We start from the raw sequence: 54,958 nt of genomic DNA on the forward strand, positions 1-54,958 counted from the left end.
GCCGGGCGCGGTCGGCGCCACCTCATGGCCGTCGCGGATCGCCACCACGGCGAACCGGCGCGGTTCCTCGTCGGGGGTCTTCAGCAGATCGCGCATCATGGCGCGATAGCGCTCCTCGAAGACGTTCAAGGGCAGCACCAACCCCGGGAACAGCACCGAGTTCAGGGGGAAGAGCGGGAGCCGGACGGTGGTCACGACGCAAGAGCCTAATGGTCGCCGGAGGGGTTGCGTCCGGGATGCCCGGTGATCGGACGGCCGGAGGGGTCCCGCAGCTCGTCCCGCACCCGCAGACAGTGGCCCAGCGGATCGTCGCAGAAGCGGTCCCAGGGGAAGGACGTGGCGTACGGGCCGGTGAGCCGCACCTGCTCCAGGGCGTCCGCGATCCGGTCCAGCCGCACCAGGACGTAGGTCAGCAGATTGCGCGTCTCCGCGGGCCAGGGGTCCGCCGCGGGAAGAAGCGCCGAGAGGCCGATCGCCCGGTCCGCCGCCGCGTCCAGCTGGACCCGCGGCACCTCGGGACCGCAGCCGTCGGCGAGATACGCGAACACCGCCCGTACCGGCAGCGCCTGCACCAGGGAGTCCGGCGGGGCGTCCTGCGCGGCACGGTCGGCGAAGTCCAGGCACTCGCGGTGCGAGCCGTGCCAGGAGGACGCCAGATAGCGCAGGGCCGCCACATGGCAGCCGTAGTGGTGCGGGGCGCGGCGCATCGCCGCCTCCCACAGCTCCTCGACGTACCGCGGCCCGGCCTGCGCGCCGCGGGCGTGGTCCAGGGCGATCCGCCAGGGCACCGGGTCCCGGTCGTCGCCGTGCGCCGCGGCCGTGACCAGCGGGCTGACCTCGCGCAGCAGCTCGGCCCGGGCCGGCGACCGCCAGGCGCGGTCCACCCTCAGCTGGGCGTCGACGACAAGGCTGTCGGGGTCGTGCGGGGCCGCCGCGCGCCAGGCCCGGAACCAGTCGGGGCGGGCGTGGGCGAAGGCGGCGAGCCGGGCCGTGTACCGGTCCCGGTGCTCCCACTCGCCGGCCACGCGGGTGGCGGCGAGCAGCGCGGCGGCCGGTTCGTGGTCGCCCTGCGCGGCGGCGACCAGCGCGGGACCCAGCCGGGCGTCGGGCACGTCCAGCAGCACCTCGTCGTCGGCGCGGACGGCGACGGGGAGGGGGGTCCTTGTCATCCGCGGCCCGCGGATGAACGGCAGCAGCAGAGCCATGGTGTCGACCATTGAAAAGCCGCAGGTCGAAACGGCGCCAGAGGCTCCGGGCAACTCCCGGAAAGTTGTACGGCGCTGGGTCAAGGGCAGGTAAAAAGCTTCAGCTCCGCCTCAGCGTCCGGCTCGCCCCCGCCGCGACCGTCGTCGCCAGGATCCAGCCCAGCAGCACCATCACCGCCGCCAGCCACTGCCAGCCGCCCTTGAGCTGCCAGAAGCCGACCTGGCCCAGGTCGATGACCGGCAGCAGCAGGTCCAGGGCGAACAGCGTCGGGTTCCACTCCGGGTGCTCCCCGCGCTTGATCGGCGGATGCCCGCCCCGCGCGAAGGCCACCGAGCCCGCCGCCCACAGCATCGCCATCCACACCGCCGCCCGGCCCGGCCGGTACCCGTAGGCGACCGTCCAGTCCTGCGCATACCCCCACAGCTTGGCGGCGATCGGCAGGCTCTCGCGGCGCCGGCGCTGCTTGGCCAGGAGCACCTCGCGCGCGTCCTCGTCCTCACCACCGGCCCGCAGCACCGAGGCGAGCCGCTCGTACGGCTCCGGGTTGTACTCGGCGGTCGCCGCGGCCACCCAGCCGAGCCGTTCGTCGAGCGGGAACGGCCCGCGCGGCACCAGGTTCTCGTAGCAGAAGCCGCCCATGTGCAGCCGGCCGGGGCCCGGCCAGGCGTCCGCGCGATCCATCAGGTTGACGATCCGCGCGCCCGACAGCACGACCGTGCCGCGCGCCGGATGCTCCCCGAGGAAGCGCAGCTCCGGAGTCTGTATCCGGCGCAGCGACAGCTCCTGCTCGTCGGTGAAGGTGAACCGGGCCCGCTCCATGTCGACCGCGTCCCCGAACCGCCCGTCGTCCAGCCGCACCCCGCCCTGGCACTCGAACCGCTGGATCCGGGTCCCGCGGGCCGGGGTCATGCCGCTGAGCAGCGGGTTCCCCAGGCCCGCCGGGGTCAGGTACAGGGAGCGCTCCACGGTCAGCTGGGGGGCGTTCAGCGCCAGCCGCGTGTACGGGTTGACCAGCCGCGCCCCGCGCAGGCTCAGCGACACCCCGATCTTCGCGCTGCGCAGGCTCATCTCGCCGTGCGACTCCAGTAGCTCCGCCTGGAGGTCCTGCCCGACGGACATGCCGTCCCCGGCGATCGAACGGCCGCTGCGGTCGCGGTACACGATGGCCTGGTTGAGCAGCAGGTCGGTGCCTATCCGGGCGTCGGTGAGCCGGATGCCGTTGTGGAAGCGGCAGCGCGGCAGATGCAGATCACCCTCGGTGTGCACCCGGGCCGCCTCCAGGCGCGGCACCGAGCAGTCCACCAGCCGCACGGTCGTGAACCGGGCCTCCGGTAACAGCACGTCCCGCTCGAAACGGCAGCCGCGCATCTCGACGTAGGGCACCACCGTGCCGCCCGCCAGGTCCAGGCTGCCGTCGATCCGCACGCCGACCAGCTTCAGGGACGACACCCGGCCGGCCAGCGCGGGCGGCCCGTCCAGCAGCAGCCAGCACACGATCCGGGCCCGCACGGCCCGCTCGGGCCCCCACGGATGCCCGCCGTGCGGATCGTCGACGACGGTGTCGCCGCTGCTCAGGTCGTACACGCTGCCGTTGCGGAAGGCCTGCCACATCCCGGCCTCGGCGGCGGTCAGATCGTCCGGCGGCTCTCCGTCGCGCAGGCCGGCCCCGTCGGTCACAGCTGTTCCTTCCTCCCCGGCTACTCATGGGTTTCGTACAACCGTTCATGCCCGCTGAGTGACGGACTGAACACAGAACGTGAAGGTGATCTCGCTCTCCGTGGGCACTTCTGTATCAGCCATTGATACGTGCGGACAGGGCCCGAGCGCGGTCTGAGAGAATTGACGTCGTGATCTCCCGAATCGATCTGCGCGGCGACGCCCTTCCCGAGGGCCCCGCACTGCGCGACCTGCTGCCCCGAGCCGACTTCGACGTTCAGGCCGCCCTGGAGAAGGTGCGTCCGATCTGCGAGGCCGTGCATCATCGTGGCGACGCGGCGCTGATCGATTTCGCGGAGAAGTTCGACGGGGTCCGGCTCGACCAGGTGCGGGTTCCGGCCGCGGCCCTCGGCAAGGCGCTCGAAGAACTCGACCCCGCCGTCCGCGCGGCCCTGGAGGAGTCCATCCGCCGCGCCCGTCTCGTCCACCGCGCGCAGCGCCGTACGACGCACACCACGCAGGTCGTGCCCGGCGGCCGGGTGACCGAGAAGTGGGTGCCGGTCGACCGCGTCGGGCTGTACGCGCCGGGCGGGCGGTCGGTGTACCCGTCCTCCGTGATCATGAACGTCGTACCGGCCCAGGAGGCCGGCGTCGAGTCGATCGCGCTCGCCTCCCCGGCTCAGGCGGAGTTCGGCGGCCTGCCGCACCCGACGATCCTCGCCGCCTGCGCGCTGCTCGGCGTCGACGAGGTGTACGCCGCCGGCGGCGCCACGGCCGTCGCGATGTTCGCCTACGGCACCGAGTCCTGCCCGCCCGCCCCCATGGTCACCGGCCCCGGCAACATCTGGGTCGCCGCCGCCAAGCGCTACTTCACCGGCAAGATCGGCATCGACGCCGAGGCCGGCCCGACCGAGATCGCGGTCCTCGCCGACGCCACCGCCGACCCGGTGCACGTCGCCTCCGACCTGATCAGCCAGGCCGAGCACGACCCGCTGGCCGCCGCGGTCCTGGTCACCGACTCGGTGGAGCTGGCGGACGCGGTGGAGAAGGAGCTGGAGCCGCAGGTCGCGGCCACCAAGCACATCGACGACCGGATCGTCCCGGCGCTCAAGGGCAAGCAGTCCGCGATCGTCCTCGTCGACGGGATCGAGGAGGGCCTCCGGGTCGTCGACGCCTACGGCGCCGAGCACCTGGAGATCCAGACGGCCGACGCGGCCGCCGTGGCCGACCGGGTGCGCAACGCCGGCGCGATCTTCATCGGCCCCTGGGCACCCGTCTCGCTCGGCGACTACGCCGCCGGGTCCAACCACGTCCTGCCGACCGGCGGCTGCGCCTGCCACTCCTCGGGCCTGTCGGTCCAGTCCTTCCTGCGCGGCATCCACATCGTCGACTACACGAAGGACGCGCTGGCGGAGGTGGCGCATCACGTGGTCACGCTGGCGGAGGCGGAGGATCTGCCGGCGCACGGCGCGGCGATCAAGGCACGGTTCGGGTGGAAGGTTCCTGAGGGCAAGTGACTGGCATCGACGATCTCCCCGTACGGGACGAGCTGCGCGGCAAGTCCCCCTACGGCGCGCCCCAGCTGGACGTGCCGGTACGGCTGAACACCAACGAGAACCCCTACCCGCTGCCCGAGGCGCTGGTCGAGCGGATCGCCGAGCGGGTGCGCGACGCGGCCCGCAACCTCAACCGCTACCCCGACCGGGACGCCGTGGAGCTGCGCACCCAGCTCGCCGCGTACCTGAGCGACACCTCCGGCCACCAGGTCTCCCTCGCCAACGTCTGGGCCGCCAACGGCTCCAACGAGGTCATCCAGCAGCTGCTGCAGACCTTCGGCGGACCCGGCCGTACCGCCCTCGGCTTCGAGCCCTCGTACTCGATGCACGGGCTCATCGCGCGCGGCACCGGCACCGGCTGGATCTCCGGGCCGCGCAACGCCGACTTCACCATCGACCTCGCCGCCGCCGAGCGGGCCGTCGCCGAGCACCGGCCGGACGTCGTCTTCATCACCAGCCCCAACAACCCCACCGGCAACGCCGTCCCGGCCGAGACGGTCCTCGCCCTGTACGAGGCCGCCCAGGCGGCCAAGCCGTCGATCGTGGTGGTCGACGAGGCGTACATCGAGTTCAGCCACGGCGACTCGCTGCTGCCGCTGATCGAGGGGCGGCCGCATCTGGTCGTCTCGCGGACCATGTCGAAGGCGTTCGGCGCGGCCGGCCTGCGCCTCGGCTACCTCGCCGCGCACCCGGCCGTCGTCGACGCCGTCCAGCTGGTCCGGCTGCCCTACCACCTGTCGGCCGTCACCCAGGCGACCGCCCTGGCCGCCCTGGAGCACACCGACACCCTGCTCGGCTACGTCGAGCAGCTGAAGGCCGAGCGGGACCGGCTGGTCGCCGAGCTGCGGGCCCTGGGCTTCGCGGTGGTGGAGTCCGACGCGAACTTCGTGCAGTTCGGACTCTTCGAGGACTCCCACACCGCCTGGCAGCAGATCCTCGACCGGGGTGTGCTGGTCCGCGACAACGGCATCCCCGGCTGGCTGCGGGTGTCCGCGGGAACCCCCGCCGAAAACGACGCGTTCCTCGACGCGGTACGTGAACTGAAGAAGGAGCAGAGCGCATGAACCGCGTGGGACGCGTGGAGCGAGTCACCAAGGAGACCTCGGTGCTCGTCGAGATCGATCTCGACGGCAGCGGCAAGGTGGACGTGTCGACAGGCGTCGGCTTCTACGACCACATGCTCGACCAGCTCGGCCGGCACGGTCTGTTCGACCTGACCGTGAAGACCGAGGGCGATCTGCACATCGACTCGCACCACACCATCGAGGACACCGCCCTCGCCCTGGGCGCCGCCTTCAAGAAGGCCCTCGGCGACAAGGTGGGCATCTACCGCTTCGGCAACTGCACGGTCCCGCTGGACGAGTCCCTCGCCCAGGTCACCGTCGACCTCTCCGGCCGCCCCTACCTCGTGCACACCGAGCCCGAGAAGATGGCGCCGATGATCGGCGAGTACGACACCACGATGACCCGGCACATCCTGGAGTCCTTCGTCGCCCAGGCGCAGATCGCGCTGCACGTGCACGTGCCCTACGGGCGCAACGCTCACCACATCGTGGAGTGCCAGTTCAAGGCGCTGGCCCGGGCCCTGAGGTACGCCTCCGAGCGCGACCCGCGCGCGGCCGGCATCCTCCCCTCCACGAAGGGCGCGCTGTGAACGGCCTGTCCACCGTCCTGATCGTCGTCGGCCTCTTCCTGGTCGGCGGGATCATCTCCTTCGTCAAGCAGGGGATGCCGAAGAACCTGGTCGTGCTGCTCTCCATCGGCGCCGCGATGTGTCTGGTCGCCGGTGTCATGAGGCTGGAGGTGTGGAGTTGAGCGCTTCTTCGAAGAAGGTCGTCGTCTTCGACTACGGCTTCGGCAACGTCCGTTCCGCCGAGCGCGCCCTCGCCCGGACCGGCGCCCAGGTCGAGATAACCCGCGACTTCGACAAGGCCATGAACGCCGACGGGCTGCTGGTGCCCGGCGTCGGCGCCTTCGCCGCCTGCATGACGGGCCTGCGCGAAGCGCGCGGTGACTGGATCGTCGACCGCCGGCTGTCCGGCGGGCGCCCGGTGCTCGGCATCTGCGTCGGGATGCAGATCCTGTTCGCGCGGGGCATCGAGCACGGCGTGGAGAGCGAGGGGCTCGACGAGTGGCCCGGCTCGGTCGAGCCGCTGCAGGCCGACATCGTGCCCCACATGGGCTGGAACACCGTGGACGCCCCGGCCGACTCCGAGCTGTTCGCCGGCCTGGACGCGGACGCCCGCTTCTACTTCGTGCACTCCTACGCCGTCCACGACTGGACCCTGGAGACGCACAACGCCTCGATGACGGCCCCCAAGGTCACCTGGTCGACGCACGGCAAGCCGTTCGTGGCCGCCGTGGAGAACGGCACCCTGTGGGCCACGCAGTTCCACCCCGAGAAGTCCGGCGACGCCGGAGCGCAGCTGCTGAACAACTGGATCGGAACCCTCTGATGTCTGCCAAGCCCTCAGGAAAGCTCGAACTCCTCCCGGCCGTCGACGTCCGTGACGGCCAGGCGGTCCGCCTGGTGCACGGCGAGTCCGGCACGGAGACCTCCTACGGCTCCCCGCTGGAGGCCGCCCTCGCCTGGCAGCGCTCCGGCGCCGAGTGGCTGCACCTGGTCGACCTGGACGCCGCCTTCGGTACCGGCGACAACCGGGACCTGATCGCCGAGGTCGCCAAGGCGATGGACATCAAGGTCGAGCTGTCCGGCGGCATCCGCGACGACGACACGCTCGCCGCCGCCCTGGCCACCGGCTGCACCCGCGTGAACCTCGGCACGGCCGCGCTGGAGACCCCGGAGTGGGTCGCCAAGGTCATCGCCGAGCACGGCGACAAGATCGCGGTCGGTCTGGACGTCCGCGGCACCACGCTGCGCGGCCGCGGCTGGACCCGCGACGGCGGCGACCTCTACGAGACGCTGGAGCGCCTCAACACGGAGGGCTGCGCCCGTTACGTCGTCACCGACATCGCCAAGGACGGCACCCTCCAGGGCCCGAACCTGGAGCTGCTGAAGAACGTCTGCGCGGCGACGGACCGCCCGGTCGTGGCCTCCGGCGGCGTGTCGTCCCTGGACGACCTGCGCGCCATCGCCGAACTGGTACCCCTCGGTGTCGAGGGCGCCATCGTCGGGAAGGCGCTGTACGCGAAGGCGTTCACCCTGGAAGAGGCCTTGGAGGCTGTGTCGTCATGACGTCCGATGCCGTACGGCGGGTGCAGAGCGGAAGTCCCTGGGAAGAGTCCTTCGGTTTTGCCCGCGCCGTGGCGGCGGGGGACCTGGTGCTGGTGTCGGGCACCACGTCCTTCAAGGGCGATGTGCTGTACGGCGAGGGCGACCCGTACGAACAGGCCAAGGCGGCCTTCACCAGCGCGATCGAGGCGATCGGCGAGTTCGGGCTCGGGGTGGAGTCGGTGATCCGCACGCGGATGTACCTGACCCACGCGCGGGACGTGGACGCCGTGGGCCGGGCCCACCAGGAGTTCTTCGACGCGGTGCGGCCGGTGTCGACGCTGCTCGTGGTGGAGGGCTTCGTGGACTCGCGCATCCTGGTCGAAGTGGAAATAGAAGCATTCAGAGGACATTAGAGGAGCCGGTTTCATGACCCTGGCGGTCCGAGTCATCCCCTGCCTGGACGTGGACAACGGCCGGGTCGTCAAGGGCGTGAACTTCCAGAACCTGCGCGACGCGGGCGACCCCGTCGAGATGGCGAAGGTGTACGACGCCGAGGGCGCCGACGAGCTGACGTTCCTGGACATCACCGCGTCGTCCGGCAACCGCGAGACCACCTACGACGTGGTGCGCCGCACCGCCGAGCAGGTCTTCATCCCGCTGACCGTCGGCGGCGGGGTGCGCACCGCCGAGGACGTCGACAAGCTGCTGCGTGCGGGCGCGGACAAGGTGGGCGTGAACACCGCGGCCATCGCCCGCCCGGACCTGATCCGCGAGATCGCCGAGCGGTTCGGCCGCCAGGTGCTGGTCCTGTCGGTGGACGCCCGCCGTACACCGTCCGGCGGCTTCGAGGTCACCACCCACGGCGGCCGCAAGGGCACCGGCATTGACGCCGTGGAGTGGGCGCACCGGGCCGCGGAGCTGGGCGCGGGGGAGATCCTGCTCAACTCGATGGACGCGGACGGCACGAAGGACGGCTACGACATCGAGATGATCGAGTCGGTCCGGGGGCACGTCTCGATCCCGGTGATCGCCTCCGGCGGCGCCGGAAAGCTCGACGACTTCGCCCCGGCGATCGAGGCGGGCGCGGACGCGGTCCTCGCGGCGTCGGTCTTCCACTTCGGCGACCTGCGCATCGGCGAGGTGAAGCAGGCACTGAGGAAGGCGGGGCATCCCGTCCGGTAGGCGTGGGGCAGGGCCCCGGTCGTCTCTGGCGGCCGGGGCTTTCTCCTGGGCGGACCGTGGCCCCTCGGGCCCTCAGAGCCCCAGCTGTTTACCCTCGTGGAGTTTGGTGATGGCTGCCTTTTCGCCCTCCAGTTCCACTTCGGCGACGTTCAGGCGGCCGTAGAGGAAGAGCAGGAGCTCCGAGGGCTGGCCCGTCGCCGTCACCACGGGGGTGCCGCGCTGGGCCACCGCCGTCTGGCCGTCGGGGCGGCGCAGGACCAGGCCGGTGGGCGTGGAGCGGCCCAGGAGGCGGGCGGTCCGCTCCAGCCGGGACCACAGAGCGTCCTGGAAGACCGGGTCGAGCTCGCGGGGCGTCCAGCCGGGGCGGGCCCGGCGGACGTCCTCGGTGTGGACGTAGAACTCCACCGTGCTCGACATCTCCTCGACCTGCTTCAGCGAGAACGGGGAGAAGCGGGGCGGGCCGGTCCGGATCAGCTGGATCAGTTCCTCGTACGGCTTGTCCGTGAACTCCGCCATCACCCGGTCCAGCCGGGCGGCGAGCGGTTTGATCAGGATGCCGCCGGCGGCGTCGGGGCGGCGTTCGCGCACCACGACGTGCGCGGCGAGATCGCGGGTGGTCCAGCCCTCGCACAGGGTCGGGGCCTCGGGGCCCTCGGCCTCCAGGAGGTCGGCCAGCAGAAGTCGTTCACGCTTGGCGAAAGTCGACATGCCGTCAGCCTACGACTGCCCTCCGGGTCCGGACAGTGGACAGGGCGCCATCACTGTCGGTGCGGCGCGGCACAATGGCACCCATGACCAGCATGCCCCGCCAGCCCAGCCGGCTGGACCCCGAGATCGCCGCGCGCCTCAAGCGCAGCGCCGACGGGCTCCTCCCCGCCATCGCCCAGCAGTACGACACCGGTGAAGTGCTCATGCTCGGCTGGATGGACGACGAGGCGCTGCATCGCACCCTGACCACCGGCCGCTGCACCTACTGGTCGCGCAGCCGCCAGGAGTACTGGGTCAAGGGCGACACCTCCGGCCACTTCCAGTGGGTGAAGTCCGTCGCCCTCGACTGCGACGCCGACACCGTCCTCGTCCGGGTCGACCAGGTCGGCGCCGCCTGCCACACCGGCGCGCGCACCTGCTTCGACACGGACGTCCTGCTCAAGGATTCCGGCGCACCGGCCGGAGATCAGTAAGGTCACCGGCCATGGACCTCGAGACCTTCCGCAAGCTCGCCACCGACCGGCGCGTCATCCCGGTCACGCGCAAGCTCCTCGCCGACGGCGACACCCCGGTCGCGCTCTACCGCAAGCTCGCCGCCGAGCGCCCCGGCACCTTCCTGCTGGAGTCCGCGGAGAACGGCCGCTCCTGGTCCCGCTACTCCTTCGTGGGCGTCCGCTCGGCGGCCACCCTCACCGAGCGGGACGGCCAGGCGCACTGGCAGGGCGTCCCGCCCGTCGGCGTCCCCACGGACGGCGACCCGCTCGCCGCCCTGCGCGCCACCATCGAGGCCCTGCACACCCCGCACCAGGAGGGCATGCCGCCCTTCACCGGCGGCATGGTCGGCTATCTCGGCTACGACATCGTGCGCCGCCTGGAGAAGATCGGCCCCGGCGACCGCGACGACCTGCGGCTGCCCGAGCTGACCATGCTCCTCACCAGCGATCTCGCCGTCATGGACCACTGGGAGGGCTCGGTCCTGCTGATCGCCAACGCGATCAACCACAACGACCTCGACACCGGCGTGGACGAGGCCCACGCGGACGCGGTCGCCCGGCTGGACGCCATGGAGGCGGACCTGTCCCGCGCGGTCGCCCAGCCCCCGGCCGTCCTGCCGCCCTCCGAACTCCCCGAGTACACCGCCCTGTGGGGCGGCGCGGACTTCCGGGCGGCTGTCGAGGACGTCAAGGAGCGCATCCGCGCCGGCGAGGCCTTCCAGGTCGTCCCCTCCCAGCGCTTCGAGACGCCCTGCACGGCGAGCGCGCTGGACGTCTACCGGGTGCTCAGGGCGACCAACCCGTCGCCGTACATGTACCTGTTCCGCTTCGACGGCTTCGACGTCGTCGGCTCCTCCCCGGAGGCGCTGGTCAAGGTCGAGGACGGGCGGGCCATGGTCCACCCCATCGCCGGCACCCGGTGGCGCGGGGCCACCCCGCAGGAGGACCAGGCCCTCGCCGACGACCTGCTCGCCGACCCCAAGGAGCGCGCCGAGCACCTGATGCTCGTCGACCTCGGCCGCAACGACCTCGGACGGGTCTGCGAGCCCGGTTCGGTGGAGGTCGTCGACTTCATGTCCATCGAGCGCTACTCCCACGTGATGCACATCGTCTCCACGGTCACCGGACGGGTGGCGCCGGGCCGCACCGCCTTCGACGTCCTGACGGCCTGCTTCCCCGCGGGCACCCTCTCCGGTGCCCCCAAGCCACGCGCGATGCAGATCATCGACGAACTCGAGCCGTCCCGGCGCGGCCTGTACGGCGGGTGCGTCGGCTACCTCGACTTCGCGGGCGACTCCGACACCGCCATCGCCATCCGCACGGCCCTGCTGCGCGACGGCACCGCCTACGTCCAGGCGGGCGCCGGAATCGTCGCCGACTCCGACCCGGTCGCCGAGGACACCGAGTGCCGCAACAAGGCGGCGGCGGTCCTGCGCGCGGTGCACACGGCGAACCGACTCGGGAAATAGGGCGCTTCTCATAGAGCCCCGGGTGACGGTTCGCCCGGGGTTCAGGCGATAGTGGAGTACGTGACTGCCGTTCCTCACCCCCGTTCCGAAGCCCCGGGCCCCGCCAGGGCCGGCCGGCTCAGCCTCGCCGGAGCCCTGCTGGCCGGCGCGCTGGGCGCGGCCGTGGTGCTGCTGTCCACCCGCCAGCGCTGGTCGGAGGGGACCGCCACGGTGGCCGGCGGCGACTTCCCGCTCACCGCCAGCGGCAGCGACGTCACGGGCGTACCCGCGTCGCTCGCCATAGTGGGCCTCGCCGCCCTGGTCGCCGTCTTCGCCGTCCGCCGGCTCGGCCGGGTCTTCGTCGCGGGGCTGCTCGCACTGTCCGGCGCGGGGACCATCGCCGCGTCGCTGATCGGCGCGGGCGACAGTTCCGCACTGGACGAGCAGGCCGCGCAGACGACCGGCGACACCGCCGCGACCGTGGCCGCGCTCAGCCACACCGCCTGGCCGTACGTGGCGGCCGTCGGCGGCGCGCTGCTGCTGATCGCCGGACTGCTGGCCCTGCTGTACGCGCCCCTGTGGCCCGCGATGTCGAGCCGCTACGAGCGCTCCGGCGCCCCCCGGCCCCGCAAGGCACCCACCGTGGACCCCGACCGGCCCGAGGACCTGTGGAAGGCACTCGACCGCGGCGAGGACCCGACCGGGGCCTGAGCACCGACGCGCGAGAGCGACCCCCGATCACCTCACCCGTGCGCATGCGGGACAATGACGGTGAGCGTCCGGCTCAGAGACTTACACACAGCAACGAGGAGCAAGTCATGGCGGGCAGCAGCCACGGTCACACCCCGGCCGCCTGGACCGGTGTCACAATCGCCTTCATCGGTTTCTGCGTCGCGGGCGCCTTCATGGTGCTGGCCAGCCCGGCGGGCTTCTGGGCGGGCATGGGCATCGTCGTCCTCGGTGGCATCGTCGGCTGGATCATGAAGATCGTCGGTCTCGGCGCGCCGAAGGAAGCGGGCAAGCCGCACTTCGAGAAGCGCGAGACGGCAAGCGTCGAGGGCTGAGCCGCACGACGTACCCGAGGGGCGGCCCTGGAGCCGCCCCTCACGCGTTGCGGGGGCACAATGCGAGGCGTGAACACCGACAGCCGGAGGGTGACGCGCCGAGGCGCCGCGGCGCGGCTCGCCGTACCCGGCGGCGTACTGGCCGCCGTCGTGACAGCTTTCGCCTACGTCGCAACCGTGGACCCGCACGAGCCCGGCCACTACCCGGCCTGCCCCCTGCTCCAGCTGACCGGCCTGTACTGCCCCGGCTGCGGCGGACTGCGCAGCGCCCACGCCTTCGTGCACGGCGACCTCGCGGCGGCGCTGCAGAACAACGCGGCGGCGGTACTGGGCTATCTGGCCTTCGCCGTGCTGTGGACCGTCTGGGTGGTCCGCGCGGCGCGCGGACGGCCCCTGCGGCTCGATCCCGGCCCGGCGCTCCTGTGGACGCTGGGCGCGTTGCTGCTGGTCTTCACCGTTGTCCGGAACCTGCCCTTCGGTGGCTGGCTGCACCCTTGATCAACTGATGAACGTCCAGGTAGTGGGATCGGCGTCAACCGGATGCTGGGCCTACGCCTTCCTCCGGATACCATCGCAGTGACCACCCGTTTTTCGTCATCGCATCGGGAAGGGGGCCGCTCGCGTGAGTGTGCTCGACGAGATCATCGACGGAGTCCGTGCCGACCTCGCGGAGCGGCAGGCGCGCGTCAGCCTCGACGAGCTCAAGGAGCGCGCCGCGAAGGCTTCCGCTGCCAAGGACGGGGTCGCCGCGCTCAGGGGCGACGGCGTCAAGGTGATCTGCGAGGTCAAGCGGTCCAGCCCCTCCAAGGGCGCGCTGGCCGCGATCGCCGACCCGGCCGGACTCGCCGCGGACTACGAGGCGGGCGGCGCGGCCGTCATCTCCGTACTGACCGAGGAGCGGCGCTTCGGCGGCTCGCTGGCCGACCTGGAGGCCGTCCGCGCCCGCGTCGACATCCCGGTCCTGCGCAAGGACTTCATCGTCACGTCGTACCAGCTGTGGGAGGCCCGGGCCTACGGCGCCGACCTCGCGCTGCTCATCGTCGCCGCTCTCGACCAGCCGGCCCTGGAGTCGCTGATCGAGCGCGCGGAGTCCATCGGCCTGACCCCGCTGGTCGAGGTGCACGACGAGGACGAGGTCGAGCGGGCCGTGGACGCGGGCGCCAAGATCATCGGTGTCAACGCCCGCAACCTGAAGACCCTCGAGGTCGACCGCGGCACCTTCGAGCGCATCGCGCCCGAGATCCCGTCCACCCTCGTCAAGGTCGCCGAGTCCGGCGTACGCGGCCCGCACGACCTCATCGCCTACGCCAACGCCGGCGCCGACGCGGTCCTGGTCGGCGAGTCCCTGGTCACCGGCCGCGACCCCAAGTCCGCGGTGGCCGACCTGGTGGCGGCGGGCGAGCACCCCGCCCTGCGCCACGGGCGCGGCTGATCCTTCGATAGGCTTGGCGGCGATGACGCTCCTGATGACTTTGTCGGCCACGGACCGCTACGCCCGCCTGGCGCGCGGCTGTCGGCCCCGTGGCTGCCGTGCGCCCGCACGCAGGGTGCACGGCCGCAGGGTGCGGTACGTCATCGGAGATGAGCCGGGCCAGGTCAATGGCATGCGATGGCACAAGCGCCCCGTCAGGGGCGCGGGACAGTTCTGAATATGCGGCTCCGCCGCGCGGGCGCGACCAGCCACAACGGTCTCGCAGCCGTCTGACGATCCCCCGCCCCACGGCGAACAGTGTTCTTTCATCGGCACTCACCGTGAGGTAGACGCATGCCCAGCGAGTTCTTCATCCCCGACCCCCAGGGTCAAGTTCCCAGCACCGAAGGCTACTTCGGCGCATTCGGCGGCAAGTTCATCCCCGAGGCCCTGGTCGCCGCCGTGGACGAGGTCGCCGTCGAGTACGACAAGGCCAAGCACGACTCCGAGTTCGCCCGTGAACTGGACGACCTGCTCGTCCACTACACGGGCCGCCCGTCGGCGCTCACCGAAGTCCCCCGTTTCGCGGAACACGCGGGCGGCGCCCGGGTCTTCCTCAAGCGCGAGGACCTCAACCACACCGGCTCGCACAAGATCAACAACGTGCTCGGCCAGGCCCTGCTCACCCGGCGCATGGGCAAGACCCGGGTGATCGCCGAGACCGGCGCCGGTCAGCACGGTGTCGCCACGGCCACGGCCTGCGCCCTGTTCGGCCTCGACTGCACCATCTACATGGGCGAGATCGACACCCAGCGCCAGGCCCTCAACGTGGCCCGCATGCGCATGCTCGGCGCCGAGGTCATCGCCGTGAAGTCCGGCAGCCGCACGCTGAAGGACGCGATCAACGAGGCGTTCCGCGACTGGGTCGCCAATGTCGACCACACCCACTACCTCTTCGGTACGGTCGCGGGCCCGCACCCCTTCCCGGCGATGGTCCGCGACTTCCACCGGGTCATCGGCGTGGAGGCCCGCCGTCAGATCCTGGAGCGCGCCGGACGCCTGCCCGACGCGGCCGTCGCCTGCGTCGGCGGCGGCTCCAACGCCATCGGCCTCTTCCACGCCTTCATCCCGGACGAGGGCGTCCGCCTGATCGGGTGCGAGCCCGCCGGGCACGGCGTCGAGACCGGCGAGCACGCGGCCACCCTGACCGCGGGCGAGCCCGGCATCCTGCACGGTTCGCGGTCCTACGTCCTCCAGGACGACGAGGGCCAGATCACCGAGCCGTACTCGATCTCGGCCGGCCTGGACTACCCGGGCGTCGGCCCGGAGCACTCCTACCTGCGCGACAGCGGCCGTGGCGAGTACCGCGCGATCACCGACGACGCGGCCATGCAGGCGCTGCGTCTGCTGTCGCGGACCGAGGGCATCATCCCCGCGATCGAGAGCGCCCACGCGCTGGCCGGCGCCCTGGAGGTCGGCCGGGAGCTGGGCAAGGACGGGCTGATCGTGGTCAACCTGTCCGGCCGCGGCGACAAGGACATGGACACGGCCGCCCGCTATTTCGGCCTGTACGACACCGACGCCGAGGTCGCGGCGAACGCCGCCGACACCGCCGAGATCGAGGGGGACGCCAAGTGAGCGGGAACATCCAACTGCTGGCCGACACCCTCGCCGCCGCCAAGGCGGAGGGACGCGCGGCGCTCATCGCCTACCTCCCGGCCGGATTCCCGAGCGTGGACGGCGGCATCGAGGCGATCAAGGCCGTCTTCGACGGCGGCGCAGACATCGTCGAGGTCGGTCTGCCGCACAGCGACCCCGTCCTCGACGGTCCGGTCATCCAGACCGCCGACGACATCGCCCTGCGCGGCGGGGTGAGGATCGCCGACGTCATGCGCACGGTCCGCGAGGCCCACGAGGCGACCGGGAAGCCGGTGCTCGTGATGACGTACTGGAACCCGATCGACCGCTACGGCGTCGAGCGGTTCACCGCCGAGCTCGCGGAGGCGGGCGGCGCCGGGTGCATCCTGCCCGACCTGCCGGTGCAGGAGTCGGCGCTGTGGCGGGAGCACGCCGAGAAGCACGGGCTCGCCACGGTCTTCGTGGTCGCGCCCAGCAGCAAGGACGAACGGCTGGGGCGAATCACCGCGGCGGGCAGCGGCTTCGTCTACGCCGCCTCGCTGATGGGCGTCACCGGTACCCGTGAGTCGGTCGGCGCGCAGGCGCAGGACCTGGTCGAGCGGACCCGGGCCACCGGGACCGGGCTGCCGGTCTGTGTCGGGCTCGGCGTCTCCAACGCTGTCCAGGCGGCCGAGGTCGCCGGCTTCGCCGACGGCGTGATCGTCGGCTCGGCCTTCGTGAAGCGGATGCTGGACGCGCCGGACCACGCGACCGGTATCGAGGGCGTCCGCGCGCTCGCCGGGGACCTGGCCAAGGGCGTGCGCGGACAAGGGTGACGACTCACCGCCAGGCGGGACATGTCGTACAGGTCACTCGAACGGGTGGACCTGGGGCCGGGGAGGCGCTGGGCGCCTCCCCGGTTCGTTTCCGGGGTGTGAGCGAGAAGAACCGTGAGGGAAAGCGCACCGCCCGGGAGAAGCTGGCGGTCGAGCGAGAGAAGCAGAAGTCCGCGGAGAAGCGCCGCCGCGCGCTGATCGTCGGCGTGAGCGTCGTCTGCGTGCTGGGGCTCGCGGCGGTGATCGGAGTGATCGCCGCCAATGCCGGGAAGGACGACGGCAGCGACTCCGCGGGTCCCGTCGTCGCGCCCTCGGGCGCGCAGGGCGAGGACGGCCTGGCGCTCCCGGTCGGCAAGGACAGCGCCCCGTCGACCCTCGTCGTCTGGGAGGACTTCCGCTGCCCGGCCTGCAAGTCCTTCGAGGACACCTACCGCTCGACGATCCATGAGCTGACCGACGCGGGCCAGCTCAAGGTGGAGTACCACCTCGCGACGATCATCGACGGCAATATGGGCGGCACCGGCTCCCGCAACTCCGCCAACGCCGCGGCCTGCTCCCAGGACGTCGGCAAGTTCGCCGACTACCACGACGTGCTCTACCAGAACCAGCCCCCCGAGACCGACGACGCCTTCGCGGAGAACGACAAGCTGTTCGAGCTGGCCGCGAAGGTCGACGGGCTCGACACACCCGCCTTCCGCACCTGCGTGGAGAAGGGCACTCACAACAGCTGGGTCGCGAAGTCCAACGAGGCCTTCCGCAGCGGCGGCTTCACCGGCACGCCGACCGTCCTGCTCGATGGCAAGAACATCTACCAGGACCAGTCGATGACGCCCCAGAAGCTGAAGGAGCGGGTGCAGGAGGCGGCCAAGGGATGAGGCGCCCGGGCCCGCCTGTTATGCAGCCGTAGCCGGGCTGCCCGACGCGGTTGCGGTCCGGCAGGGTAGCGTCGACCCTGCCATGGAACTTGCCTACATTCCCAGCCCGTCGCGCGGTGTGATCCATCTCGGCCCCATTCCGCTGCGAGGCTACGCGTTCTGCATCATCATCGGCGTCTTCGTCGCCGTCTGGCTCGGCAACAAGCGGTGGATCGCCCGCGGCGGCCGGGCCGGCACGGTGGCCGACATCGCGGTGTGGGCCGTCCCCTTCGGCCTGGTCGGCGGGCGCATCTACCACGTGATCACGGATTACCAGCTGTACTTCAGCGAGGGCCGTGACTGGGTGGACGCCTTCAAGATCTGGGAGGGCGGCCTCGGCATCTGGGGCGCCATCGCCTTCGGCGGTCTGGGCGCCTGGATCGGCTGCCGGCGCCGGGGCATCCCGATGCCCGCCTACGCCGACGCCGTCGCCCCCGGCATCGCCCTCGCGCAGGCCATCGGCCGTTGGGGCAACTGGTTCAACCAGGAGCTGTACGGCAAGGCCACCGATCTGCCGTGGGCCGTGGAGATCACGTCGTCCTCGGACGGGCGGGTGCCCGGGACGTACCACCCGACCTTCCTGTACGAGTCGCTGTGGTGCATCGGTGTCGCGCTGCTGGTCATCTGGGCGGACCGGAAGTTCACGCTGGGCCACGGACGGGCGTTCGCGCTGTACGTCGCGGCGTACTGCGCGGGCCGCTTCTGGATCGAGTACATGCGCGTCGACGAGGCGCACGAGATCCTGGGCCTGCGGCTGAACAACTGGACCGCGCTGGTGGTGTTCCTGCTGGCGGTGCTGTACATCGTGCTGTCGGCCAGGAAGCGCCCCGGCCGGGAAGCCGTGGTGGAGCCGGGTGCGGCCGACCCCGGCGCTCCGGCCGATGAGGACGGGGACGAGCGCGAGGGCGAGAAGGCTGACGCCGACTCCTCCTCCGGTGTGCAGGACGAGGCCAACGACGAGGCCGGGTCGGCGAAGAAGAGCTGACCGGTCGGTCGTACGACCGTGCAGGGTGCCCGGAGTGTTCCGGGCGCCCTTCGTCGTGTCAGCCGCGGCGGGCCGCGAGGGACAGGGTGCGGTGGGCCGCCGTCACCACCGCCGCGTCGATGAAGCTGCCGTCCGGGAGCGCCTGGGCGCCCGGGTGGGCCGAGGCCGCCTTGACGACGGCTTCCGCGCGGGCCAGTTCCTCCTCCGTGGGGAGGTAGGCCCGCTCGATCACCGGGAGTTGGCGGGGGTGGATGGCCGCCCGGCCCAGGAAGCCCAGGGCGCGGCCGTGGGCGCAGGTGGCCGCCAGGCCCGCCAGGTCCCGGGTGTCGGGATGGACCGACTGGGGCGGCGGGGGCAGGGCCGCCGCTCGTGCCGCGACGACCACTCGGGAGCGGGACCAGTCGAGGCCCGCGTCGGTGCGTACACCCAGGTCGGCTCCGAGGTCCGTCTCGCCCAGGGCCATGCCGTGCAGTGCAGGGTGGGAGCATGCGATGGCGTAGGCGTGTTCGACGCCGAGGGCCGATTCCAGGAGGGCGTACAGGGGGTGCGGGGTGGACCGTGCCACGCGGCGGATCTGCTCGGGCGAGGTGATCTTGGGCAGCCGCAGGGCGGCGACGCCGGGGAGGTGGGCCAGCGCCGCCAGGTCCGCTGCCGCCAGCGGGCCGTCCAGGGCGTTCACCCTGACGTGCACCGGGAGCGGCTGGGGGTCGGCCAGGAACTCGGCCGTGGCGGCTCGGGCGTACTCCTTGCGCTCGGGTGCCACGGCGTCCTCCAGGTCGACGACCACGACGTCCGCGCCGGCCCGCAGGGCCTTGGCCACGATGTGCGGGCGGTCGCCGGGGGCGTAGAGCCAGGTCAGGGGCGTGGTCATACGGCGCCCTCGGTGCGCAGGGCCGCGACCTCGGCCGCGGTCAGGCCCAGCTCGGCAAGGACCTCGTCCGTGTCGGCGCCGTGCGGGCGGCCGGTCCAGCGGATCGCGCCGGGGGTGCCGGAGAGCCGGAAGAGGACGTTCTGCATGCGCAGCGGGCCGAAGTCGGGGTCGTCGACCGTGGTGACGGTGTCGAGGGCCTGGTACTGCGGGTCGGTCATGACCTCCCGTACGTCCTGGATGGGCGCCACCGCCGCCTCCGCCTTCTCGAAGGCGGCGACGACCTCGTCCCGGGTGCGCTCGGCGATCCAGCCGCCGACCGCCCGGTCCAGGACGTCCGCGTGGCGGGCCCGGTCGGCGCCCGTGGCGAACCACGGCTCGTCGATGAGTTCGGGCCGGCCCACCAGGCGCATCACCCGTTCCGCCACCGACTGCGCCGAGGTGGAGACGGCGACCCAACTGCCGTCCGCCGTGCGGTAGGTGTTGCGCGGGGCGTTGTTCGCGGAGCGGTTGCCGGTGCGCTGCTGGACGTAGCCGAGCTGGTCGTACCAGGTGGGCTGGGGGCCGAGGACCGACAGCATCGGCTCGATCAGCGCGAGGTCGACGACCTGGCCCTCGCCGGTGCGCTCGCGGGCGGCGAGGGCGGTGAGCACGGCGAACGCCGTCGCCAGGCCCGCGATCGAGTCGGCGAGGCCGAAGGGCGGGAGCACCGGGGGCGCGTCCGGTTCGCCGGTGAGCGCGGCGAAACCGCTCATCGCCTCGGCGAGGGTGCCGAAACCCGGGCGGTGGGCGTACGGGCCGAACTGGCCGAAGCCGGTGACGCGGGTGAGGACCAGACGGGGGTTGACGGCCGAGAGTTCCGGCCAGCCCAGGTCCCACTTCTCCAGGGTGCCGGGACGGAAGTTCTCGATGATCACGTCCGTGGTGGCGGCCAGGCGCAGCAGTGTGGCGCGGCCACCCGGCGTCGACAGGTCGAGGGTGATGGTGCGCTTGTTGCGGCCGAGATGCTTCCACCACAGGCCGATGCCGTCCTTGGCCGGGCCGTGGCCGCGGGACGGGTCGGGCTTGGTGGGGTGCTCGACCTTGATGACCTCCGCGCCGAAGTCACCCAGCGCCGTGGCGGCGAGCGGCCCGGCGAAGAGGGTGGCGAGGTCCAGGACGCGCAGTCCGTGCAGCGGTGGCCGGCTCATGACGTGTACTGCGCGTCGATCTCGGGGCGGTGGGGCATCGACTCCGATGCCCCGGGCCGCTGCACCGACAGCGCCGACGCAGCGGCCGCCCACGCCAGCGCGTCCGGCATCGGGCGTCCCTCGGCGAGCGCCACCGCGAGGGCGCCGGCGAAGGTGTCGCCGGCGCCGGTGGTGTCCACGGCGGTGACCTCGGGGGCGGGGACCGTGAGCGGTTCGGCGCCGCGGGCCGCGTACAGGCAGCCCGCCGCGCCCAGGGTGACGACGACCTCCGGGACCTCCTCGAGCAGGGCCAGGGCCGCCGAGCGCGGGTCGGTGCGGCCGGTGAGGGTGGCGACCTCGTGCTCGTTGGGCAGCAGCAGGTCGGTGGCGTTGAGGAGGTCGACGGGCAGCGGCTGGGCGGGAGCCGGGGTGAGGATCGTCCGGACGCCGTGGGCGCGGGCCGCGAGCGCGCCCGCGAGGACGGCGGCCAGCGGGATCTCCAGCTGGAGCAGGAGCGCGTCGGCGGAGGCGATGAGTTCCTCGTCGCCGGGGGTGAGGTGGTCCACGGTGCCGTTGGCGGCGGGGATCACCACGATCGCGTTGCCGCCGCCGTCGTCGTCGACGACGATGTGGGCGGTGCCCGAGTCGCCCTCCGTGGTGCGCAGACGGCCGGTGTCGACGCCGGCTCGCTCCAGGGTGGAGCGCAGCCGGGTGCCGAAGGAGTCGTTGCCGACCGCGCCGATCATCGAGACGGTGGCGCCCGCGCGGGCCGCGGCGACGGCCTGGTTGGCGCCCTTGCCGCCGGGGATCGTGCGGAACTCGCGGCCGGTGACCGTCTCGCCGCGCTGGGGTGCCTTCTCGACGAAGGCGACGAGGTCCATGTTCGTGCTGCCGAGGACGACGATATGGCTCATGGGCGGAGTGCCTCCCGGTGGGTGAGCTGGGCCAGGGTGTCGAAGCCGATGCCGTGGAAGTCGCCGACGGAGGTGGACAGCCGGTTCTTGAGCGGGGCCGTCCAGTGGTCGGGGAGGGCGGCGGGGTCTCCTGCCAGCAGCCCGGCGATGCTGCCGGCCGTGGCGCCGTTGGAGTCGGTGTCCCAGCCGCCGGACACGGCACGCGAGACGGAGCCGGTGAAGTCGCCGTCGGCGTGGGTGAGGGCGGCGGCGATCAGGGCGGTGTTGGGGACGGCGTGGACCCAGTGGGACGCGGCGTGGACGGCGTGGAGTTCGTCCACGACCGTGTCGAAGTCCGTGTACCGCTGGGCGAGTTGTACGGCGTGCCGGATCGCGCGGGCGAGGCGGGAGGCCGGGGGGACGACCGTGAGGCCGGTGGCGAGGCAGGTGTGGACGGTCTCGGTGCCGGTGGCCGCGCGGGCGATGGTGGCCGCGATGAACATCGCCGCGTAGACGCCGTTGGCGGTGTGCGTGAGGGTGGCGTCCCGGTGCGCCTGTTCCGCGGCCGCGGCGGGGTCTGCCGGGTTGGTCCAGCCGTGCAGGTCGGCGCGGATCAGGGCGCCGATCCATTCGCGGAAGGGGTTGCGGTGGTGGGCGGTGCGTGGGGGTTCCAGGCCGGTGAGGAGGTTGCGGTAGGCGATGCGTTCGGCGGTGAAGGTGCGGCCGGCGGGGAGTTCGTCCAGCCAGAGCGCGGCCACGTCGGTGGTGGTGAAGGCTCTTCCGTGGCGTTGGAGGAGGAGCAGGTTCAGGAGGGGGTAGTTGAGGTCGTCGTCCTCGGGCATGCCGTCGATGTTCTCGGCGAGGGAGGTCGGTGCCGAGCGGCGGTTCCAGGGGTGGGCGGTGAGGAGGTCCTGGGGGACGCCCTTTGCCGTGAAGTAGGTGGTGGGGGGCCAGTTGCCGGTGGACTGGGCGAGGGCGCGGATGGCTTCGAGGGGGAGTTTCTCGACGGGTTTGCCCAGGAGGCAGCCGACTGCCCTGCCCAGCCAGGCGGCTTCCAGGGCCGGGACGGGGGCGGCGGCCTGAGCTGCTGGAGCGGTCGGCCAGGAGGGGCAGGCGGCTTTGATCCTCGGGAGGTCCGTGGGTTCCTGGTCCGTCAAGGTGCTCGGCAGGTCCGCCAGTTCGTCCAGCAGGTCCTCTGCCAGGAGGCGGAGGTAGCGGGATGCCGGTTCGGGGGACGCGCCCGACCGCTGCGGGGCTTCCAGGCCGCCCGCCGCCTTCCAGCGGGCCGCGATTCTCGCGGGTTCCCTGCCGTCCTGCGCCGCCTGGCGCAGCTCGTGGCCGATCAGGTCCTCCGGCTGGACCCAGGTCAGGCGGAGCATGTCGGGACTCCGAGCCGGGAGAGCGCCTGTTCGTGGGCGCGGCGGCGGCGTACGTCCTGGGCGAAGACCTCCCGGGTCACCTCGGCCAGGACACGGGCCGGCTCCCACAGGTCCAGGCGGCTGGCGTCGGCCACCTGCTTCGACCAGTCCTCGGGGACCGGGTGGCCCAGGGCGCCGCACACGGCGCCCGCCATGGTGGCGATGGAGTCGCAGTCCCGGCCGTAGTTGACCGCGCCCAGGACCGCCCGGCGGTAGTCGCCCGAGGAGAGCAGCACCATGCCCAGGGCGATGGGCAGTTCCTCGATCGCGTGCAGCCGGGACGGGCGGCGGGCGCCGAGGGACGGGGAGCGGTAGTCGGCGCCCACCGTGTCGTAGGGGGCGACCGCCTGGCGCAGGGGCGTCAGCGCCGACTCGAACTCGCTGTGCCGCGAGGCCACTTCGCAGACCTTCTCGATGGCCTCGCGCGTGCCGTCCTTCGCCAGGGACAGGCAGGTGGCGACGACCGACTCGGGGGTGGCCCCGGGGGCGCAGGCCGCCGCCACCGCCGCCGCGAGGACTCCCGCCGCCTCGCGGCCGTACGACGACTGGTGGGCGCCCGCGATGTCGAGGGCCTCGGCGTAGGCGGCGGCCGGGTTGGCCGCGTTGACCAGGCCGACCGGGGCCATGTACATCGCGGCGCCGCAGTTCACGATGTTGCCGGTGCCGGCCTCCCGGGGGTCGGCGTGGCCGTAGTGGAGGCGGGTGACCAGCCATTTCTCGGCGAGGAAGAGGCGTTGGAGGGGGAGTGCCTCGGCCTCCAGTTCCGGGATCCAGCGCGGGTTGGTCATCAGGTCCGGGACCAGGTGGTCGGCGACGGCGTAGGCGTCGAGGTGGTCGCGGACCGTGGCGTAGACCCTGATCAGGGCGTGGGTGAGCAAGGTGTCGTCGGTGACGTGGCCGTCGCCCTTGTGGTACGGCGCGAGGGGGCGGGCCGTGCGCCAGGCGTCGCCGTTCCAGGGGCCGACGATGCCGTGCACCCGGCCGCCGTGGCGTTCGAGGATCTGATCGGGGGAGTAGCCCTCGACCGGGCCGCCCAGGGCGTCGCCGACGGCGGCTCCGACGAGCGCTCCGGTGATCCGGTCGTCCAGGCTCGCCTCGTGGGTGTTTTCTGGTGCTTTGGACTTCATGTGCCGCATCATCCTCCTGCCCCGGCCGGTTGCGCGGCTTCGAGGAGTTCGGCGAGTTCCACGAGGTCGGTGCCGGTCAGGCGGGGGAGGGCGCAGCCGGAGAGGGTGCGGCAGGCGTCGCGCCAGGAGGCGGGGATCGCGGCGCCGCCGCCGAGGGCGCCGGTGAGGGCGCCGACGAGGGCGGGGGCGGAGTCGGCGACCCGGGACAGACAGGCGGCGGCGGGGACCGCCTCGGCGATCCGGCCCTGGGCGGCGGTGGCCAGGGCGAGCGTCACGGGGACGGTCTCCGCGGCGGCGATGCCGTAGCTGTAGACGTGGTCGACGATCTGGTGCTCCAACTGGGGGATGAGGGCGAAGGCGCTGTCGGTGTCCCGGGCGAGGGCGAGGGCGTGCCGGGCGTTGCGGCCGATCTCGGTCCCGGCCGGGAGTTCCGCGAGTGCGGCGGTGACGCAGGCGTCGGTGCCGGCGCCGGACAGGGCCAGGGCGAGGGCCGCGGCCATGGCGCGGGCACCGTGGACGCCGTCGCCGTCCTGGGTGTAGCGGGCGTCGAACTCGGCGAGTTCCGCGGCGAGTCGGGGGTCGCCGGGGTGGGCCACCGCGAGGACGCAGGCGCGGATGCAGGCGGCGTCGTCGAAGAAGTGGGGGTTGTCGTGGCCGGTGGCGGGCGGGCGCAGGCCGGTGGCGAGGTTGCCGAGTCCCGCGCGGACGGAGATGCGGGCGCGCAGCGGGAGGACCGCGGACTCGATCTCGGGGGCGCGGTCCGCCGCCGCGGCCACCTCACTGGCCACGGCGTTCCAGGTGAGGTCGATGGCCGCGCGCATACGGCGGTGGCGGCTGAGGTCGCCGAGGGCGGCGTCGTCGCCGGCGCGCAGGACGGCTTCCGCGGCGAAGGCGGCCCATTCCGCGTCGTCGGAGGGGCCCAGCCGCAGGGGTTCGGAGGGCTGGTTGAGGGCGATGGGGACGGGGAGGGTGGTGGTGGCGTTCTGTTCGGCGAAGGTGTCGAGTTCGCGCGTGAGGCGGCGGGTCCACTCCGGCATGCGGACGGCTCGGTGCCGGGCGGCGGGCCAGCCGGCGGCGTCGCCCGCGGCCAGGCCGAGCAGGAGGCCCTCGGTCCGGCGGGGGCCTGTCGCCTCCGCCGTGGCCACCCGCCCCATCCCCAGGGGCGCGGTCCCTTCGAGCCCGCCCGGGGGCTCCGTCCCCGGCACCCCCGATGGCCCTGCGAAGGCCTCGTCCTCGAACGCCGGACGGGCTGGGTTGAGCATCATTTCGGTACCTCCGACAACAGATCCGCCACATCCAGTACGTGGTGGCCGCGCATCGCCGGCAGGCAGCTGCCGCGGGCCGGGCCGATCGCCGCCGCCCACTCCGCCGGGATCGCCGCGGCGCCCTGCGTCGCCCCCGCCAGCGCGCCCGCCACCGCCGCGGTCGTGTCCGCGTCGCGGCCCATGTTCACCGCCGTCAGGACGGAGTGGACGAAGTCGCCGTCCGCCGCCGCGTAGGCGCCGAAGGCCAGCGCCACCGCCTCCGGGGCCAGGTCGGTCCAGGGGTAGCCGCCGATGACCACCGCGGAACGGACCGCCCGTTCGCCCCGGTGGGCCACCGCCACCGCCCGGCGCAGTGAGCGGGCCGTCCAGGAGTCGTCGGGGACCACCGCGAGCGCCGATGCCACCACCGCGATCGTGGGGGCGCCCGCCATCGCCGCCGCCACGCCCGCCGCCACCGCCTGGCCGCCGTAGATGCCCTCCCCGTCGTGGCTCACCGACCCGTCGATGGCCACCAGGCGGGCCGCCTCGGCCGGGCGGCCCGCGGCGAAGACGCCGAAGGGCGCCGCGCGCATCGCCAGCCCGTCGCTCCAGGCGTGCCGGTGCTGGGCGGAGATGGGGGCCGCGAGGCCGCGGCGCAGGTTCTCCAGGGTGCCGCGTTCACTGAAGCCGGCGCCGCGGAACTGCCCCTCCTCGCGGTCCGCGATCAGTTCGTGCCACGCCGCGTCCACGTGCGCGGGCGTGAGCGCCGAACCGTGGCGGGCCAGCAGCAGGCCGGAGAAGAGCGCGTACTCCGTGTCGTCGGTGCCCGCGGGGGTGTCGGTGACGTAGCCCGTGATGCGGCCCCAGCGGGCCCGGATCTCCGACGGCTTCATGTTCTCCGCGGGGGCGCCCAGCGCGTCGCCCACCGCCAGGCCCAGGAGCGCGCCGCGCGCCCGGTCACGGAGTTCGGCGGCGTCCCCCGGCGCCGGAACCGAGGGGATGCAGGCGATCGATGCCATACGCGGCCTCTCCTCCGGGGGCGTCCGCACAGGGCGCGGAGCCACTTGGCGGATGTGTCCCACGGGAGGGGGCCGGGAGAGCCTTCCGGGTCCCAGCGTCACCCGGTCGACATCTGTGCGGGCTATCTATCGAATGAGCGCGAAACTGCAAAGCCGCAGGTTAGATCAGCCTTTCCTTGCTGGCGGCAAGGGAATGAGCAGCGTAGATTTGGTGTTGTCGAAGAATGGAACTTGTCCAAACTTAGCCTTTCCTAAGCTCCAGGGGGATTGCTCGCATGGCCATCATCGAGACCGAGGCGGCGCTGCACGAGGCGCACCGGGACAACCACACGCACCGCGATGTGAACGGCGGCTGGCTGCGCCCCGCCGTCTTCGGTGCCATGGACGGACTCGTCTCCAACCTCGCTCTGATGACCGGCGTCGCCGGCGGTCAGGTCAGCCATCAGACGGTGGTGCTGACCGGGCTCGCCGGCCTGGCCGCCGGTGCCTTCTCCATGGCCGCAGGCGAGTACACCTCCGTCGCCTCGCAGCGCGAGCTGGTCGAGGCCGAGCTGGACGTCGAGCGGCGCGAGCTGCGCAAGCATCCGCAGGACGAGGAGGCCGAGCTGGCCGCGCTGTACCGGGCCCGCGGGGTGGACGCCGAGCTGGCCCGGGAGGTCGCCCGGCAGCTCTCCCGCGACCCCGAGCAGGCCCTGGAGATACACGCCCGTGAGGAGCTCGGGATCGATCCGGGCGACCTGCCCTCGCCCGGCGTCGCGGCCGTGTCGTCCTTCGGCGCCTTCGCGCTGGGCGCCCTGCTGCCCGTACTGCCGCATCTGCTGGGGGCGACCGCGCTGTGGCCCGCCGTGCTGCTGGCCCTCTTCGGGCTCTTCGCCTGCGGTGCCGTGGTGGCCAAGGTGACGGCGCGGACCTGGTGGTACAGCGGTGTGCGGCAGCTCGCCCTGGGTGGTGCGGCGGCCGGTGTGACGTACGCCCTGGGCAGTCTGTTCGGAACGGCCGTAGGATAGCGCGACTGGTACTTATGCGAGGGGTCGCATAAGTACCCGTTACTTGCTGGTTTCGAACGCTTAACCACCGGGCATGACCCGTAAGCGCTGTGGGCAATGGTGCCTGCCGCGCACCTGTGCGAGGTGGGCGACGACGCTCTCCTCGCCGCCGCCCGACGGACACCGATCTGATCGATCTTGTCCTTGTCGGTCCCCATCACTTCCGGCCGCTGATCGCGGCCCTGCCGTCACCCCCGCGGCGTCCCGCATGCTGGAACGGAGTATCCGGTTCCCGAGAATCGCTCCATCATGTAACCTGCACGAAATTTTGATCTCAGCGCGTATCTCGGCGCGGATCATCCGCAGAGGGCCAACGTCGTCCCTCGGCACCAGCCACATGCCACTGACGACGACGGGAGAGCCGATGCGTACGCCGCGCCAGCCGTCCCAGCATTCCGCGAATGGCCAGAACTGGTCCTTCATGGATGCTCGCCCTGCTGCGCAGGGTATGTACGACCCCCGCAACGAGCACGACGCCTGTGGCGTCGGCTTCGTGGCCACCCTCACCGGCGAGGCGAGCCATGCGCTGGTCGAGCAGGCGCTTACCGTTCTGCGCAACCTGGAGCACCGCGGTGCCACCGGCTCCGAGCCCGACTCGGGTGACGGCGCGGGCATCCTGTCCCAGGTGCCGGACGCCTTCTTCCGCGAGGTGGCCGGCTTCGAGCTGCCCGCGGCCGGTGCGTACGCCGTCGGTATCGCCTTCCTGCCGGTGGACGGCATCGAGGACGCCGTCTCACAGATCGAGACGATCGCCGCCGAGGAGGACCTCACCGTCCTGGGCTGGCGCGAGGTTCCCGTCGCGCCCGACCTGCTCGGCGCCACCGCCCGTTCCACGATGCCCGCCTTCCGGCAGATCTTCGTCGGCGACGGCGTCGCCCAGGGCATCGACCTCGACCGCAAGGCCTTCCTGCTGCGCAAGCGCGCCGAGCGCGAGGCCGGCGTCTACTTCCCGTCGCTGTCCGCCCGCACGATCGTCTACAAGGGCATGCTGACCACCGGCCAGCTGGAGCCCTTCTTCCCGGACCTGTCCGACCGCCGCTTCGCCTCCGCGATCGCGCTCGTGCACTCCCGGTTCTCCACGAACACCTTCCCGTCGTGGCCGCTCGCCCACCCGTACCGCTTCGTCGCGCACAACGGCGAGATCAACACCGTCAAGGGCAACCGCAACTGGATGCGGGCCCGTGAGTCGCAGCTCGTCTCCGAACTGTTCGGGGAGGGCGAGCTCGACCGCGTCTTCCCGGTCTGCACGCCCGACGCCTCCGACTCCGCCTCCTTCGACGAGGTGCTCGAACTCCTGCACCTGGGCGGCCGTTCGCTGCCGCACTCGGTGCTGATGATGATCCCGGAGGCGTGGGAGAACCACGACTCCATGGACCCGGCCCGGCGCGCCTTCTACCAGTTCCACTCCACGATGATGGAGCCCTGGGACGGCCCGGCCTGTGTCACCTTCACCGACGGCAGCCAGGTCGGCGCGGTGCTGGACCGCAACGGTCTGCGCCCCGGCCGCTACTGGGTCACCGACGAGGGCCTGGTCGTCCTCGGCTCCGAGGTCGGCGTCCTGGACATCGACCCCGCGAAGGTCGTCCGCAAGGGCCGCCTCCAGCCCGGCAAGATGTTCCTCGTCGACACCGTCGAGCACCGCATCATCGAGGACGACGAGATCAAGGCCCAGCTCGCCGCGGAGAAGCCGTACGCGGAGTGGCTGGAAGCCGGCGAGATCGAGCTGTCCGACCTGCCCGAGCGTGAGCACATCGTGCACACCCACGCCTCGGTCACCCGCCGCCAGCAGACCTTCGGTTACACCGAGGAGGAGCTGCGGATCATCCTGGCGCCGATGGCCAAGGCCGCCGCCGAGCCGATCGGCTCGATGGGCACCGACTCGCCGATCGCCGCGCTGAGCGACCGCCCGCGGCTGCTCTTCGACTACTTCACCCAGCTGTTCGCGCAGGTCACCAACCCGCCGCTGGACGCCATCCGCGAGGAGCTGGTGACCTCGCTGCGCTCCTCGCTGGGCCCGGCCGGCAACCTGCTGGAGCCGACGGCCGCGTCCTGTCGCACCGTCACCCTGCCGTTCCCGGTGATCGACAACGACGAGCTGGCCAAGCTCATCCACATCAACGCCGACGGCGACATGCCCGGTTTCAAGGCCGCGACCCTCTCCGGCCTGTACCGGGTCTCCGGCGGCGGCGACGCCCTCGCCGCGCGCATCGAGGAGATCTGCGCCGAGGCCGACGCGGCCATCGAGAACGGCGCCCGTCTGATCGTCCTGTCGGACCGCCACTCCGACGCCGAGCACGCGCCGATCCCCTCGCTGCTGCTCACCGCGGCCGTCCACCACCACCTCATCCGCACCAAGCAGCGCACCCAGGTGGGCCTGCTGGTCGAGGCCGGTGACGTCCGCGAGGTCCACCACGTCGCCCTGCTCATCGGCTTCGGCGCCGCCGCGGTCAACCCGTACCTGGCCATGGAGTCGGTGGAGGACCTGGTCCGCGCCGGCACCTTCCTGCCCGGCATGGAGCCCGAGCAGGCCATCCGCAACCTGATCTACGCCCTGGGCAAGGGCGTGCTGAAGGTCATGTCGAAGATGGGCATCTCCACCGTCGCCTCCTACCGCGGCGCCCAGGTCTTCGAGGCCGTCGGTCTCGACCAGGCCTTCGTGGAGAAGTACTTCAACGGCACCGCCACCAAGATCGGCGGCGTCGGCATCGACGTCATCGCCAAGGAGGTCGCCGCCCGGCACGCCAAGGCGTACCCCGCCTCGGGCATCGCCCCGGCGCACCGCGCGCTGGACATCGGCGGCGAGTACCAGTGGCGCCGGGAGGGCGAGCCGCACCTGTTCGACCCGGAGACGGTCTTCCGCCTCCAGCACTCGACTCGCACCGCGCGCTACGACATCTTCAAGAAGTACACCGACCGCGTGAACGAGCAGTCCGAGCGCCTGATGACGCTGCGCGGCCTGTTCGGCTTCAAGTCGGACCGTCAGCCGATCTCCGTCGACGAGGTCGAGCCGGTCTCCGAGATCGTCAAGCGGTTCTCCACGGGCGCCATGTCGTACGGCTCCATCTCCAAGGAGGCGCACGAGACCCTCGCCATCGCCATGAACCAGCTGGGCGGCAAGTCCAACACCGGTGAGGGCGGCGAGGACGCGGACCGGCTGTACGACCCGGCGCGCCGGTCCAGCATCAAGCAGGTCGCCTCCGGCCGCTTCGGTGTGACCTCCGAGTACCTGGTCAACGCCGACGACATCCAGATCAAGATGGCCCAGGGTGCCAAGCCCGGCGAGGGCGGCCAGCTGCCCGGCCACAAGGTCTACCCGTGGGTCGCGAAGACGCGTCACTCGACGCCGGGCGTGGGGCTCATCTCCCCGCCGCCGCACCACGACATCTACTCCATCGAGGACCTGGCCCAGCTGATCCACGACCTGAAGAACGCGAACCCGCAGGCGCGGATCCACGTGAAGCTGGTCTCCGAGGTCGGCGTCGGCACGGTCGCCGCGGGTGTGTCCAAGGCGCACGCGGACGTCGTGCTGATCTCCGGCCACGACGGCGGCACCGGCGCCTCGCCGCTGACGTCGCTGAAGCACGCCGGTGGCCCCTGGGAGCTGGGCCTCGCCGAGACCCAGCAGACCCTGCTGCTCAACGGTCTGCGCGACCGCATCGTCGTGCAGACCGACGGCCAGCTGAAGACCGGCCGTGACGTCGTCATCGCCGCGCTGCTCGGCGCCGAGGAGTTCGGGTTCGCGACCGCGCCGCTCGTCGTCTCCGGTTGCGTCATGATGCGCGTCTGCCACCTGGACACCTGCCCGGTCGGCATCGCCACCCAGAACCCGACCCTGCGCGACCGGTTCTCCGGCAAGGCCGAGTACGTCGTGAACTTCTTCCGGTTCATCGCCGAAGAGGTCCGCGAGATCCTCGCCGAGCTGGGTTTCCGCTCCATCGAGGAGGCCGTCGGCCACGCCGAGGCGCTCGACGTGAGCCGCGCCGTCGACCACTGGAAGGCGCAGGGCCTGGACCTGTCCCCGCTGTTCTACGTGCCGGCACTGCCCGAGGGCACCCCGCTGCACCAGGTCATCGAGCAGGACCACGGCCTGGAGAAGGCGCTCGACAACGAGCTGATCAAGCTCGCCGCCGATGCCCTCGCCGCGGACTCCGCCACCGACGCCCAGCCGGTGCGCGCCCAGGTCGCCATCCGCAACATCAACCGCACGGTCGGCACCATGCTCGGCCACGAGGTGACCAAGAAGTTCGGTGGCGCGGGCCTGCCCGACGACACCATCGACATCACCTTCACCGGCTCGGCCGGCCAGTCCTTCGGCGCCTTCCTCCCGCGCGGTGTCACGCTGCGCCTGGAGGGCGACGCCAACGACTACGTCGGCAAGGGCCTCTCGGGCGGCCGGGTGATCGTCCGTCCCGACCGGGGCGCCGACCACCTCGCCGAGTTCTCCACGATCGCGGGCAACACCATCGCGTACGGCGCGACCGGCGGCGAGCTGTTCCTGCGCGGCCGGACCGGTGAGCGGTTCTGCGTCCGCAACTCCGGCGCGACCGTCGTCTCCGAGGGCGTGGGCGACCACGGCTGCGAGTACATGACCGGCGGTCACGCGGTGGTGCTCGGCGAGACGGGCCGCAACTTCGCGGCCGGCATGTCGGGCGGTGTCGCCTACGTCATCGACCTCGACCGCGACAACGTCAACGTCGGCAACCTCGACGCGATCGAGGCGCTGTCGGACGACGACCGGCAGTGGCTGCACGACGTGGTGCGCCGCCACGCCGAGGAGACCGCCTCGACGGTGGCCGAGAAGCTGCTCGCCGACTGGGACACGTCCGTGCAGCGCTTCAGCAAGATCATTCCCAGTACGTACAAGGCAGTGCTCGCCGCCAAGGACGCCGCCGAGCGAGCCGGTCTCTCCGAGACCGAGATCACCGAGAAGATGATGGAGGCGGCGACCAATGGCTGATCCCAAGGGCTTTCTCAACCACGGCCGCGAGGTCGCCACGTCCCGCCCGGTCGAGGAGCGGCTGCGGGACTGGAACGAGGTCTACGTCCCCGGCTCCCTGCTGCCGATCATCAGCAAGCAGGCCAGCCGCTGCATGGACTGCGGCATCCCGTTCTGCCACAACGGCTGTCCGCTCGGGAACCTGATCCCGGAGTGGAACGACTACGCCTACCGCGAGGACTGGTCAGCCGCGCAGGAGCGGCTGCACGCGACCAACAACTTCCCCGAGTTCACCGGCCGGCTCTGCCCGGCGCCCTGCGAGTCGGCGTGTGTGCTCGGCATCAACCAGCCGGCCGTCACCATCAAGAACGTCGAAGTCTCGATCATCGACAAGGCGTGGGAGACCGGTGACGTCGCCGCGCAGGCCCCCGAGCGCCTGTCCGGCAAGACGGTCGCGGTCATCGGCTCGGGCCCGGCGGGCCTGGCCGCCGCCCAGCAGCTCACGCGGGCCGGTCACACCGTCGCCGTCTACGAGCGCGCGGACCGGATCGGCGGACTCCTGCGGTACGGCATCCCCGAGTTCAAGATGGAGAAGCGGCACATCAACCGCCGTATCGAGCAGATGCGCGCGGAGGGCACCCGGTTCCGTACCGGCATCGAGATCGGCCGCGACCTCAAGGCGACCGACCTGAAGAAGCGGTACGACGCCGTCGTCATCGCCGCCGGTGCCACCACCGCCCGCGATCTGCCCGTCCCCGGCCGGGAGCTGAAGGGCATCCACCAGGCCATGGAGTACCTGCCGCTGGCCAACAAGGTGCAAGAGGGCGACTACGTCACCACGCCGATCTCGGCGGAGGGCAAGCACGTCGTCGTCATCGGCGGCGGTGACACCGGCGCCGACTGCGTGGGCACCGCCCACCGCCAGCGCGCGGCCTCGGTGACGCAGCTGGAGATCATGCCCCGCCCGAACGACGAGCGGGACGCCGTCTCCCAGCCGTGGCCGACCTTCCCGCTGCTGTACAAGGTCACCTCCGCGCACGAGGAGGGCGGCGAGCGGGTCTACTCCGTCTCCACCACCCACTTCGAGGGCGACGAGGACGGCAACGTGCAGTGGCTGCACCTCACCGAGGTGGAGTTCATCGACGGCAGGCTGACCCCGAAGCCGGGCACCGAGAGGAAGATCCCCGCCCAGCTGGTCACCCTCGCCATGGGCTTCACCGGCACCGACCGGGAGAACGGCCTGGTGGAGCAGTTCGCCCTGGAGCTCGACGAGCGCGGCAACATCGCCCGCGACGCCGATTTCCAGACGAACGTGCCGGGTGTGTTCGTCGCCGGTGACGCGGGCCGCGGCCAGTCGCTGATCGTGTGGGCCATCGCCGAGGGCCGCTCCGCCGCCCGTGGCGTGGACCGCTTCCTGACCGGCGCCAGCGACCTGCCGGCCCCGATCCGCCCGACCGACCGGGCCCTGATGGTCTGACGGTCCGTCGAGGACCGTTCGAGAAACGTCCCGTACAAAGGCGTACGGAACACAGACGGCGCCTGCCCTTTGTCCCCGACCGGACGACGGGGCAGGCGCCGCCGCCTTTCTCAGGACACCTGGTACCGGTCCCCGTACATGCGCCACTCCAGGGGGGTACGCAGCTCCATGTTGCCGTCGTGGAGCCACTCCCGCTGGGCCGTGTCGATACGGCTGGTGTCGGCGGTGGACTTCTTGCGCTGCATCGCCTGCTTGCGGATGTCCAGGAAGATGTCGAGGTACGCCTTCTCCGAGCCGCCCCTCGACGGCAGCTTCGCCTCGTTCAGGGCGCGTTCGCGCAGGCCGTAGAAGCCGTTGGGGCTCGGGTCCGGGCCGTGCAGGACCATCGCGTCGTAGTAGACGAACTGCCCCAGCGTGCCCAGGCCGTCGAGCTTGGCGAGGCGGACCGCTGGGTTGAAGTAGACGCGGTCGCGCTCCTGGTCCTGGGCGGTGCGGAAGGCCGGCTTCTTCGACTCCGCCTTCCAGGCCGGCGGGAAGCCCGGGTCCAGGCCCTCGTGCGAGTCGGTGCCGTCCACCTCGCGCAGGGCGGGCAGGTAGCGGGCCAGGCCGTTGTCCGGGTGCGCCCCGGTGTACCGCTCGACGAGGGCGAGCAGGTCGTGGGTGCCGGTGCAGAAGCCGATGATGCCGGCCGTGTAGCCGCATCCGTCGCCGTTGTCCTCGACGCTGCCGTAGCCCAGGCGCCAGTTCAGGCTGGAGAACTCGGCCGTCGCCGCGATCTGCAGGGCCAGCTCCTTCTTCGCCGGGGCGGCGAGGCCCGGCGGCAGGCTCGCGAGCATCTTCTCGTCCGCGGCGCGCTCGGTCTCGGCCCGCTCCTTGGCCTCCTCACGGGCCAGCTGGGCGGCCGAGACCGGCGGCTTCGCCGGGCTCTGCGCGGAGTCGGTGGGCATCAGGAAGTACGCCGCCGCCGTGAGGGCGACGGGCACGGCCGCGAACGCCAGGATTCCGGTGCGTCTCACTTCAGTCCTCCCCCTGTGCGCGACGGCGACAGCAGGTCGTGACGCTGGACTGGGGTTTCAAGCCGGCTCCTCGAAAGGCAGTGGGACGGTGGGTGAGCCGGTGGGGACGGCGGCGTACAAAATAACCAACAGCTGTGGATGCCGGGAGAGGCGGGTCAAGTGTGACGTAATCTCGGCAGCCGGTCGGTCGAGTCAAGGGGGAAGCCGATGGCGGCGATCAGTCTCAGCAAGGTGGAGGAGACCGCGCCCGCGCTGGTCAGCCTGTACAAGAGCGCCGGGGTGTCGCTGGCCAAGCACGGTCTGGACGGGCTGCGGGCCGCGGTCTACCTGGTGGTCGACTACTCCGGTTCCATGAAGCCGTACTACAAGGACGGCAGTGTGCAGGCGCTCGCCGACCGGGTGCTCGGGCTCTCCGCGCACCTCGACGACGACGGCCGGGTGCCGGTGGTGTTCTTCTCCACCGACGTCGACGCCGAGACCGAGATCGCCCTCGCCGATCACCAGGGGCGGATCGAGCGGATCGTGGCCGGGCTCGGGCACATGGGCAAGACCAGCTACCACCTCGCCATGGACGCCGTGATCGACCACTACCTGGACAGCGGCTCCCGGGAGCCCGCCCTGGTGGTCTTCCAGACCGACGGCGGCCCGATCAACAAGCTCGCCGCGGAACGGTATCTGTGCAAGGCGGCCCGGCTGCCGCTGTTCTGGCAGTTCATCGGCTTCGGGGACCCCTCCAGCCGGCAGTTCGAGTATCTGCGCAAGCTCGACGAGCTGTCCGTGCCGGACAAGCGGGCCGTCGACAACGCCGGCTTCTTCCACGCCGGGCAGGACCCGCGCAAGGTCTCCGACGCCGACCTGTACGACCGCCTGGTGGGGGAGTTCCCGAAGTGGCTGGTGGCGGCGCGGGCTCAGGGGATCGTCCCGCCGCGCGCCTGAACCGACGCCGGGGCGCCTGGGCGGCCCGGGATGCACCGGGAGGTCACCGGTGGCGGGCACCCCCACCCAGGACTGCGGCCCGGCACTCGTCCGGGCCGCCCCAGGCGGTGCGCAGGGCGCGGGCCTTGGTCAGCCAGAGCGACAGGTCGCACTCCGCGGTGTAGCCGATCGCGCCGTGCAGCTGGAGGGCGGTACGGGCGGTGGCGTACGCCGCCTCGCAGGCGGTGACCTTGGCGGCGGCGATGTCCTCGGGGGTGCGGGTGAGGGCGGCGCCGAGGACGAGGGGGCGGGCGAACTCCAGGGCGATCTTCGCGTCGGCCAGCCGGTGCTTGACGGCCTGGAACGAGCCGATGGGGGACCCGAACTGGCTGCGCCGCTCGACGTGGGTGACCGTCCGGGCGAGGAGGGCCAGGCCGACGCCGAGGGCCTGGGCGGCGGTGAGGAGACGGGCCAGGGCCAGTGCGCGTCCGGCGGCCGGGGTGGCGGTGAGGAGTTCGCCCGCGGCCAGGGCGGTGAGGCGGCGGGCGGGGTCGATCGACGGGCGGACCGGGCCGTGGCCGGGGCAGCGGAACAGGCCGTCGGGGGTGAGCAGGAGCCGCAGGTCCGCCACGTCCCCGTCCAGGGCGTACGGGCCCCCGCAGGCCACCGTAGCCATGATCTCGCCGGAGACGAGCCGCTCGGGCTCCGGGAGCAGCGCGGCGGCCGTGACGGTCTCGACGAGCGGGCCGGGCACAGCGTGCCGGCCCAGCTCCACGAAGGCGAGGGCGAGCTCGACCGGGCGCAGACCGAAGCCGTCCTGTTCCGGCGGCACGGCGAGTGCGAACACCCCGGCCCCGGCGATACGGCCCCACAGCGCCCGCCCGCGCGCGTGCTCGCCCCGGCTCCAGTCCCGTACGACGGCCGCAGTGTCCGCCGCGCCCAGCATCGCGTCCAGGGAGGAGGTGAACGCCCGCTGCTCGGCGTCGGGCAGAAAGCGCATCAGCGGCGTCCCTTCGGCAGGCCCAGCAGGCGTTCGGCGATGATGTCCCGCTGTATCTCGTTCGTCCCGGCGTAGATCGGTCCCGCGAGGGCGAAGACATAGCGCTCGGCCCACTCCGTGTCCGCCAGCTCGCCCTCCTCGCCCAGGAGATCGAGCGCCGTCTCGTGCAGGGCGATGTCGTACTCCGACCAGAACACCTTGTTCAGGCTGGACTCGGGGCCGGTCCGCTCGCCGTCGAGGCAGCGGGAGGCGGCCGCGTAGGTGAAGAGCTGGTAGGCGCGGGCGCCGATGAGGGCGTCGGCGACGCCTCTTCTCGCGGTCTCCGGTTCGCCTCGCGCCCGCCACAGACGGTGGAGGCGCTCCGCGCTCGCGAGGAACCGCCCCGGCGAACGCAGCTTCAGCCCCCGTTCGTCGCCCGCCGTGGACATCGCGATCCGCCAGCCCTGCCCCGGCTCGCCGATCACGTCCTCGTCCGGCACGAACACCTCGTCCAGGAACAGCTCGGCGAAGGCCGGTCTGCCGTCCAGCCGGCGGATCGGGCGGACCGTGACACCGGGCGCGCGCAGGCCGAACATCAGGTAGGTCAGCCCCTGATGGGGTTTCGGTGCCTTTGGATCGCTGCGGAACAGGCCGAACGCGCGGTCCGCGAAGGCCGCCCGGGACGACCAGGTCTTCTGGCCGGACAGCAGCCAGCCGCCCGCCACGCGCGTGGCCCTCGACCGCAGGGACGCCAGATCCGAGCCCGCCTCCGGCTCCGACCACGCCTGCGCCCAGACCACCTCGCCGGACGCCATCGGCGGCAGCACCCGCGCCCGCTGCTCCGCCGTACCGAAGTCGAAGAGCGTCGGCGCGAGCAGGCTGATGCCGTTCTGCGTCACCCGGCCCGGCGCGCCGGACGCGTAGTACTCCTCCTCGAACAGCAGCCACTGGACGAGGGAGGCGCCCCGGCCGCCGTACTCCGCGGGCCAGTCGACCACCGACCAGCGGGCCCCGGCCAGTTCGGCCTCCCAGGCGCGATGCGCCGCGAAGCCCTCCTCGGTCTCCAGGGACGGCAGCGGCTCGGCCGGCACCCGCGAGCGCAGCCAGGCCCGGGCCTCCGCGCGCAGAGCGGTCTCCTCCTCGGTGAACGCGAGATCCATCGGCCGCCACTCCTTCCCTAACAAGTGTTTGGTAGGTTAGCGTGCCCCTATGACAGGCGTCGAGAGCCCGGCGTACGTCCCCGGGCACGGGCTGCTGACGGGCCGTACCGCCGTCGTCACGGCGGCCGCGGGCGCGGGCATCGGCGCGGCGACCGCGCGCCGGTTCCTGGAGGAGGGGGCGCGGGTGCTCCTCAGCGACGCGCACGTCCGGCGGCTGACGGAGCACGAGGCCCGGCTGGGGCGGGAGTTCCCGGGGGCGGTGACGGCCGTCGCCTGTGATGTCACCGACGAGACCCAGGTGACGGCCCTGTTCGACACCGCCGTCCAGGAGCACGGGCGGCTGGACGTGGTGGTCAACAACGCCGGGCTCGGCGGGACGTCGGCCCTCGTCGACATGACCGACGAGCAGTGGTCGCGGGTCCTCGACGTCACCCTCGGCGGCACCTTCCGCTGCGTCCGGGCCGCCCTGCGCCGGATGCGGGAGACCGGCGGGGTGATCGTCAACAACGCCTCCGTGCTGGGCTGGCGCGCGCAGGCCGGGCAGGCGCACTACGCCGCCGCGAAGGCCGGCGTCATGGCGCTGACCCGGTGCGCCGCGCTGGAGGCGGCCGCCTACGGGGTGCGCGTCAACGCCGTCGCCCCGAGTCTCGCCATGCATCCGCACCTGGCCAAGGTGACCTCGCCGGAACTGCTGGCGGAGCTCACCGCGCGCGAGGCCTTCGGGCGTCACGCCGAACCCTGGGAGGTGGCCAACGCGATCGTCTTCCTGGCGTCCGGCTACTCCTCGTACCTGACCGGAGAGGTCGTCTCCGTCAGCAGCCAGCACGCCTAGGACGAGAATGGATCCGTGCCGACCAAGAAGAAGCCCCAGGTGACCGCCGCCGCACCCGCCCGGCGCCGTGAACTCCTCGACACCGCCGCCGAGGTCTTCGCCGAGCAGGGCTACAACGCCACCACCGTACGCAAGATCGCGGACCACGCGGGCATGCTCGCGGGCAGCCTCTACTACCACTTCGACTCCAAGGAGTCGATGCTGGAGGAGATCCTGCGCACCTTCCTCGACGAGCTGTGGGACGGCTACGACACCGTCCTCGGCGCTGATCTGGGGCCGCGGGAGACCCTCGAAGCGCTGGTCACCGAGTCGTTCCGGGAGATCGACCGGCACCGCGCCGCCGTCGCGATCTACCAGAAGGAGAGCAGGCAGCTGGTGGCGCAGGAGCGGTTCGCGTTCCTCGCCGAGTCCCAGCGCCGGTTCGAGAAGGCGTGGCTGTCCACGCTGGAGCGCGGGGTCGCGGCCGAGGTGTTCCGGGCCGACCTCGACGTCCGGCTCACCTACCGGTTCGTGCGGGACACGGTGTGGGTCGCCGCGTCCTGGTACCGGCCCGGCGGACACCACAGCCCGGAGGAGATCGCCCGGCAGTACCTGTCGATGGTGCTGGACGGGATCGCCGTACGCACGTAACCCGTTGGGAAGTCCGGGAAGTCTGGGGAGTCGTCATGGCCGAGGCATACATCGTCGAAGCGGTCCGTACGCCCGTGGGGCGGCGCGGGGGAGGGCTCGGCCGGGTGCATCCGGCCGACCTCGGGGCGCGGGTGCTGACGGAACTGGTGGCGCGTACGGGCGTCGATCCGGCGGCCGTCGAGGATGTCGTCTTCGGATGCCTGGACGCCGTGGGGCCGCAGGCCGGGGACATCGCGCGGACCTGCTGGCTGGCGGCCGGGCTGCCCGAGGAGGTGCCCGGGGTGACCGTCGACCGGCAGTGCGGATCCTCCCAGCAGGCCGTGCACTTCGCCGCCCAGGCCGTGCTCTCCGGCACCCAGGAGCTGGTCGTGGCCGGCGGGGTGCAGAACATGTCGATGATCCCGATCGCGTACGCCACCCGGCAGGCCGCCGAGCCGCTCGGGCTGACCCAGGGCCCCTTCGCGGGCAGCGAGGGCTGGCAGGCGCGGTACGGCTCGAAGCCGGTGAACCAGTTCGCCGGCGCCGAGATGATCGCCGCGAAGTGGGGCATCAGCCGGCGTACCCAGGAGGAGTTCGCGCTGCGCTCCCACGAGCGGGCGGTGCGGGCGATCGACGAGGGGCGCTTCGACCGGGAACTGGTGGCCTACGGCGATGTCGTGGCCGACGAGGGGCCGCGCCGGGACACCTCGCTGGAGAAGATGGCCGCGCTGCGGCCGGTCCTGGACGGCGGCACGATCACCGCCGCCTGCTCCTCGCAGGTCTCCGACGGCGCGGCGGCCCTGCTGCTCGCCTCCGAGCGGGCGGTGCGCGAGCACGGGCTCACGCCCCGCGCGCGCGTGCACCATCTCTCGGTGCGCGGCGAGGACCCCATCCGGATGCTCACGGCGCCCATACCGGCCACCGCGCACGCCCTGAAGAAGACCGGCCTGACCATCGACGCGATCGACCTCGTCGAGATCAACGAGGCGTTCGCGCCGGTCGTCCTGGCCTGGCTGAAGGAGACCGGCGCGGACCCCGACCGGGTCAACGTCAACGGCGGCGCCATCGCCCTCGGCCACCCCCTGGGCGCCACGGGCGCCCGCCTGATGACCACCCTCCTCCACGAACTGGAGCGCACCGGTGGCCGGTTCGGCCTCCAGACCATGTGCGAGGGCGGGGGCCAGGCGAACGTGACGGTCATCGAGCGGCTGTGACCCGCCTCATGGTGTGCGCCGCCTCCGTCATGATGCGGTCCACCAGTTCCGCGCACGAGGGCAGGTCGTCGATGACTCCGGTGACCTGGCCCGACGCCATCACCCCGAGGTCCGTGCGGCCGTCCACCATCGATGCCCTGAGCAGCATCGGCGTGTTCGCGGCGAGCAGCACCTGGCTCCAGGTCAGGTCCTTGCCCCGCTTCAGGGCGCGCCCGTCCTGGATCATCCGGCGCCAGGACAGCCCCGACAGCCGCCGGAACCCCGCGGCCCGCCGTACGGCCTGGAACAGGGCCCTGGCCCGGCCGGAGCGCTCCAGCGACTCGACGAGGTCGGTACGGAGCATGCGGTGCGGCAGGCCGTCGACGGCTGTGGTGACGGTGACGTCCCGGACCGTCGCCGCCAGATACCGCGCCTTCACCGCGTCCGGGACCGTCGAGTCGGAGGTCAGCAGGAAGCGCGTGCCCATGGCGACGCCCGCCGCGCCGTAGGCCAGCGCGGCGACCAGGCCCCGCCCGTCGAAGAACCCGCCCGCCGCCACCACCGGGATCCGCACCGCATCCACCACCTGCGGCAACAGCACCGTCGTGGCCACCTCGCCGGTGTGCCCGCCGCCCTCGCCGCCCTGCACGATCACCGCGTCCGCGCCCCAGCCCGCGACCTTCTCGGCATGCCGTCGCGCGCCGACGGTCGGGATCACCAGCACGCCCGCCTCCTTCAGCCCGGCGATCAGCCCGGGGGAGGGGGCGAGGGCGAAGGAGGCGACCCGGACGCCCTCGTCGATGATCACCTGGACGCGGTCGGCGGCGTCCGAGGCGTCCGCGCGCAGATTGACGCCGAAGGGCGCGTCCGTACGGGACTTGACCTCGCGGACGGCCTCGCGCAGCCGGTCGACGCTCATCGTGGCGGAGGCCAGGATCCCGAGCGCGCCCGCCTCGGCGGTGGCGGAGACCAGCCGGGGCCCGGCCACCCATCCCATCCCGGTCTGCACGAGCGGATGCCGGACCCCGACGAGCCGGGTGAGCGCGGTCTCCATCAGCGGTCCACCTCCCGCGCGCGGGTGTCCTCCGGGTCGATCTCCTCGCGGATCAGCCGCAGTTCGCCGGGAGACGGATCACGGGTGTACGGCACCTCGTCCGGGACCGTCAGCGTGAAGCCGGTCGCCTCCCGGACCTCCTCGACGGTGACGCCGGGGTGCAGCGAGGCCAGCCGCATCGAGTGGTCGGGGGTGGCGAAGTCGAAGACGCCGAGGTCGGAGACGACCCGCGGGACGCGGTGGTGGCGGGCGCCGGCGGCACGGTCGTAGCCCACTCCGCACACCATGTCGACGCGCTCGACGAAGACCCGCCGCGAGTGGCGCGGGATCCAGTAACTGGTGGGGTTGTTCAGCGTGTTGACCGGCGCCCCGCGCACCCCGAGGAGCTGCCGCGCGGGCCTGGCCCAGTCCCCGATGCAGGAGATGTTCTGGTTGCCGAACCGGTCGATCTGGCTCGCGCCCATCATCACGTGCCGCCGCCCCCCGGTGACCTGGGCGAGGTGCTGTCGGTACGGCAGCCAGCCCTCGACGGTGCCGTCCGGGCGGACGAGCATCGCCTCGCCGTCGGTGATCAGCAGGTCCGGGGAGAACGTCAGCCGGGCGAGACGGGCGCCTACTGAGGGGATCAGGCCCATGGGGCTCGCCAGGATCTCCCCCGCCCCGCGCCAGGCCTCGGCGCAGGCGATGACGCAGTACTCGGCCCGGGTGGCGGTCATGCCGTCCTCCCCTCCTCTAGGTACCGCTCGGCGAACTCCGGCCAGGGCGTGGTCGCGTACTCCCGCTGTACGGCCTCGTCGCGGCCGTAGTCGGGGGCGCAGGAGGTGAAGTGGGCGCCGCCGGGGGCCTCGATCACGCCGGTGACGGTGTGCCGTGCGATCAGCAGGGTCTGGGGCGCGGCCTCCTTCGTCAGCTCGGCGGTGTCGACGATCCGCTCGCAGGAGACGTACGCGGTGTCCGCCGCCGTGCAGAAGAGGTCGTCGAAGTACGGGTCGGGGCCCAGGTACTGGCCGTTGCCCCACCGGTCGGCGCGGTTGACGTGGACGAGGGCGGCGTCGAGCCGCAGCGCGGGCATGGCGACGAAGGTCTCGCCGTCCTCGTACGGCGAAGTCACCGTGCGCAGACCCGGGTTGACCCGCATGACGTCCGAGCCGAGTCCGGCGCGCACCGGGAGGAAGGGCATCCGGTGGGCGGCGGCGCGCAGGCCCCACAGGAACATCGCCTCGTCGACCTCGGTGAGTTCGAGGGTGCCGTGTTCGCGGGCGGCGCGGTAGTGGGGTTCGAGGGGGATGGAGTCGAGGGTGACGAAGGGGGCGACGAGCCTGCGGACGCGTCCGGCGGCGGCGAGCATGCCGACGTCGGGGCCGCCGCAGGAGACGATCGTGAGAGCGGTGATCTCGGTGCGGAGCAGCGCTCTGACCAGGGCCATCGGTTTGCGGCGGGAGCCCCAGCCGCCGATGCCGAGGGTCATGCCGTCGGACAGCCGGGAGACGGCCTCGTCGGCGGTCATGGTCTTGTCGGCCGGTGTCCTGTCGGTCAGTGGCCTGTCGGTCATGCGGGCGCCTCCCCGAAGGTGTCCCGGATCCGGTCCCCGACGCCGCTCACGCTCGCCTCGTAGGTGAAGCCCTGCTCGAAGCGGTAGCTGCGGCGGACGTCGACGGGGTCGATGCCGTTGAGGGCCGCTTTGGCGAGACGGAGCAGCTCGCCGTCCTTGGCGGCGATGTCCCCGGCCAACTCCAGGGCCGCGCAGAGGAGTTCCGTGCGGGGGACCACCCGCCACACCGAGCCGTGGGCGTGCAGCTCGGTCGCGGTGGCCGTGCGGGAGGTGAAGTACAGCGCCCGCATGAGGTGTTGGGGCACGAGCCGGGCCAGATGGGTGGCGGCGCCCAGCGCGCCCCGGTCCAGTTCGGGGAGGCCGAAGGTGGCGTCCTCGCTCGCGACGATCACGTCCGCGTTGCCGGCCAGACCGATGCCGCCACCGAGACAGAAGCCCTGCACCGCCGCCACCACGGGGACCTCGCACTCGTACACGGCCGAAAAGGCCTCGTAGCAGCCGCGGTTGGCGCCGATGAGCGCGGTCCGGCCGTGGGCCTGGATCTCCTTGATGTCCACGCCCGCGTTGAAGCCCCGCCCCGCGGCGGCCAGCACCACGCACCGCACCTGCGGGTCGCGGCCCGCCGTGCGGACGGCGTCGGCGAGAGCCAACCAGCCGGTCGCCGGGAGGGCGTTGACGGGCGGGTGGTCGACCGTGACGACGCGGATCCCCTTTTCCGGGGACGAGGTGGAGACACTCATGGGCGCATCAGCTACCTTCCACCTAACGTTTGTTAGGTGGAAGGTAGCAGCGGATGGAGCTGAACGGGAAGCTCGCCGTCGTGACGGGCGGTACGCGCGGCGTCGGCGCCGGGATCGCCCGGGCCTTCGTGGCGGCGGGGGCGGAGGTGGTCGCGGCCGCGCGCCGGGCGCCGGAAGTGCCCTGTGAGGGAGTGGAGTTCAGGCCCCTGGACGTACGGGACCCCGCATCGGTGCGTCGGTTCTTCGACGGGCTGCCCCGGCTCGACGTCCTGGTGAACAACGCGGGCGGCACCCCGTACCGGCTGCTGACCGAGGCGGACGCGGAGCGGCACGCGCGCGTGCTGGAGCTGAACCTGACCGCCCCGCTGACGGTCTCGCTCGCCGCGTACGGCCTGCTGCGGAGGGCCCGCGGGAGCGTGGTGATGATCGGCAGCGTCAGCGGCGGGCGGCCCTCGCCGGGTTCGGCGGCGTACGGAGCGGCCAAGGCGGGCCTGGAGAGCCTGGCCCGCTCGATGGCGGTGGAGTGGGCGCCGGAGGTCCGGGTCAACACGCTGGTGGTCGGGATGGTCCGCACCGAACTGACGCATCTGCACTACGGCGGTGCGCGGGGCGTCGCGGCGGTGTCGAGGACGGTCCCGCTGGGCCGGCTGGCCGAGCCGGCGGACGTGGGCGCGGCGGCGGTCTTCCTCGCCTCGGACGCGGCGGCGTATGTCACCGGGGCGGCGCTGCAGGTGCATGGGGGTGGGGAGCGGCCGGGTTTTCTGGATGCGGCGATGAGGGGGCACGGTGCTGATGGCGGTGCGGGGGACTGTCGAGAGGGAGGCGTGGGATGAGCGGAGAGTGCGGATCGTTGCCGTCGGCGCGGGCAACTGCCCGCAAGGGGCGCTGAGATGGCCGGACTCTGCGACGGGCGGGTCGTCGTCGTCACCGGCGCCGGGCGGGGCCTCGGCCGGGCCCACGCGCTCGCCTTCGCGGCGGAGGGGGCGCGGGTGGTCGTCAACGACCTCGGCGTCAGCCTCGACGGCACACCGGATCCCGAGGGCCCGGCGGGGCGGGTCGTCGAGGAGATCCGCTCGGCGGGCGGCGAGGCGGTGGCGCACGGCGGCGACATAGCGACGACGGAAGGGGCCGCCTCGCTGATCCGGACGGCCCTGGACACGTACGGCCGCCTGGACACCCTGGTCAACAACGCCGGGTTCCTGCGGGACCGGATGCTGGTGAACCTCGGCGAGGAGGAGTGGGACGCGGTGGTGCGCGTCCACCTCAAGGGCCACTTCCTGCCGCTGAGACACGCGGCGGCGCACTGGCGGGCGGAGGCCAAGGCGGGGCGCACTCCGACGGCGAGGATCGTCAACACCAGCAGCGGGGCGGGTCTGTCGGGGGCCGTGGGGCAGGGCAACTACAGCGCGGCGAAGGCCGGGATCCTGGCGCTCACGCTGGTGGCGGCCGCCGAACTCGGCCGCTACGGCGTCCAGGTCAACGCCATCGCCCCGGCCGCCCGCACGAGGATGACGGAACGCACCTTCGCCGACACCATGGCGGCCCCCGCATCGGGCTTCGACGCGATGGCCCCGGAGAACGTCTCCCCCCTCGTCGTCTGGCTCGGCTCGGCCGCGAGCGCGGGAGTGACAGGTCGCGTCTTCGAGGCGGAGGCCGGCCGCATCACGGTGATGGAGGGCTGGCGGAGAGGCCCGACCGCGGACAAGAGGGCCCGCTGGGACGCACGGGAGGCGGGGGAGGCGGCGGTGAAACTACTGGGGGAGGCGGAGCCGCCGGGGGCGGTGTACGGGGGGTAGGGCGGCCCCGCGGCCAACCGGCGATTGGTCGCCACGGTTCCGCGGCCGACCGGCCACCCAGGAGGGACCCGCAGCCGACCGGCGATCGGGCACCACGGACCCGCGGCCAAACCGCGACCGGTCACGATGGGCCGCAGCCAAACGGCCACTGGCCTCCACGGGCCCGCGGCCACCGACCACCGTCCAGGAGGGCCCGCGTCCGACCGGGCCACGGCTACCACGGCCCCGCGACCGACCGGCGAAGGGCCTCCACGGCCCCGCGACCGACCAGCCACCGGTCACGACAGGCCCGCAGTCGACCCCCAGCCGCCACCACGAACCCCGCCGATCCCCCAGCCGCCGGCCGAGCCCTACGTATCGCACTCCAGCACCGTCCGGCACAGCCCGCACCGTGCCCGCACCCGCCCCCGCACCGGTACCCGGATCCGCTGGTGGCACGTCGGGCAGGGGAAGGACACCCGCAGGCCGCCGCCGTCCGGAGTGAAGGTGTACGGCGTGCCCGGCGCCGGTTCGCCGCCCCCGTGCCGCCGGTCGCGGGCGTACCGGCGCCGCCCCGCCCAGCCCGCCGCCGTCAGCGGGGGCTGCTGCTCGTCGCGGCGGGCCTCCGCCATGCCCTTGCCGTACGCCGTGTACGCCTGCGGACTGGTGAACCACACCGAGGGATCCTCCCCGAAGACCAGCGCCCGCTTGGCCAGGACATAGCCGAACTCCTCCGGCGTCAGATACCCCAGCTTCTGCGACGACGCCCCGTCCTCCCGGTACGCGTCCAGCAGCAGCCACCCCGCGCCCAGGTACGTCGTCGCGGTGTCCGTGAGGATCTCGTTGTCCCGTGTACCGGGGAACGACAGATCCAGCCGGTGCAGGTACACATGCATGATCTCGTGGGCCAGCGCCGCCCCGATGTCCCGCCGATGCGTCCGGAACCGGTCGTTCAGCTCCACGAAGTACTCGGGCCCCGCGGCGAGTTCGACGTTCGCCGCATGTGTCATCTCGCGGAAGCTCACGATGATCCGGGCGTCCGGCAGCCGGTAGTGCCGCATCAGTTCGCGGGCCACCCGCTGGGTGCCCAGATAGAGGTCGTCGGTGTCGCAGAACGCCACGTCCGCCGGGGCCACACTGCTCGCGAACGTCTGGACGGTGTCGTACGACAACCGCTTGTACAGCGCGGTGATCGCCGCCCGCACCGTCTGAAGGTGTGGGTAGCCGTGCTCGACCGGTCCGCCGTTCGCCACGTCCGAACCCCCAAGACGCCTGAACCCGATTCCACTCTACGGGGAGGTGAGGGATATTTCCCCGCTCGGGTTCCCTTCCCGGTACGTGAGATCCGTCCTTGTCATGCCCCCTCCTTGATCTTCATACTGCGGGCCGCCCAACCCCCCACGAAAGGACATGCGTTGACCCATAACATGCCCACGAGAAGCGGCGGCCTGACGCTGGTCAAGCGAGCCGTGGCGCTCGGTGCCGTGACCCTCGCCGTCGCCTCCCTGCAGCCCCTGAGCACCGCCCAGGCCGCGGACACCCGCGTCGTAGGAGGAACGCCCGCGGCGCAGAACGAGTTCCCCTTCATGGTCCACCTCTCGATGGGCTGCGGCGGGGCGCTCTACAAGAAGGACATCGTCCTGACCGCCGCCCACTGCATGGACGGCTCCGGCAACAACAACCGCATCACCGTCACCGCCGGTGTCAGCGACCTCAACTCCTCCTCGGCCATCAAGGTCAAGTCGACCAAGGTCAAGGTGGCCCCGGGCTACGACGGCACCGGCAAGGACTGGGCGCTGATCAAGCTCGCCAAGCCGATCGACAAGCCCACGCTGAAGATCGCCACCACCGACCGCTACAACCGCGGCATGTTCACGATCGCCGGCTGGGGCGACACCCAGGAAGGCGCGGGCACCGGCACCACCAAGATGCAGAAGGCCACGGTGCCGTTCGTCGCCGACCGCGTGTGCAAGCGCCACTACGGCAACCGGCTGGTCGCGAAGGAGGAGCTCTGCGCCGGCTGGACGCGCGGCAGCGTCGACACCTGCCAGGGCGACTCCGGCGGCCCGATGTTCCGCAAGGACGACGCCGGCAAGTGGATCCAGGTCGGCATCGTCAGCTGGGGCGACGGCTGCGCCCGCGCCGGGGTGCCCGGCGTCTACACCCAGGTGAACACGTTCGCCGCCGACATAGCCCGGGCCGCGTCGGCCCTGTAGGGACGCGGCCACGAGCACGGCGTGAGCCGCGCGCCCTCACCGTCAGGGAGGGCGCGCGGCTCACACGCCCCGCAGGGCGGGCGCCTGCGCCGACGCGCTCTCGAACTCCAGCACCCGCACCTCGTTCTCCCCCTCGCGCAGCACGGGACCCGGCACGAACAGCGCCTCCTGCGGTCCCGCCGACCAGTACCGGCCGAGGTTGCAGCCGTTCACCCACACGAACCCCCGGGTCCAGCCCGGCAGTTCCAGCAGTGCGTCCCCGGCACCCCGGACGGTCACCGTGCCCCGGTACAGCCCCGGCGCCCCCGTCCCGTCGAGCTCCCGGAACGGCACGGCCGACACCTCGTCCAGGTCGTCGAGCCGCAGCCCACGCGCGCGTACGTCGTGCAGATACTGCCGCTCGTGCAGAATCCCCCCGGTGATCCCCTTGGCCTCCCCGCAGCGCGGCCCGTAGTTGACCCGCCCCAGCGACTCCACCCACAGCTCCACGCGCGCGTGCCCGCCGACCGGCTCCGGGAGCCGTTCGTCCTCCTCGGTGAGGACCCCGGCCCGCTGCCCGTCGACGTACACCACCGCGATGTCCCGCAGCCCGCGCGCGATCAGCGGATACGGCTGCCGCGGCCCCGGCACGCGCACCTCGTAGCGCACCAGCCCCCGGTCCACGTCCAGTTCCTCGAACGTCGGCGGGACGGGTCCGGACACCTCCGCACCGCCCCGCGCCTCCAGTACGGCGTCCAGGGGCGCCCAGCCGGTCAGGCGGGCCCCCGCCGCGGCGGCGAGCCGGGCGGGCGGGGGAGGGGGCTCGGGGAGCGGGCCCTCGGCGTACTCGGCGAGGACCTCGCGGAAGGCCCAGAACTTGGCCGTGGGCCGCCCGGCCTCGTCGATCGGGGCGTCGTAGTCGTAGCTCGTCACGTCAGGCTCCAGCGGCCCGTCGTGCAGCTCGCCGCCGCCCCGGTTGGCGCCCGCCCAGCCCGCGAAGCTGGTGCCGCCGTGCGCCATGTACAGGTTGACCGAGGCCCCGCACTCCAGGATCTCCCGCAGCACCGAGGCTGCGTCCCGCGGATCCCGGACGACGTGCTCGGCGCCCCAGTGGTCGAACCAGCCGCACCAGAACTCCATGCACATCAGCGGACCCTCCGGCCGGTGCCGGCGCAGGGCCTGGAACGCCTCCCGCGCGTGGGAGCCGAAGTTCACCGTGGCCAGGACGCCCGGCACCGAGCCCCCGCTCAGCATGTGGTCCTCCGGGCCGTCCGAGGTGAACAGCGGGACCGTCACCCCCTGCGCGCGCAGCAGCTCGGCCAGCCACGCCGGATAGGCGGCGTCCGAGCCGTAGCTGCCGTACTCGTTCTCCACCTGCACCATGATCACCGGGCCGCCGCGGTCCACCTGGCGGGTCACGACCTCGGGCAGCAGCCGCCCGAACCAGTCCCGCACCGGACGCAGGAAACGCTCGTCACGCGTGCGTGCGTGACCGGGCACCCAGTGCGGCAGCCCGCCGTTCTCCCACTCGGCGCAGATGTACGGGCCCGGCCGCACGATCGCCCACAGCCCCGCCTCCCGGGCCGCGTCCAGGAAGCGGCCGAGCGCGGCCACGTCCCGGAACTCGCCGGTCCGAGGCTCGTGCAGGTTCCAGGGCACGTACGTCTCGACGCAGTTGAGGCCCATCGCCCGCAGCATCGCCAGCCGGTGGCCCCACTGCTCCTCGTGCACCCGGAAGTAGTGCAGCGCGCCGGACAGCAGCCGCACCGGTCGCCCGTCCAGCAGAAAATCGGTGTCCCCCACCGCGAAGTCGTTCATGCCGCCACCCTCACCCCTGGCGGCGACCGGATCCATGGACAAAGATCGGCGCTGGTTGGACGGAAGAGAACGCGGGAGAGCACGATGTACCACACCTGGATGCGTTTCTTCACGCCCGGCCCCGTCCATCACCGCCTCGGACTGGTCTGCCTCGGCGTCGGCCTCCAGTACGGCGCCCTGCCCACCGTCGGCCCGCGCACCCTGGACCACCATGTCGCCGTCGTCATCAGCGCCGGCCGCGGCTGGTACGAGGGCCCCGACGGCCGCCGTACCACCGTCACCGCGCCCGCGCTGCTGTGGCTCACCCCCGGCGTCCCGCACCACTACGGCCCCGACCCCGCCACCGGCTGGGACGAGGGGTTCGTCGACTTCACCGGGCCCGCGACCGCCACGTACACCGAACTCGGCTGCATCGAACCGGACCGCCCGGTGGTGCCCCTCGCGGACGCCGCGGGCCCGCGCGGGGTCATCGCCCGGATCGCGCGTGCCGCCCGCCGCGACAACCCGCTGCTGGAGGTCGAGACCGCGGCCGCCGTCCACGAGCTCCTCGTCGCCCTGCGCCGCGCCCGCGCCGACCTCGCCCCCGACGGCGACCAGGTCCTCCGGGCGCTCGCCCGGGACGCCTGCACCCCGATGACGGTCGCCGAGCACGCCGCCCGGCACGGCATGACCCTGACCGGACTGCGCGCCGCCGTCCGCCGCGGCGCCGGATGCAGCCCCAAGGACTATCTGCTCGGCATCCGCCTGGGCCGCGCCAAGGAACTCCTCGCAGCCACCGACCTGCCCGTCGCGGCCGTCGCCCGGCGCGTCGGATACGACGATCCGGCCTATTTCTCCCGGCTGTTCACCCGCCGCGTCGGCATGCCCCCCGTCCGCTTCCGCGCCCAGCAGGGCCGTACCGTCCCCGGCGGCTGGAGCGACCGGGTTCCGGATCCGGACGATCCACCCATGATCGAAGGGCCCGGGGCTTTGTAGGGTGGTCGCCCATGACCACCAGCAACACCGGAACCGGTGACGTCGACCCCGCCGTCCGCGCGGAGCTCGCCCGCCTGCGCGACAGCATCGACAACATCGACGCGGCCGTCGTCCACATGCTCGCCGAGCGCTTCAAGTGCACCCAGCAGGTCGGCCATCTCAAGGCCGCCCACCAGCTGCCGCCCGCCGACCCGGCCCGCGAGGCCCGGCAGATCGCCCGGCTGCGCACGCTCGCCGAGAACGCCAAGCTCGACCCGGCCTTCGCCGAGAAGTTCCTGACCTTCATCATCGCCGAGGTGATCAGGCACCACGAGAACATCGCCGGGACCACCGAGAACACCGTCGACAGCGCTGCGCCGACGGCGAACTGACCCTCTCCCCGGGCGACGGGGAGGTGACAGGGCCGCCCGCACGGGGCATGCTGCGCTGTGCACTCGTTGTCAGTCGGCGGGCACGCCCCGTCAGCGTCATGGACACACGCTGGTGGTCCCATGCGGGAGGGACGTCGGACCATGCCGTCGGATGCCAAGATCCTCATCGTCGACGACCATGAGGACACGCTGTACGCGCTGGAGAGCGCCCTGGCCCCGCTGGGCTACCAGCTCAGCCGCGCCACCTCCGGCGACGACGCGCTCAAACAGGTGCTGCGCGGGCAGATCGGGCTGCTCCTGCTGGATGTGCGCATGCCCGGCGTCAGCGGCCTGGACGTGGTGCGCTATCTGCGCCGCCTCGAACAGACACAGCACATTCCGGTCATATTATTGACGGGCTTCGGCCCGGACCAGGAACTGACGTCGATCGCCTTCGGACTGGGCGTCGCCGACCTGGTGATGAAACCCATCGACCCCTGGGCGTTACGCACCAAGGTCCGCTACCTCTACGACGCCTACCGCCGCCACCGCGCCCTGGAGCAGGAGGTCCGCGAACTGCGCGCGCTGGTCAAGGACCAGGCCGACACCGGCGCACCCGTCCTGCCCCACCCCGACTCCCGGGTCCCGCCGCAGCGTGACGTCTCCGGCGCCCGACCGGCGCAGGACCGGACATAGGCCGCGTACCGATCCGCCTCTGTGCCTTGCCGATGGCATCAGGCAGCATGGCCTGCATGTCCGTACTGACGCGCGACGAAGCGCAGACCCGTGCCCAGCTCCTCGACGTCCGCCGCTACACCATCGAACTCGATCTGACCACGGGCGACGAGACCTTCGACTCCGTCACCGTCATCGGCTTCGCCACGCGCGCCGACGCGGACACCTTCGTCGAGGTCAAGCCCGCGGAACTGCGCTCGGTCACGCTCGACGGACAGCCGCTGGACCCGCAGACCCTGGACGGCAACCGGCTGCCCCTGAAGCACCTCACCGCCGGAGAGCACGAACTGCGCGTCGAGGCCGCCATGCGCTACTCCCGCACCGGCGAGGGCATGCACCGCTTCACCGACCCCACCGACGGCGAGACCTACGTCTACACCCAGCTGTTCATGGACGACGTGCAGCGCGTCTTCGCCGCCTTCGACCAGCCCGACCTCAAGTCCGTCTTCGAGCTCTCCGTCAAGGCCCCCGAGGGCTGGACCGTCCTCGCCAACGGCCGCACCGAGCACACCGACGGCGTCTGGCGGGCCGCGCCGACCCCGCTGATCTCCACCTACCTCGTCGCCGTCGCCGCCGGACCCTGGCACTCGGTCACCACCGAGCACCGCGGACTGCCCTTCGGCCTCCACTGCCGCCGCTCGCTCGCCCCCCACCTCGACGCGGACGCCGACGAACTCCTCGACATCACCAAGCAGTGCTACGACCGCTACCACGAGAAGTTCACCGAGCCCTACCCCTTCGACTCCTACGACCAGGCGTTCGTCCCCGAGTTCAACGCCGGCGCCATGGAGAACCCGGGCCTGGTCACCTTCCGCGACGAGTTCGTCTACCGCTCCGCCGTCACCGACACCGAGCGCCAGACCCGCGCCATGGTCATCGCCCACGAGATGGCCCACATGTGGTTCGGCGACCTCGTCACCCTGCGCTGGTGGGACGACATCTGGCTGAACGAGTCCTTCGCCGAGTACATGGGCTACCAGACCCTCACCGAGGCGACCCGTTTCACCGACACCTGGACCGACTTCGGAGTCGTCCGCAAGGGCTGGGGCTACGACGCCGACCAGCGCCCCTCCACCCACCCCGTCGCCCCCGAGGCCGTCGACGACACCGCCTCCGCACTGCTCAACTTCGACGGCATCTCCTACGCCAAGGGCGCCTCCGCACTGCGCCAGCTGGTCGCCTGGCTCGGCGAGAAGGACTTCCTCGCCGGGATCAACACCCACTTCGAACGGCACAAGTTCGCCAACGCCACCCTCGCCGACCTCATCGACTCCCTCGCCGCCCACACCGACCGCGACGTGCACGCCTGGGCCGACGCCTGGCTGCGCACCAGCGGCGTCGACACCCTCACCCCGCGCGTGACGCCCGCCACCGACGGCACCTGCACCGTGCAGGTCGAGCACACCGGCAGCCGCCCGCACCACATCGCCGTCGGCCTCTACGACCTCGACGTAGCCGACGAAGGCCGCCGCCTGCTGCTGCGCGAACGCCTCGACCTCGACATCCCGCAGAGCGAGCCGCGGCCCATCGGCAAGCGCCCCACGCTCCTGCTGCTCAACGACGGCGACCTCTCCTACGCCAAGGTCCGCTTCGACCCCGACTCCTTCGAAGGCGTCCGCACGGCCCTGTCCGGGCTGCCCGAGCCGCTGACCCGCGCGGTCGTCTGGAACGCCCTCAGGGACGCCGTCCGCGACGGTGAACTCCCGGCCGCCGCCTACCTGGAGACCGCCCGCACCCACCTCCCGCACGAGACCGACCTCGCCCTCGCCCAGGGCGTCCTCGGCTTCGCCTCCGTCCAGGTCGCCGACCGCTACCTCGCCCCCGAGGAACGCCCCGCCGCCCTGGCCTCCCTCGCCTCCCTGTGCCGCGACCTCATCCGCCGCACCGAGGACGGCGACCACCCCGGCCTGCGCCTGATCGCCGTACGCCACTACATCGACGTCACCGCGCACCCCGAGCCCATCGCGGCCTGGCTCGCCGACGGCACCGTGCCCGGCGGCCCCGAACTCGACCCCGAACTGCGCTGGCGCATCCTGTCCCGGCTCGCCGTCCTCGGCGCCGCCGACGAGAACGCCATCGCCGCCGAGCTGGAGCGCGACCCGAGCGCCACCGGCCAGGAGGGCGCCGCCCGCTGCCGCGCGGCCCTGCCCGACGCGCAAGCCAAGGCACGCGCGTGGGACGCCATGTTCGCCACCGACGACCTCTCCAACTACCTGTTCACCGCCACCGCCCAGGGCTTCTGGCAGCCCGAACAGGCCGATCTGGTCCGGGAGTACGTGCCGCGCTACTACCGGGACGCGGTCGCCGTCGCCGCCCGCCGCGGCCCCGCCATCGCCGACGTCGTCGGCCGCTGGGCGTTCCCCGTGTACGCCGTGGACGGGGAGACGCTGAGCCTGGGCGAGGCCTGTCTGCGCGAGGCGGACCCGATCCCGGCGCTGCGCCGCAAGCTGGTGGATCAACTGGACGACCTGGCCAGGGCGTTGCGGGTGCGGCAGAGCTAGCGGCCCACGGGCGGGTCCGGCTCCGGCACGTCTTCCCGGCCCGGAAGTACCCCCTTTCGGGTTCCGAACCCCGGGCTTTTCGGACACGTCGCCGCAGGGGCGTACAAGCTGGTCCCCATGAGCATGCCGCCCCTCGCCTCCGGACCCGAAGGCCCGCCCGCCCTCGGCCCGTTGCTCGACACCGTCCTCGACGCGCTGCGGGACGGCACCCGGGCCCGCGGCGGCCCGCTGCCCACGGGCGGCCCGGAGGCGGTGGCGGCCCGGGTCCGGGAGGCCGTGGGCGACCCGCTCCCGGAGGAGGGCGACCCGGGGGCCCTGTACGCCCTGGTGCGGGCGGTGGCGGAAGGCTCGGCCGACCCGGCGCACCCGCTGTGCGCGGCCCACCTGCACTGCCCGCCCCTGGCGGTGGCCACCGCGGCCGACCTGGCCGCGAGCGCCCTCAACCCGTCCCTGGACTCCTGGGACCAGGCCCCGGCGGCATCCGCGCTGGAAGCCCTGGTGACCAGGGCACTCGCCGCACTGGTCGCGGGCCCGGGCGGCGCCCCCGCAGACGCCCTGGTCACCACCGGCGGCACCGAGTCCAACCAGCTCGCCCTCCTCCTCGCCCGCGAAGCGCGCCGCGGAATCCGGCTGGTCCACGGCGCCAACGCCCACCACTCCCTCCCGCGCGCCGCCTGGCTGCTCGGCCTCCCCGAACCCGTCGTCGTCCCCGCCCCCGCCGGCACCCTCGACCCCGCCGCCCTGGACGAGACCCTCGCCCGCCTCCCGGGACCGCACCTCGTGGCCGCCACCGCGGGCACCACCGACGCCGGCCTCATCGACCCCCTCCCCGAGATCGCCGCCCTGTGCGCCCGCCACCACGCCCGCCTCCACATCGACGCGGCCTACGGCGGCGGACTGCTGTTCAGTGACCGGCACCGGCACAAGCTGCGCGGCCTGGACGCCGCCGACACCGTCACCCTCGATCTGCACAAGCTCGGCTGGCAGCCGGTCGCCGCCGGACTCCTCACCGTCCGCGCCCCGCACGACCTCACCGCCCTGCACCAGCACGCCGACTACCTCAACGCCGACGACGACACCGAGGCCGGTCTCCCCGACCTCCTCGCCCGC

54 protein-coding genes (2 of these 54 running past the window's edge) are annotated in these 54,958 nt (G+C 72.4%); 34 read left to right on the forward strand and 20 right to left on the reverse strand.

Annotation, left to right across the window (positions count from 1 at the left end):
- From ACFYW5_RS21195 to ACFYW5_RS21205, 3 genes are all read right to left on the reverse strand, one after another.
- Positions 1 to 195: the 5' end (the start) of an LON peptidase substrate-binding domain-containing protein gene (locus ACFYW5_RS21195; protein ID WP_389418580.1), read on the reverse strand. The gene continues 546 nt to the left of window position 1, outside the view; only the first 195 of its 741 coding nucleotides appear in the window; it begins with the start codon at positions 193 to 195; its stop codon lies off the left edge, out of view.
- 11 nt (positions 196 to 206) lie between these two features.
- Positions 207 to 1,217 carry a hypothetical protein gene (locus ACFYW5_RS21200; protein ID WP_389418581.1) on the reverse strand — a complete coding sequence of 337 codons (1,011 nt, stop codon included), beginning with the start codon at positions 1,215 to 1,217 and terminating at the stop codon, positions 207 to 209.
- An 88-nt stretch (positions 1,218 to 1,305) separates the two neighbouring features.
- Positions 1,306 to 2,883 carry an oxidoreductase gene (locus ACFYW5_RS21205; protein WP_389418582.1) on the reverse strand — a complete coding sequence of 526 codons (1,578 nt, stop codon included), beginning with the start codon at positions 2,881 to 2,883 and terminating at the stop codon, positions 1,306 to 1,308.
- Between the two features lie 170 nt (positions 2,884 to 3,053).
- On the opposite strand from ACFYW5_RS21205, the gene hisD reads away from it, so the two are divergent.
- The 8 genes from hisD to hisF are packed head-to-tail and all read left to right on the forward strand — an operon-like array spanning position 3,054 to position 8,775.
- Positions 3,054 to 4,379 (forward strand): histidinol dehydrogenase, encoded by a 1,326-nt coding sequence (gene hisD / locus ACFYW5_RS21210; RefSeq protein WP_389418583.1) that lies wholly within the window; start codon positions 3,054 to 3,056, stop codon positions 4,377 to 4,379.
- A complete protein-coding gene (locus ACFYW5_RS21215) occupies positions 4,376 to 5,482 on the forward strand; it encodes a histidinol-phosphate transaminase (protein WP_389418584.1) in 1,107 nt (368 codons plus the stop codon). Before hisD ends, ACFYW5_RS21215 begins: the two co-directional genes overlap by 4 nt.
- Positions 5,479 to 6,072: an imidazoleglycerol-phosphate dehydratase HisB gene (hisB, locus tag ACFYW5_RS21220; RefSeq protein WP_250070406.1), complete on the forward strand. Its 594-nt coding sequence runs from the start codon at positions 5,479 to 5,481 to the stop codon at positions 6,070 to 6,072. Before ACFYW5_RS21215 ends, hisB begins: the two co-directional genes overlap by 4 nt.
- A complete protein-coding gene (locus ACFYW5_RS21225) occupies positions 6,069 to 6,233 on the forward strand; it encodes a hypothetical protein (RefSeq protein WP_389418585.1) in 165 nt (54 codons plus the stop codon). The genes hisB and ACFYW5_RS21225 overlap by 4 nt, the downstream gene beginning before the upstream one ends.
- Positions 6,230 to 6,874, forward strand: a complete 645-nt coding sequence (hisH, locus tag ACFYW5_RS21230; RefSeq protein WP_389418586.1) for an imidazole glycerol phosphate synthase subunit HisH — start codon at positions 6,230 to 6,232, stop codon at positions 6,872 to 6,874. The genes ACFYW5_RS21225 and hisH overlap by 4 nt, the downstream gene beginning before the upstream one ends.
- On the forward strand, positions 6,874 to 7,614 hold the full coding sequence (priA, locus tag ACFYW5_RS21235; protein WP_389418587.1) for a bifunctional 1-(5-phosphoribosyl)-5-((5-phosphoribosylamino)methylideneamino)imidazole-4-carboxamide isomerase/phosphoribosylanthranilate isomerase PriA: 741 nt from the start codon (positions 6,874 to 6,876) through the stop codon (positions 7,612 to 7,614). Before hisH ends, priA begins: the two co-directional genes overlap by 1 nt.
- Positions 7,611 to 8,006, forward strand: coding sequence for a RidA family protein (locus ACFYW5_RS21240; protein WP_389418588.1), 396 nt, complete (start codon positions 7,611 to 7,613; stop codon positions 8,004 to 8,006). Before priA ends, ACFYW5_RS21240 begins: the two co-directional genes overlap by 4 nt.
- Positions 8,007 to 8,019: 13 nt before the next feature.
- The gene (gene hisF, locus ACFYW5_RS21245; protein ID WP_389418589.1) at positions 8,020 to 8,775 is read left to right on the forward strand and encodes an imidazole glycerol phosphate synthase subunit HisF; all 756 of its coding nucleotides are present in this window, start codon (positions 8,020 to 8,022) and stop codon (positions 8,773 to 8,775) included.
- 72 nt (positions 8,776 to 8,847) lie between these two features.
- Here hisF and ACFYW5_RS21250 read toward each other — a convergent pair whose 3' ends face one another.
- Positions 8,848 to 9,483, reverse strand: coding sequence for a TIGR03085 family metal-binding protein (locus tag ACFYW5_RS21250; protein WP_389418590.1), 636 nt, complete (start codon positions 9,481 to 9,483; stop codon positions 8,848 to 8,850).
- Between the two features lie 83 nt (positions 9,484 to 9,566).
- Here ACFYW5_RS21250 and hisI point away from each other — a divergent pair, with 83 nt between their 5' ends.
- The 11 genes from hisI (at position 9,567) to lgt (ending at position 18,252) form a co-directional block, all read left to right on the forward strand.
- A complete protein-coding gene (gene hisI, locus ACFYW5_RS21255; RefSeq protein ID WP_389418591.1) occupies positions 9,567 to 9,956 on the forward strand; it encodes a phosphoribosyl-AMP cyclohydrolase in 390 nt (129 codons plus the stop codon).
- Between the two features lie 11 nt (positions 9,957 to 9,967).
- Positions 9,968 to 11,446 (forward strand): anthranilate synthase component I, encoded by a 1,479-nt coding sequence (locus ACFYW5_RS21260; RefSeq protein WP_389418592.1) that lies wholly within the window; start codon positions 9,968 to 9,970, stop codon positions 11,444 to 11,446.
- A 51-nt stretch (positions 11,447 to 11,497) separates the two neighbouring features.
- Positions 11,498 to 12,136 carry a TIGR02234 family membrane protein gene (locus tag ACFYW5_RS21265; protein WP_389418593.1) on the forward strand — a complete coding sequence of 213 codons (639 nt, stop codon included), beginning with the start codon at positions 11,498 to 11,500 and terminating at the stop codon, positions 12,134 to 12,136.
- Positions 12,137 to 12,243: 107 nt separating this feature from the next.
- On the forward strand, positions 12,244 to 12,489 hold the full coding sequence (locus ACFYW5_RS21270) for an HGxxPAAW family protein (protein ID WP_250070416.1): 246 nt from the start codon (positions 12,244 to 12,246) through the stop codon (positions 12,487 to 12,489).
- Positions 12,490 to 12,549: 60 nt separating this feature from the next.
- The gene (locus tag ACFYW5_RS21275) at positions 12,550 to 12,987 is read left to right on the forward strand and encodes a DUF2752 domain-containing protein (RefSeq protein ID WP_389418594.1); all 438 of its coding nucleotides are present in this window, start codon (positions 12,550 to 12,552) and stop codon (positions 12,985 to 12,987) included.
- A gap of 124 nt (positions 12,988 to 13,111) precedes the next feature.
- On the forward strand, positions 13,112 to 13,921 hold the full coding sequence (gene trpC / locus ACFYW5_RS21280; RefSeq protein WP_389418595.1) for an indole-3-glycerol phosphate synthase TrpC: 810 nt from the start codon (positions 13,112 to 13,114) through the stop codon (positions 13,919 to 13,921).
- Positions 13,922 to 13,955: 34 nt separating this feature from the next.
- The gene (gene trpM / locus ACFYW5_RS21285) at positions 13,956 to 14,138 is read left to right on the forward strand and encodes a tryptophan biosynthesis modulator TrpM (RefSeq protein WP_389418868.1); all 183 of its coding nucleotides are present in this window, start codon (positions 13,956 to 13,958) and stop codon (positions 14,136 to 14,138) included.
- Positions 14,139 to 14,254: 116 nt separating this feature from the next.
- Positions 14,255 to 15,538, forward strand: coding sequence for a tryptophan synthase subunit beta (gene trpB / locus ACFYW5_RS21290; RefSeq protein WP_389418596.1), 1,284 nt, complete (start codon positions 14,255 to 14,257; stop codon positions 15,536 to 15,538).
- Positions 15,535 to 16,353, forward strand: coding sequence for a tryptophan synthase subunit alpha (gene trpA / locus ACFYW5_RS21295; protein WP_389418597.1), 819 nt, complete (start codon positions 15,535 to 15,537; stop codon positions 16,351 to 16,353). The genes trpB and trpA overlap by 4 nt, the downstream gene beginning before the upstream one ends.
- Before the next feature lie 98 nt (positions 16,354 to 16,451).
- Positions 16,452 to 17,228: a DsbA family protein gene (locus ACFYW5_RS21300; protein WP_389418598.1), complete on the forward strand. Its 777-nt coding sequence runs from the start codon at positions 16,452 to 16,454 to the stop codon at positions 17,226 to 17,228.
- Between the two features lie 82 nt (positions 17,229 to 17,310).
- A complete protein-coding gene (lgt, locus tag ACFYW5_RS21305; protein WP_389418599.1) occupies positions 17,311 to 18,252 on the forward strand; it encodes a prolipoprotein diacylglyceryl transferase in 942 nt (313 codons plus the stop codon).
- Between the two features lie 58 nt (positions 18,253 to 18,310).
- On the opposite strand, the gene ACFYW5_RS21310 is transcribed toward lgt, so the two are convergent.
- The 7 genes from ACFYW5_RS21310 to ACFYW5_RS21340 all read right to left on the reverse strand — a co-directional run bounded on the left by ACFYW5_RS21310 (position 18,311) and on the right by ACFYW5_RS21340 (position 25,990).
- Positions 18,311 to 19,123 (reverse strand): HpcH/HpaI aldolase/citrate lyase family protein, encoded by an 813-nt coding sequence (locus tag ACFYW5_RS21310; RefSeq protein WP_389418600.1) that lies wholly within the window; start codon positions 19,121 to 19,123, stop codon positions 18,311 to 18,313.
- Positions 19,120 to 20,310 carry a CaiB/BaiF CoA transferase family protein gene (locus ACFYW5_RS21315; protein ID WP_389418601.1) on the reverse strand — a complete coding sequence of 397 codons (1,191 nt, stop codon included), beginning with the start codon at positions 20,308 to 20,310 and terminating at the stop codon, positions 19,120 to 19,122. Before ACFYW5_RS21315 ends, ACFYW5_RS21310 begins: the two co-directional genes overlap by 4 nt.
- Positions 20,307 to 21,203, reverse strand: coding sequence for a ribokinase (gene rbsK / locus ACFYW5_RS21320; protein ID WP_389418602.1), 897 nt, complete (start codon positions 21,201 to 21,203; stop codon positions 20,307 to 20,309). The genes ACFYW5_RS21315 and rbsK overlap by 4 nt, the downstream gene beginning before the upstream one ends.
- The gene (locus tag ACFYW5_RS21325; RefSeq protein WP_389418603.1) at positions 21,200 to 22,561 is read right to left on the reverse strand and encodes an ADP-ribosylglycohydrolase family protein; all 1,362 of its coding nucleotides are present in this window, start codon (positions 22,559 to 22,561) and stop codon (positions 21,200 to 21,202) included. Before ACFYW5_RS21325 ends, rbsK begins: the two co-directional genes overlap by 4 nt.
- Entirely contained in the window at positions 22,549 to 23,727 is a 1,179-nt protein-coding gene (locus tag ACFYW5_RS21330; protein ID WP_389418604.1) for an ADP-ribosylglycohydrolase family protein, read from the reverse strand. Before ACFYW5_RS21330 ends, ACFYW5_RS21325 begins: the two co-directional genes overlap by 13 nt.
- Positions 23,728 to 23,735: 8 nt before the next feature.
- Complete coding sequence (locus tag ACFYW5_RS21335; protein ID WP_389418869.1) at positions 23,736 to 24,881, reverse strand: ADP-ribosylglycohydrolase family protein; 1,146 nt, start codon at positions 24,879 to 24,881, stop codon at positions 23,736 to 23,738.
- A 107-nt stretch (positions 24,882 to 24,988) separates the two neighbouring features.
- On the reverse strand, positions 24,989 to 25,990 hold the full coding sequence (locus ACFYW5_RS21340; protein ID WP_389418605.1) for an ADP-ribosylglycohydrolase family protein: 1,002 nt from the start codon (positions 25,988 to 25,990) through the stop codon (positions 24,989 to 24,991).
- 275 nt (positions 25,991 to 26,265) lie between these two features.
- On the opposite strand from ACFYW5_RS21340, the gene ACFYW5_RS21345 reads away from it, so the two are divergent.
- The 3 genes from ACFYW5_RS21345 (at position 26,266) to ACFYW5_RS21355 (ending at position 33,449) form a co-directional block, all read left to right on the forward strand.
- Complete coding sequence (locus ACFYW5_RS21345; protein WP_389418606.1) at positions 26,266 to 26,997, forward strand: VIT1/CCC1 transporter family protein; 732 nt, start codon at positions 26,266 to 26,268, stop codon at positions 26,995 to 26,997.
- A 403-nt stretch (positions 26,998 to 27,400) separates the two neighbouring features.
- Positions 27,401 to 31,993, forward strand: a complete 4,593-nt coding sequence (gene gltB / locus ACFYW5_RS21350) for a glutamate synthase large subunit (RefSeq protein WP_389418607.1) — start codon at positions 27,401 to 27,403, stop codon at positions 31,991 to 31,993.
- A complete protein-coding gene (locus tag ACFYW5_RS21355; RefSeq protein WP_389418608.1) occupies positions 31,986 to 33,449 on the forward strand; it encodes a glutamate synthase subunit beta in 1,464 nt (487 codons plus the stop codon). Before gltB ends, ACFYW5_RS21355 begins: the two co-directional genes overlap by 8 nt.
- A 110-nt stretch (positions 33,450 to 33,559) precedes the next feature.
- Here ACFYW5_RS21355 and ACFYW5_RS21360 read toward each other — a convergent pair whose 3' ends face one another.
- Positions 33,560 to 34,465 carry a chitosanase gene (locus tag ACFYW5_RS21360; RefSeq protein WP_389418609.1) on the reverse strand — a complete coding sequence of 302 codons (906 nt, stop codon included), beginning with the start codon at positions 34,463 to 34,465 and terminating at the stop codon, positions 33,560 to 33,562.
- Positions 34,466 to 34,672: 207 nt separating this feature from the next.
- Here ACFYW5_RS21360 and ACFYW5_RS21365 point away from each other — a divergent pair, with 207 nt between their 5' ends.
- On the forward strand, positions 34,673 to 35,401 hold the full coding sequence (locus ACFYW5_RS21365) for a vWA domain-containing protein (protein WP_389418610.1): 729 nt from the start codon (positions 34,673 to 34,675) through the stop codon (positions 35,399 to 35,401).
- A gap of 43 nt (positions 35,402 to 35,444) precedes the next feature.
- On the opposite strand, the gene ACFYW5_RS21370 is transcribed toward ACFYW5_RS21365, so the two are convergent.
- Positions 35,445 to 36,380 carry an acyl-CoA dehydrogenase family protein gene (locus ACFYW5_RS21370; protein ID WP_389418611.1) on the reverse strand — a complete coding sequence of 312 codons (936 nt, stop codon included), beginning with the start codon at positions 36,378 to 36,380 and terminating at the stop codon, positions 35,445 to 35,447.
- Positions 36,380 to 37,519, reverse strand: a complete 1,140-nt coding sequence (locus ACFYW5_RS21375; protein ID WP_389418612.1) for an acyl-CoA dehydrogenase family protein — start codon at positions 37,517 to 37,519, stop codon at positions 36,380 to 36,382. Before ACFYW5_RS21375 ends, ACFYW5_RS21370 begins: the two co-directional genes overlap by 1 nt.
- Before the next feature lie 49 nt (positions 37,520 to 37,568).
- Here ACFYW5_RS21375 and ACFYW5_RS21380 point away from each other — a divergent pair, with 49 nt between their 5' ends.
- The 3 genes from ACFYW5_RS21380 to ACFYW5_RS21390 are packed head-to-tail and all read left to right on the forward strand — an operon-like array spanning position 37,569 to position 40,174.
- Complete coding sequence (locus ACFYW5_RS21380) at positions 37,569 to 38,351, forward strand: SDR family oxidoreductase (RefSeq protein ID WP_389418613.1); 783 nt, start codon at positions 37,569 to 37,571, stop codon at positions 38,349 to 38,351.
- A 15-nt stretch (positions 38,352 to 38,366) separates the two neighbouring features.
- The gene (locus ACFYW5_RS21385) at positions 38,367 to 38,981 is read left to right on the forward strand and encodes a TetR/AcrR family transcriptional regulator (protein WP_389418614.1); all 615 of its coding nucleotides are present in this window, start codon (positions 38,367 to 38,369) and stop codon (positions 38,979 to 38,981) included.
- Positions 38,982 to 39,016: 35 nt separating this feature from the next.
- Positions 39,017 to 40,174, forward strand: coding sequence for an acetyl-CoA C-acetyltransferase (locus ACFYW5_RS21390; RefSeq protein ID WP_389418615.1), 1,158 nt, complete (start codon positions 39,017 to 39,019; stop codon positions 40,172 to 40,174).
- Here the strand turns inward: ACFYW5_RS21390 and ACFYW5_RS21395 are convergent.
- Genes ACFYW5_RS21395 through ACFYW5_RS21410 form a run of 4 tightly spaced genes read right to left on the reverse strand, consistent with a single transcriptional unit; the run spans position 40,158 to position 43,499 of the window.
- A complete protein-coding gene (locus ACFYW5_RS21395) occupies positions 40,158 to 41,207 on the reverse strand; it encodes an NAD(P)H-dependent flavin oxidoreductase (protein ID WP_389418616.1) in 1,050 nt (349 codons plus the stop codon). The two genes, ACFYW5_RS21390 and ACFYW5_RS21395, sit on opposite strands and share 17 nt — an antisense overlap.
- On the reverse strand, positions 41,207 to 41,923 hold the full coding sequence (locus ACFYW5_RS21400) for a CoA-transferase subunit beta (protein ID WP_389418617.1): 717 nt from the start codon (positions 41,921 to 41,923) through the stop codon (positions 41,207 to 41,209). The genes ACFYW5_RS21395 and ACFYW5_RS21400 overlap by 1 nt, the downstream gene beginning before the upstream one ends.
- Positions 41,920 to 42,759 (reverse strand): CoA transferase subunit A, encoded by an 840-nt coding sequence (locus ACFYW5_RS21405; protein ID WP_389418618.1) that lies wholly within the window; start codon positions 42,757 to 42,759, stop codon positions 41,920 to 41,922. The genes ACFYW5_RS21400 and ACFYW5_RS21405 overlap by 4 nt, the downstream gene beginning before the upstream one ends.
- Complete coding sequence (locus ACFYW5_RS21410) at positions 42,756 to 43,499, reverse strand: enoyl-CoA hydratase family protein (RefSeq protein ID WP_389418619.1); 744 nt, start codon at positions 43,497 to 43,499, stop codon at positions 42,756 to 42,758. The genes ACFYW5_RS21405 and ACFYW5_RS21410 overlap by 4 nt, the downstream gene beginning before the upstream one ends.
- A gap of 53 nt (positions 43,500 to 43,552) precedes the next feature.
- On the opposite strand from ACFYW5_RS21410, the gene ACFYW5_RS21415 reads away from it, so the two are divergent.
- The gene (locus ACFYW5_RS21415; protein WP_389418620.1) at positions 43,553 to 44,332 is read left to right on the forward strand and encodes an SDR family oxidoreductase; all 780 of its coding nucleotides are present in this window, start codon (positions 43,553 to 43,555) and stop codon (positions 44,330 to 44,332) included.
- A 57-nt stretch (positions 44,333 to 44,389) separates the two neighbouring features.
- Positions 44,390 to 45,295 (forward strand): SDR family oxidoreductase, encoded by a 906-nt coding sequence (locus ACFYW5_RS21420; protein ID WP_389418621.1) that lies wholly within the window; start codon positions 44,390 to 44,392, stop codon positions 45,293 to 45,295.
- Positions 45,296 to 45,645: 350 nt separating this feature from the next.
- Here ACFYW5_RS21420 and ACFYW5_RS21425 read toward each other — a convergent pair whose 3' ends face one another.
- Positions 45,646 to 46,527, reverse strand: a complete 882-nt coding sequence (locus ACFYW5_RS21425; RefSeq protein ID WP_389418622.1) for a hypothetical protein — start codon at positions 46,525 to 46,527, stop codon at positions 45,646 to 45,648.
- 174 nt (positions 46,528 to 46,701) lie between these two features.
- Between ACFYW5_RS21425 and ACFYW5_RS21430 the strand changes: the two genes are divergently transcribed.
- Positions 46,702 to 47,490: a S1 family peptidase gene (locus tag ACFYW5_RS21430; protein WP_389418623.1), complete on the forward strand. Its 789-nt coding sequence runs from the start codon at positions 46,702 to 46,704 to the stop codon at positions 47,488 to 47,490.
- Positions 47,491 to 47,550: 60 nt separating this feature from the next.
- On the opposite strand, the gene ACFYW5_RS21435 is transcribed toward ACFYW5_RS21430, so the two are convergent.
- Positions 47,551 to 49,287, reverse strand: coding sequence for a beta-galactosidase family protein (locus ACFYW5_RS21435; RefSeq protein ID WP_389418625.1), 1,737 nt, complete (start codon positions 49,285 to 49,287; stop codon positions 47,551 to 47,553).
- A gap of 84 nt (positions 49,288 to 49,371) precedes the next feature.
- On the opposite strand from ACFYW5_RS21435, the gene ACFYW5_RS21440 reads away from it, so the two are divergent.
- From ACFYW5_RS21440 to ACFYW5_RS21460, 5 genes are all read left to right on the forward strand, one after another.
- On the forward strand, positions 49,372 to 50,262 hold the full coding sequence (locus tag ACFYW5_RS21440; protein WP_389418626.1) for a helix-turn-helix domain-containing protein: 891 nt from the start codon (positions 49,372 to 49,374) through the stop codon (positions 50,260 to 50,262).
- Positions 50,263 to 50,273: 11 nt separating this feature from the next.
- Entirely contained in the window at positions 50,274 to 50,633 is a 360-nt protein-coding gene (locus ACFYW5_RS21445) for a chorismate mutase (RefSeq protein WP_389418627.1), read from the forward strand.
- Between the two features lie 141 nt (positions 50,634 to 50,774).
- Positions 50,775 to 51,308: a two-component system response regulator gene (locus tag ACFYW5_RS21450; protein ID WP_389418628.1), complete on the forward strand. Its 534-nt coding sequence runs from the start codon at positions 50,775 to 50,777 to the stop codon at positions 51,306 to 51,308.
- A gap of 56 nt (positions 51,309 to 51,364) precedes the next feature.
- On the forward strand, positions 51,365 to 53,848 hold the full coding sequence (pepN, locus tag ACFYW5_RS21455) for an aminopeptidase N (protein WP_389418629.1): 2,484 nt from the start codon (positions 51,365 to 51,367) through the stop codon (positions 53,846 to 53,848).
- Between the two features lie 117 nt (positions 53,849 to 53,965).
- A protein-coding gene (locus ACFYW5_RS21460) for a pyridoxal phosphate-dependent decarboxylase family protein (protein ID WP_389418630.1) crosses the window boundary here: on the forward strand, positions 53,966 to 54,958 show its 5' portion. The gene runs 378 nt beyond the window's last position; only the first 993 of its 1,371 coding nucleotides appear in the window; it begins with the start codon at positions 53,966 to 53,968; its stop codon lies off the right edge, out of view.

It is taken from the genome of Streptomyces sp. NPDC002779 (genome assembly GCF_042888685.1).
Classification (GTDB): Bacteria; Actinomycetota; Actinomycetes; order Streptomycetales; family Streptomycetaceae; genus Streptomyces.

What these genes read in the sequence shown, in the direction of transcription:
- ACFYW5_RS21200 (WP_389418581.1), bottom strand. Translation starts at nt 1,217, where the DNA reads ATGGTCGACACCATGGCTCTGCTGCTGCCGTTCATCCGCGGGCCGCGG.
- hisB (WP_250070406.1), top strand. Translation starts at nt 5,479, where the DNA reads ATGAACCGCGTGGGACGCGTGGAGCGAGTCACCAAGGAGACCTCGGTG.
- priA (WP_389418587.1), top strand. Translation starts at nt 6,874, where the DNA reads ATGTCTGCCAAGCCCTCAGGAAAGCTCGAACTCCTCCCGGCCGTCGAC.
- ACFYW5_RS21240 (WP_389418588.1), top strand. Translation starts at nt 7,611, where the DNA reads ATGACGTCCGATGCCGTACGGCGGGTGCAGAGCGGAAGTCCCTGGGAA.
- hisF (WP_389418589.1), top strand. Translation starts at nt 8,020, where the DNA reads ATGACCCTGGCGGTCCGAGTCATCCCCTGCCTGGACGTGGACAACGGC.
- ACFYW5_RS21250 (WP_389418590.1), bottom strand. Translation starts at nt 9,483, where the DNA reads ATGTCGACTTTCGCCAAGCGTGAACGACTTCTGCTGGCCGACCTCCTG.
- hisI (WP_389418591.1), top strand. Translation starts at nt 9,567, where the DNA reads ATGACCAGCATGCCCCGCCAGCCCAGCCGGCTGGACCCCGAGATCGCC.
- ACFYW5_RS21260 (WP_389418592.1), top strand. Translation starts at nt 9,968, where the DNA reads ATGGACCTCGAGACCTTCCGCAAGCTCGCCACCGACCGGCGCGTCATC.
- ACFYW5_RS21270 (WP_250070416.1), top strand. Translation starts at nt 12,244, where the DNA reads ATGGCGGGCAGCAGCCACGGTCACACCCCGGCCGCCTGGACCGGTGTC.
- ACFYW5_RS21275 (WP_389418594.1), top strand. Translation starts at nt 12,550, where the DNA reads ATGCGAGGCGTGAACACCGACAGCCGGAGGGTGACGCGCCGAGGCGCC.
- trpM (WP_389418868.1), top strand. Translation starts at nt 13,956, where the DNA reads ATGACTTTGTCGGCCACGGACCGCTACGCCCGCCTGGCGCGCGGCTGT.
- trpB (WP_389418596.1), top strand. Translation starts at nt 14,255, where the DNA reads ATGCCCAGCGAGTTCTTCATCCCCGACCCCCAGGGTCAAGTTCCCAGC.
- lgt (WP_389418599.1), top strand. Translation starts at nt 17,311, where the DNA reads ATGGAACTTGCCTACATTCCCAGCCCGTCGCGCGGTGTGATCCATCTC.
- ACFYW5_RS21310 (WP_389418600.1), bottom strand. Translation starts at nt 19,123, where the DNA reads ATGACCACGCCCCTGACCTGGCTCTACGCCCCCGGCGACCGCCCGCAC.
- ACFYW5_RS21315 (WP_389418601.1), bottom strand. Translation starts at nt 20,310, where the DNA reads ATGAGCCGGCCACCGCTGCACGGACTGCGCGTCCTGGACCTCGCCACC.
- rbsK (WP_389418602.1), bottom strand. Translation starts at nt 21,203, where the DNA reads ATGAGCCATATCGTCGTCCTCGGCAGCACGAACATGGACCTCGTCGCC.
- ACFYW5_RS21325 (WP_389418603.1), bottom strand. Translation starts at nt 22,561, where the DNA reads ATGCTCCGCCTGACCTGGGTCCAGCCGGAGGACCTGATCGGCCACGAG.
- ACFYW5_RS21330 (WP_389418604.1), bottom strand. Translation starts at nt 23,727, where the DNA reads ATGAAGTCCAAAGCACCAGAAAACACCCACGAGGCGAGCCTGGACGAC.
- ACFYW5_RS21335 (WP_389418869.1), bottom strand. Translation starts at nt 24,881, where the DNA reads ATGGGGCGGGTGGCCACGGCGGAGGCGACAGGCCCCCGCCGGACCGAG.
- ACFYW5_RS21340 (WP_389418605.1), bottom strand. Translation starts at nt 25,990, where the DNA reads ATGGCATCGATCGCCTGCATCCCCTCGGTTCCGGCGCCGGGGGACGCC.
- ACFYW5_RS21345 (WP_389418606.1), top strand. Translation starts at nt 26,266, where the DNA reads ATGGCCATCATCGAGACCGAGGCGGCGCTGCACGAGGCGCACCGGGAC.
- gltB (WP_389418607.1), top strand. Translation starts at nt 27,401, where the DNA reads ATGCGTACGCCGCGCCAGCCGTCCCAGCATTCCGCGAATGGCCAGAAC.
- ACFYW5_RS21355 (WP_389418608.1), top strand. Translation starts at nt 31,986, where the DNA reads ATGGCTGATCCCAAGGGCTTTCTCAACCACGGCCGCGAGGTCGCCACG.
- ACFYW5_RS21365 (WP_389418610.1), top strand. Translation starts at nt 34,673, where the DNA reads ATGGCGGCGATCAGTCTCAGCAAGGTGGAGGAGACCGCGCCCGCGCTG.
- ACFYW5_RS21370 (WP_389418611.1), bottom strand. Translation starts at nt 36,380, where the DNA reads ATGCGCTTTCTGCCCGACGCCGAGCAGCGGGCGTTCACCTCCTCCCTG.
- ACFYW5_RS21375 (WP_389418612.1), bottom strand. Translation starts at nt 37,519, where the DNA reads ATGGATCTCGCGTTCACCGAGGAGGAGACCGCTCTGCGCGCGGAGGCC.
- ACFYW5_RS21380 (WP_389418613.1), top strand. Translation starts at nt 37,569, where the DNA reads ATGACAGGCGTCGAGAGCCCGGCGTACGTCCCCGGGCACGGGCTGCTG.
- ACFYW5_RS21390 (WP_389418615.1), top strand. Translation starts at nt 39,017, where the DNA reads ATGGCCGAGGCATACATCGTCGAAGCGGTCCGTACGCCCGTGGGGCGG.
- ACFYW5_RS21395 (WP_389418616.1), bottom strand. Translation starts at nt 41,207, where the DNA reads ATGGAGACCGCGCTCACCCGGCTCGTCGGGGTCCGGCATCCGCTCGTG.
- ACFYW5_RS21400 (WP_389418617.1), bottom strand. Translation starts at nt 41,923, where the DNA reads ATGACCGCCACCCGGGCCGAGTACTGCGTCATCGCCTGCGCCGAGGCC.
- ACFYW5_RS21405 (WP_389418618.1), bottom strand. Translation starts at nt 42,759, where the DNA reads ATGACCGACAGGCCACTGACCGACAGGACACCGGCCGACAAGACCATG.
- ACFYW5_RS21410 (WP_389418619.1), bottom strand. Translation starts at nt 43,499, where the DNA reads ATGAGTGTCTCCACCTCGTCCCCGGAAAAGGGGATCCGCGTCGTCACG.
- ACFYW5_RS21415 (WP_389418620.1), top strand. Translation starts at nt 43,553, where the DNA reads ATGGAGCTGAACGGGAAGCTCGCCGTCGTGACGGGCGGTACGCGCGGC.
- ACFYW5_RS21420 (WP_389418621.1), top strand. Translation starts at nt 44,390, where the DNA reads ATGGCCGGACTCTGCGACGGGCGGGTCGTCGTCGTCACCGGCGCCGGG.
- ACFYW5_RS21430 (WP_389418623.1), top strand. Translation starts at nt 46,702, where the DNA reads ATGCCCACGAGAAGCGGCGGCCTGACGCTGGTCAAGCGAGCCGTGGCG.
- ACFYW5_RS21435 (WP_389418625.1), bottom strand. Translation starts at nt 49,287, where the DNA reads ATGAACGACTTCGCGGTGGGGGACACCGATTTTCTGCTGGACGGGCGA.
- ACFYW5_RS21440 (WP_389418626.1), top strand. Translation starts at nt 49,372, where the DNA reads ATGTACCACACCTGGATGCGTTTCTTCACGCCCGGCCCCGTCCATCAC.
- ACFYW5_RS21445 (WP_389418627.1), top strand. Translation starts at nt 50,274, where the DNA reads ATGACCACCAGCAACACCGGAACCGGTGACGTCGACCCCGCCGTCCGC.
- ACFYW5_RS21450 (WP_389418628.1), top strand. Translation starts at nt 50,775, where the DNA reads ATGCCGTCGGATGCCAAGATCCTCATCGTCGACGACCATGAGGACACG.
- pepN (WP_389418629.1), top strand. Translation starts at nt 51,365, where the DNA reads ATGTCCGTACTGACGCGCGACGAAGCGCAGACCCGTGCCCAGCTCCTC.